This window comes from Pseudogulbenkiania sp. FW507-F1, assembly GCF_058781125.1.
This window is the reverse complement of record NZ_JBYSWM010000003.1, coordinates 115,344-170,002: the sequence shown is the minus strand read 5'-3', so window position 1 is coordinate 170,002 and position 54,659 is coordinate 115,344. Positions and strand designations below refer to the sequence as shown.

The 54,659-nt window shown below is 65.6% G+C and carries 55 protein-coding genes, 1 tRNA gene and 1 riboswitch (2 of these 57 cut by a window edge); of the genes, 15 read left to right on the top strand and 41 right to left on the bottom strand.

Features of this window, described 5'->3' with window-relative positions; translation table 11 throughout:
* A protein-coding gene (locus AC3WG5_RS03395; RefSeq protein WP_492567784.1) for a DUF6519 domain-containing protein crosses the window boundary here: on the top strand, window positions 1–17 show its 3' portion. The gene continues 3,079 nt to the left of window position 1, outside the view; 17 of the gene's 3,096 nt are visible here — the last part of the coding sequence; its start codon lies beyond the left edge, outside the window; the stop codon is at window positions 15–17.
* Window positions 18–341: 324 nt separating this feature from the next.
* Complete coding sequence (locus AC3WG5_RS03390; RefSeq protein WP_492567783.1) at window positions 342–758, top strand: cupin domain-containing protein; 417 nt, start codon at window positions 342–344, stop codon at window positions 756–758.
* Window positions 759–1,017: 259 nt separating this feature from the next.
* On the opposite strand, the gene AC3WG5_RS03385 is transcribed toward AC3WG5_RS03390, so the two are convergent.
* From AC3WG5_RS03385 to AC3WG5_RS03340, 10 genes are all read right to left on the bottom strand, one after another.
* Window positions 1,018–1,107: transfer RNA gene (locus AC3WG5_RS03385), tRNA-Ser, on the bottom strand.
* A 53-nt stretch (window positions 1,108–1,160) separates the two neighbouring features.
* Entirely contained in the window at window positions 1,161–2,822 is a 1,662-nt protein-coding gene (recN, locus tag AC3WG5_RS03380) for a DNA repair protein RecN (RefSeq protein ID WP_492567782.1), read from the bottom strand.
* 22 nt (window positions 2,823–2,844) lie between these two features.
* Window positions 2,845–3,720 (bottom strand): NAD kinase, encoded by an 876-nt coding sequence (locus AC3WG5_RS03375; RefSeq protein WP_492567781.1) that lies wholly within the window; start codon window positions 3,718–3,720, stop codon window positions 2,845–2,847.
* Window positions 3,721–3,757: 37 nt separating this feature from the next.
* Window positions 3,758–4,411, bottom strand: a complete 654-nt coding sequence (locus tag AC3WG5_RS03370) for a response regulator transcription factor (RefSeq protein ID WP_008953994.1) — start codon at window positions 4,409–4,411, stop codon at window positions 3,758–3,760.
* Between the two features lie 106 nt (window positions 4,412–4,517).
* Window positions 4,518–5,492, bottom strand: a complete 975-nt coding sequence (locus tag AC3WG5_RS03365; RefSeq protein WP_008953995.1) for a potassium channel family protein — start codon at window positions 5,490–5,492, stop codon at window positions 4,518–4,520.
* Between the two features lie 42 nt (window positions 5,493–5,534).
* Window positions 5,535–6,080, bottom strand: a complete 546-nt coding sequence (msrA, locus tag AC3WG5_RS03360) for a peptide-methionine (S)-S-oxide reductase MsrA (RefSeq protein ID WP_492567780.1) — start codon at window positions 6,078–6,080, stop codon at window positions 5,535–5,537.
* The gene (locus tag AC3WG5_RS03355) at window positions 6,077–7,015 is read right to left on the bottom strand and encodes a histone deacetylase family protein (RefSeq protein ID WP_492567779.1); all 939 of its coding nucleotides are present in this window, start codon (window positions 7,013–7,015) and stop codon (window positions 6,077–6,079) included. Before AC3WG5_RS03355 ends, msrA begins: the two co-directional genes overlap by 4 nt.
* A gap of 7 nt (window positions 7,016–7,022) precedes the next feature.
* Window positions 7,023–7,238 (bottom strand): DUF1653 domain-containing protein, encoded by a 216-nt coding sequence (locus AC3WG5_RS03350; RefSeq protein ID WP_294863872.1) that lies wholly within the window; start codon window positions 7,236–7,238, stop codon window positions 7,023–7,025.
* Window positions 7,235–8,299, bottom strand: coding sequence for an HD-GYP domain-containing protein (locus AC3WG5_RS03345; RefSeq protein ID WP_492567778.1), 1,065 nt, complete (start codon window positions 8,297–8,299; stop codon window positions 7,235–7,237). The genes AC3WG5_RS03350 and AC3WG5_RS03345 overlap by 4 nt, the downstream gene beginning before the upstream one ends.
* A 116-nt stretch (window positions 8,300–8,415) precedes the next feature.
* Complete coding sequence (locus tag AC3WG5_RS03340) at window positions 8,416–9,360, bottom strand: nucleoside hydrolase (RefSeq protein WP_008954000.1); 945 nt, start codon at window positions 9,358–9,360, stop codon at window positions 8,416–8,418.
* A 231-nt stretch (window positions 9,361–9,591) separates the two neighbouring features.
* Between AC3WG5_RS03340 and AC3WG5_RS03335 the strand changes: the two genes are divergently transcribed.
* A complete protein-coding gene (locus AC3WG5_RS03335) occupies window positions 9,592–10,524 on the top strand; it encodes a tRNA dihydrouridine synthase (RefSeq protein WP_492567777.1) in 933 nt (310 codons plus the stop codon).
* 279 nt (window positions 10,525–10,803) lie between these two features.
* On the opposite strand, the gene AC3WG5_RS03330 is transcribed toward AC3WG5_RS03335, so the two are convergent.
* Both AC3WG5_RS03330 and AC3WG5_RS03325 read right to left on the bottom strand, forming a co-directional pair.
* On the bottom strand, window positions 10,804–10,947 hold the full coding sequence (locus AC3WG5_RS03330) for a hypothetical protein (RefSeq protein WP_008954002.1): 144 nt from the start codon (window positions 10,945–10,947) through the stop codon (window positions 10,804–10,806).
* 12 nt (window positions 10,948–10,959) lie between these two features.
* The gene (locus tag AC3WG5_RS03325) at window positions 10,960–11,538 is read right to left on the bottom strand and encodes a LexA family protein (RefSeq protein ID WP_008954003.1); all 579 of its coding nucleotides are present in this window, start codon (window positions 11,536–11,538) and stop codon (window positions 10,960–10,962) included.
* A 301-nt stretch (window positions 11,539–11,839) separates the two neighbouring features.
* Here AC3WG5_RS03325 and dbpA point away from each other — a divergent pair, with 301 nt between their 5' ends.
* On the top strand, window positions 11,840–13,252 hold the full coding sequence (gene dbpA / locus AC3WG5_RS03320; RefSeq protein WP_492567776.1) for an ATP-dependent RNA helicase DbpA: 1,413 nt from the start codon (window positions 11,840–11,842) through the stop codon (window positions 13,250–13,252).
* A gap of 75 nt (window positions 13,253–13,327) precedes the next feature.
* Here dbpA and AC3WG5_RS03315 read toward each other — a convergent pair whose 3' ends face one another.
* Window positions 13,328–13,528: a hypothetical protein gene (locus AC3WG5_RS03315; RefSeq protein WP_008954005.1), complete on the bottom strand. Its 201-nt coding sequence runs from the start codon at window positions 13,526–13,528 to the stop codon at window positions 13,328–13,330.
* A 112-nt stretch (window positions 13,529–13,640) separates the two neighbouring features.
* Window positions 13,641–14,333 (bottom strand): substrate-binding periplasmic protein, encoded by a 693-nt coding sequence (locus AC3WG5_RS03310; RefSeq protein WP_492567775.1) that lies wholly within the window; start codon window positions 14,331–14,333, stop codon window positions 13,641–13,643.
* Between the two features lie 491 nt (window positions 14,334–14,824).
* Between AC3WG5_RS03310 and AC3WG5_RS03305 the strand changes: the two genes are divergently transcribed.
* Entirely contained in the window at window positions 14,825–15,181 is a 357-nt protein-coding gene (locus AC3WG5_RS03305; RefSeq protein ID WP_492567774.1) for a hypothetical protein, read from the top strand.
* Between the two features lie 55 nt (window positions 15,182–15,236).
* Here the strand turns inward: AC3WG5_RS03305 and AC3WG5_RS03300 are convergent, their stop codons facing one another.
* Complete coding sequence (locus AC3WG5_RS03300; RefSeq protein WP_492567773.1) at window positions 15,237–17,150, bottom strand: PHA/PHB synthase family protein; 1,914 nt, start codon at window positions 17,148–17,150, stop codon at window positions 15,237–15,239.
* Between the two features lie 241 nt (window positions 17,151–17,391).
* Here AC3WG5_RS03300 and AC3WG5_RS03295 point away from each other — a divergent pair, with 241 nt between their 5' ends.
* A complete protein-coding gene (locus AC3WG5_RS03295) occupies window positions 17,392–17,646 on the top strand; it encodes a hypothetical protein (RefSeq protein WP_008954009.1) in 255 nt (84 codons plus the stop codon).
* 12 nt (window positions 17,647–17,658) lie between these two features.
* Here AC3WG5_RS03295 and AC3WG5_RS03290 read toward each other — a convergent pair whose 3' ends face one another.
* Complete coding sequence (locus tag AC3WG5_RS03290) at window positions 17,659–18,246, bottom strand: DUF1003 domain-containing protein (RefSeq protein ID WP_008954010.1); 588 nt, start codon at window positions 18,244–18,246, stop codon at window positions 17,659–17,661.
* Between the two features lie 223 nt (window positions 18,247–18,469).
* On the opposite strand from AC3WG5_RS03290, the gene ppnP reads away from it, so the two are divergent.
* Together ppnP and fucP are read left to right on the top strand one after the other, a co-directional pair.
* Window positions 18,470–18,781, top strand: a complete 312-nt coding sequence (gene ppnP / locus AC3WG5_RS03285) for a pyrimidine/purine nucleoside phosphorylase (RefSeq protein ID WP_294863862.1) — start codon at window positions 18,470–18,472, stop codon at window positions 18,779–18,781.
* Window positions 18,782–19,190: 409 nt separating this feature from the next.
* A complete protein-coding gene (fucP, locus tag AC3WG5_RS03280) occupies window positions 19,191–20,498 on the top strand; it encodes an L-fucose:H+ symporter permease (protein ID WP_492567772.1) in 1,308 nt (435 codons plus the stop codon).
* A 233-nt stretch (window positions 20,499–20,731) separates the two neighbouring features.
* Here fucP and AC3WG5_RS03275 read toward each other — a convergent pair whose 3' ends face one another.
* Window positions 20,732–21,811: a tartrate dehydrogenase gene (locus AC3WG5_RS03275; protein WP_492567771.1), complete on the bottom strand. Its 1,080-nt coding sequence runs from the start codon at window positions 21,809–21,811 to the stop codon at window positions 20,732–20,734.
* A 120-nt stretch (window positions 21,812–21,931) separates the two neighbouring features.
* Here AC3WG5_RS03275 and AC3WG5_RS03270 point away from each other — a divergent pair, with 120 nt between their 5' ends.
* Window positions 21,932–22,837 carry a LysR substrate-binding domain-containing protein gene (locus tag AC3WG5_RS03270; RefSeq protein WP_492567770.1) on the top strand — a complete coding sequence of 302 codons (906 nt, stop codon included), beginning with the start codon at window positions 21,932–21,934 and terminating at the stop codon, window positions 22,835–22,837.
* Window positions 22,838–23,030: 193 nt separating this feature from the next.
* Here the strand turns inward: AC3WG5_RS03270 and AC3WG5_RS03265 are convergent, their stop codons facing one another.
* Complete coding sequence (locus AC3WG5_RS03265) at window positions 23,031–23,651, bottom strand: hypothetical protein (protein WP_492567769.1); 621 nt, start codon at window positions 23,649–23,651, stop codon at window positions 23,031–23,033.
* Between the two features lie 153 nt (window positions 23,652–23,804).
* On the opposite strand from AC3WG5_RS03265, the gene AC3WG5_RS03260 reads away from it, so the two are divergent.
* Both AC3WG5_RS03260 and AC3WG5_RS03255 read left to right on the top strand, forming a co-directional pair.
* Entirely contained in the window at window positions 23,805–24,431 is a 627-nt protein-coding gene (locus AC3WG5_RS03260) for a helix-turn-helix transcriptional regulator (protein WP_492567768.1), read from the top strand.
* A 279-nt stretch (window positions 24,432–24,710) separates the two neighbouring features.
* The gene (locus tag AC3WG5_RS03255; RefSeq protein WP_492567767.1) at window positions 24,711–25,076 is read left to right on the top strand and encodes a PA2779 family protein; all 366 of its coding nucleotides are present in this window, start codon (window positions 24,711–24,713) and stop codon (window positions 25,074–25,076) included.
* 42 nt (window positions 25,077–25,118) lie between these two features.
* Here the strand turns inward: AC3WG5_RS03255 and AC3WG5_RS03250 are convergent, their stop codons facing one another.
* Entirely contained in the window at window positions 25,119–26,024 is a 906-nt protein-coding gene (locus AC3WG5_RS03250; RefSeq protein WP_492567766.1) for a DMT family transporter, read from the bottom strand.
* Window positions 26,025–26,168: 144 nt separating this feature from the next.
* On the opposite strand from AC3WG5_RS03250, the gene AC3WG5_RS03245 reads away from it, so the two are divergent.
* Both AC3WG5_RS03245 and AC3WG5_RS03240 read left to right on the top strand, forming a co-directional pair.
* Complete coding sequence (locus AC3WG5_RS03245; protein WP_492567765.1) at window positions 26,169–27,041, top strand: helix-turn-helix domain-containing protein; 873 nt, start codon at window positions 26,169–26,171, stop codon at window positions 27,039–27,041.
* Between the two features lie 176 nt (window positions 27,042–27,217).
* Window positions 27,218–27,856 carry a cysteine hydrolase family protein gene (locus AC3WG5_RS03240; protein WP_492567764.1) on the top strand — a complete coding sequence of 213 codons (639 nt, stop codon included), beginning with the start codon at window positions 27,218–27,220 and terminating at the stop codon, window positions 27,854–27,856.
* A gap of 70 nt (window positions 27,857–27,926) precedes the next feature.
* Here the strand turns inward: AC3WG5_RS03240 and AC3WG5_RS03235 are convergent, their stop codons facing one another.
* Entirely contained in the window at window positions 27,927–28,790 is an 864-nt protein-coding gene (locus tag AC3WG5_RS03235; protein ID WP_482582203.1) for a patatin-like phospholipase family protein, read from the bottom strand.
* Between the two features lie 98 nt (window positions 28,791–28,888).
* On the bottom strand, window positions 28,889–29,611 hold the full coding sequence (locus AC3WG5_RS03230; RefSeq protein ID WP_492567763.1) for a ferredoxin--NADP reductase: 723 nt from the start codon (window positions 29,609–29,611) through the stop codon (window positions 28,889–28,891).
* A gap of 421 nt (window positions 29,612–30,032) precedes the next feature.
* Between AC3WG5_RS03230 and AC3WG5_RS03225 the strand changes: the two genes are divergently transcribed.
* Entirely contained in the window at window positions 30,033–30,722 is a 690-nt protein-coding gene (locus AC3WG5_RS03225) for a ceramidase domain-containing protein (protein ID WP_492567762.1), read from the top strand.
* Here AC3WG5_RS03225 and AC3WG5_RS03220 read toward each other — a convergent pair.
* The 20 genes from AC3WG5_RS03220 to cbiB all read right to left on the bottom strand — a co-directional run bounded on the left by AC3WG5_RS03220 (window position 30,719) and on the right by cbiB (window position 54,295).
* A complete protein-coding gene (locus tag AC3WG5_RS03220) occupies window positions 30,719–31,132 on the bottom strand; it encodes a PaaI family thioesterase (RefSeq protein ID WP_492567761.1) in 414 nt (137 codons plus the stop codon). The genes AC3WG5_RS03225 and AC3WG5_RS03220 overlap by 4 nt on opposite strands.
* Window positions 31,133–31,326: 194 nt before the next feature.
* Window positions 31,327–31,734, bottom strand: a complete 408-nt coding sequence (locus AC3WG5_RS03215; protein ID WP_008954025.1) for a hypothetical protein — start codon at window positions 31,732–31,734, stop codon at window positions 31,327–31,329.
* 209 nt (window positions 31,735–31,943) lie between these two features.
* Entirely contained in the window at window positions 31,944–32,627 is a 684-nt protein-coding gene (gene bluB / locus AC3WG5_RS03210; RefSeq protein ID WP_492567760.1) for a 5,6-dimethylbenzimidazole synthase, read from the bottom strand.
* A 170-nt stretch (window positions 32,628–32,797) separates the two neighbouring features.
* Window positions 32,798–34,108 (bottom strand): cobyrinic acid a,c-diamide synthase CobB, encoded by a 1,311-nt coding sequence (locus tag AC3WG5_RS03205; RefSeq protein WP_492567759.1) that lies wholly within the window; start codon window positions 34,106–34,108, stop codon window positions 32,798–32,800.
* 3 nt (window positions 34,109–34,111) lie between these two features.
* The gene (gene cobO / locus AC3WG5_RS03200; RefSeq protein ID WP_492567758.1) at window positions 34,112–34,714 is read right to left on the bottom strand and encodes a cob(I)yrinic acid a,c-diamide adenosyltransferase; all 603 of its coding nucleotides are present in this window, start codon (window positions 34,712–34,714) and stop codon (window positions 34,112–34,114) included.
* A gap of 69 nt (window positions 34,715–34,783) precedes the next feature.
* Entirely contained in the window at window positions 34,784–35,893 is a 1,110-nt protein-coding gene (locus AC3WG5_RS03195) for a CobW family GTP-binding protein (RefSeq protein WP_492567757.1), read from the bottom strand.
* Window positions 35,890–37,437 carry a precorrin-3B C(17)-methyltransferase gene (gene cobJ / locus AC3WG5_RS03190; RefSeq protein ID WP_492567756.1) on the bottom strand — a complete coding sequence of 516 codons (1,548 nt, stop codon included), beginning with the start codon at window positions 37,435–37,437 and terminating at the stop codon, window positions 35,890–35,892. The genes AC3WG5_RS03195 and cobJ overlap by 4 nt, the downstream gene beginning before the upstream one ends.
* Window positions 37,438–37,478: 41 nt before the next feature.
* The gene (locus AC3WG5_RS03185; protein WP_492567755.1) at window positions 37,479–38,237 is read right to left on the bottom strand and encodes a cobalamin biosynthesis protein; all 759 of its coding nucleotides are present in this window, start codon (window positions 38,235–38,237) and stop codon (window positions 37,479–37,481) included.
* On the bottom strand, window positions 38,234–39,040 hold the full coding sequence (gene cobM / locus AC3WG5_RS03180) for a precorrin-4 C(11)-methyltransferase (RefSeq protein WP_492567754.1): 807 nt from the start codon (window positions 39,038–39,040) through the stop codon (window positions 38,234–38,236). The genes AC3WG5_RS03185 and cobM overlap by 4 nt, the downstream gene beginning before the upstream one ends.
* On the bottom strand, window positions 39,037–39,768 hold the full coding sequence (gene cobI, locus AC3WG5_RS03175; protein ID WP_492567753.1) for a precorrin-2 C(20)-methyltransferase: 732 nt from the start codon (window positions 39,766–39,768) through the stop codon (window positions 39,037–39,039). The genes cobM and cobI overlap by 4 nt, the downstream gene beginning before the upstream one ends.
* Entirely contained in the window at window positions 39,765–40,919 is a 1,155-nt protein-coding gene (gene cbiD, locus AC3WG5_RS03170) for a cobalt-precorrin-5B (C(1))-methyltransferase CbiD (protein ID WP_492567752.1), read from the bottom strand. Before cbiD ends, cobI begins: the two co-directional genes overlap by 4 nt.
* Window positions 40,916–42,493: a precorrin-8X methylmutase gene (locus AC3WG5_RS03165; RefSeq protein WP_492567751.1), complete on the bottom strand. Its 1,578-nt coding sequence runs from the start codon at window positions 42,491–42,493 to the stop codon at window positions 40,916–40,918. The genes cbiD and AC3WG5_RS03165 overlap by 4 nt, the downstream gene beginning before the upstream one ends.
* Window positions 42,490–43,251 carry a cobalt-precorrin-7 (C(5))-methyltransferase gene (locus AC3WG5_RS03160; RefSeq protein ID WP_492567814.1) on the bottom strand — a complete coding sequence of 254 codons (762 nt, stop codon included), beginning with the start codon at window positions 43,249–43,251 and terminating at the stop codon, window positions 42,490–42,492. Before AC3WG5_RS03160 ends, AC3WG5_RS03165 begins: the two co-directional genes overlap by 4 nt.
* Before the next feature lie 12 nt (window positions 43,252–43,263).
* Window positions 43,264–45,228: a putative cobaltochelatase gene (locus AC3WG5_RS03155; protein ID WP_492567750.1), complete on the bottom strand. Its 1,965-nt coding sequence runs from the start codon at window positions 45,226–45,228 to the stop codon at window positions 43,264–43,266.
* Window positions 45,225–49,376, bottom strand: coding sequence for a cobaltochelatase subunit CobN (locus AC3WG5_RS03150; protein ID WP_492567749.1), 4,152 nt, complete (start codon window positions 49,374–49,376; stop codon window positions 45,225–45,227). The genes AC3WG5_RS03155 and AC3WG5_RS03150 overlap by 4 nt, the downstream gene beginning before the upstream one ends.
* Window positions 49,373–49,702, bottom strand: a complete 330-nt coding sequence (locus tag AC3WG5_RS03145) for a (2Fe-2S) ferredoxin domain-containing protein (protein ID WP_008954039.1) — start codon at window positions 49,700–49,702, stop codon at window positions 49,373–49,375. Before AC3WG5_RS03145 ends, AC3WG5_RS03150 begins: the two co-directional genes overlap by 4 nt.
* Window positions 49,699–50,751 (bottom strand): HoxN/HupN/NixA family nickel/cobalt transporter, encoded by a 1,053-nt coding sequence (locus AC3WG5_RS03140; protein WP_492567748.1) that lies wholly within the window; start codon window positions 50,749–50,751, stop codon window positions 49,699–49,701. The genes AC3WG5_RS03145 and AC3WG5_RS03140 overlap by 4 nt, the downstream gene beginning before the upstream one ends.
* A gap of 103 nt (window positions 50,752–50,854) precedes the next feature.
* A riboswitch (cobalamin riboswitch) is annotated at window positions 50,855–51,018 on the bottom strand.
* A 77-nt stretch (window positions 51,019–51,095) separates the two neighbouring features.
* Window positions 51,096–52,358 carry an MFS transporter gene (locus AC3WG5_RS03135; protein ID WP_492567747.1) on the bottom strand — a complete coding sequence of 421 codons (1,263 nt, stop codon included), beginning with the start codon at window positions 52,356–52,358 and terminating at the stop codon, window positions 51,096–51,098.
* Complete coding sequence (gene cobD / locus AC3WG5_RS03130; RefSeq protein ID WP_492567746.1) at window positions 52,336–53,364, bottom strand: threonine-phosphate decarboxylase CobD; 1,029 nt, start codon at window positions 53,362–53,364, stop codon at window positions 52,336–52,338. Before cobD ends, AC3WG5_RS03135 begins: the two co-directional genes overlap by 23 nt.
* Window positions 53,357–54,295, bottom strand: coding sequence for an adenosylcobinamide-phosphate synthase CbiB (cbiB, locus tag AC3WG5_RS03125; protein ID WP_492567745.1), 939 nt, complete (start codon window positions 54,293–54,295; stop codon window positions 53,357–53,359). Before cbiB ends, cobD begins: the two co-directional genes overlap by 8 nt.
* 134 nt (window positions 54,296–54,429) lie before the next feature.
* On the opposite strand from cbiB, the gene AC3WG5_RS03120 reads away from it, so the two are divergent.
* Window positions 54,430–54,659, top strand: the start of a protein-coding gene (locus AC3WG5_RS03120; RefSeq protein WP_482582157.1) for a cobyric acid synthase. 1,240 nt of this gene lie beyond the right edge of the window; 230 of the gene's 1,470 nt are visible here — the first part of the coding sequence; it begins with the start codon at window positions 54,430–54,432; the stop codon falls past the right edge of the window.

The following is a 54,659-nucleotide window of genomic DNA, read 5'->3' as shown; positions in this document are numbered from 1 at the left end:
ATATCGTCCAGATTTAGGCAGGCGAGGGGGCGGTCGCCGTAGGTACGGGCGCGGCCAAAGGTTGGCCGAAGACCGCCTTCCCGACGCGGCTGCCGCGTATTGCGTGCGTGCCCCCTGATTCTGCCTGGCCTTTCCCCTTGGTCGCCCCGATGTCCTTGCCGCCTTGCCCGCATGTCACTTGGGGTGGCGAAGGTCTATCGTGATGAGTACCGGTGGTGCAATAAAGCTCACGGGTCTTGGCCGCTGGATGGGGTGCCGACGAATGCGTCATTCGGCATGGCCGTCCCAGGGTGGCCGGTACCAACGGTGCGGATAGGTTAAGTCACAAACGGAGGGCGGGTATGAGTAGGGAAAAACGCCAGGTGCAAGCGCTGCGTCCCGAGCAAGAGGTCATGACACGGCAGCGTTTGCCGTATTTCGTCGGCATTTCAGGGCCAACCGTTGGCGCAGAAGGGCTCTCCATGCATCTGGTGGTCATCCCGCCGGGCGCCCGCGCCGAGCCGCACGTCCACATCGGCTACGAAACAGGCATTTACGTTCTCGAAGGACGCGTCCTTACCCGCTGGGGAGAGCGGCTTGAACACGAAGTGGTGAGCGAGGCAGGAGAGTTCCTGTTCATCCCGCCCGGTGTTCCGCACGAGGCCGTCAATCTCAGCACGACTGACGCTGCCCGGGCCGTCGTCGCCCGGAACGACCCGGCGGAACAAGACAAGGTGCAGCCCTATCACGTTCCGCCAAGTGAAAAGCCGGCCGTCTAGGTTGGCCGTCCCCTGCCTGGAGCATCCGATTCCGCTTTCATGCTTTCTGGCCAGGGTGAGCGGGGCGGGGCGTCTTGTCTGAAACGGCAATCGCGTATTTTCGGGTCGGCGGGTGGTGTGGGGGAGTCGGCTCGCCTGGGGCAACGTGGGGCAGGCTGGACAAACTTCGCCGCGAGCGACAGGAAAAGCAAAACCCGCCTGTAACCCGTGCCAGTTCTCAGTTCAGGACTGGTTGGCTCGGATCAAGACGGGTTGAATCTGGCGGAAGCGGTGAGATTCGAACTCACGGAAGGCTCACACCTTCGGCGGTTTTCAAGACCGCTGCCTTAAACCACTCGGCCACGCTTCCGTATCGGAATGAGCACGGAATATTACCGTCAGTTTGCGCTTTTGGCTAGGCCCTCAGGTGTTGAGCGCCAGCATTTCGGCGGCGTGCTGGCGGGTGGTGTCGGTGATGTCGACGCCGCCCAGCATGCGGGCGATTTCCATGATCCGTTCTTCGGCGTCGAGCGGGCGAATCTGGCTGAGGACCTTGCCCTGGCGCTCCGCCTTGCTGACCTGCCAGTGCGTGGCTGCGCAAGATGCAACTTGGGGCAGGTGGGTGATGCACAGCACCTGGTAGCGTTCGCCCAGCTGGCGCAGCAGCTTGCCGATGACCTCGGCGACGCGGCCGCCGATGCCGACGTCTACTTCGTCGAAGATCAGCGTCGGTACGCTGGCGACCTGGCTGATCACCACCTGCATGGCCAGACTGATGCGTGACAGCTCGCCGCCGGAGGCGACCTTGGCCAGCGAGCGCAGGCTGGTGCCGGCGTTGGCGGCGACCAGGTATTCGACCGACTCCAGGCCGTAGGCGGTGGGGTCACCCAGTGGCGCGAGTTCGATGGCGAAACGGGCGCCGCCCATCGCCAGATTCTGCATTTCCCCCGAAATGCGCTCGGACAGTTCCGCTGCGGCCTGGCGGCGTTTGCCGGACAGCGCTTCGGCCAAGGTGCGGTAGCGTGCCAGGCAGCTCGATTCGGCGACGGCGAGCGCCTCGATATCGGTCGACGCCTCCAGCTCCGCCAGCTGGCGCTGCCAGTCGGCCAGCTTTTCCGGCAGGTCCTGCGGCTGCGCCCGGTACTTGCGGGCGGCGCTCATCAGGGTATCGATGCGGCGCTCCATGTCGGCGAGCTGGGCCGGGTCTTCGTCGATGCTGGAGGCGTAATCGCGCAGGCCATAGACCACCTCGCGCAGCTCCGCGTCGACCGAGTCGAGCAGCGACAGGCTGTCGGTGAGGCGAGGGTCGAGATGGGACAGCTTGCTCAGCCGGCTCTGCACCTGTGCCAGCACGGACAGGCAGTTGCCGTCCATCTCGGAGAGCGCGTCCACCGCCAGCTGGGCGCTTTGCGCCAGTTCGGCCGCGTTGGCGAAGCGCGAGTGCGCCTGGTTCAACGCGGTCCATTCGTCGGGCTGGAGCTGGAGTTCACTCAGCTCGTTGATCTGCCAGGAAAGACGCTCGCGTTCGACTTCGAATTCGCGCGACTTCTTTTCGGCCTCTTCACGGGCGCGCCGCGCCTTGTGCAGCGCCTGCCAGGCCTCTTCCACGTCGCGCGCCAGCGCCAGCGAGCCGGCGTAGGCGTCGAGCAGGTGGCGTTGGGTTTCGGGCCGGGTCAGCGACTGGTGCGCGTGCTGGCCGTGGATGTCGACCAGAAAGTCTCCAACCTGTTTGAGCTGGGCCAGCGTTGCCGGCTGGCCGTTGATGAAGCCCTTGGAGCGGCCGCTGCGGTCGACCAGGCGGCGCAGCAGCAGCTCGTCCTCGTCCGAGTCCAGCGCGTTGTCGTGCAGCCAGGCGCGCAGCTCGGGCAGATAGGTCAGCGCGAACTGGGCGGAGATTTCGGCCCGGTCGGTGCCTTCCCGTACCATGGTGCCGTCGGCCCGGTCGCCCAGCAGCAGGCCGAGCGCGTCGAGGATGATGGATTTGCCGGCACCGGTTTCCCCGGTCAGCACGGTGAAGCCGTCGGAAAAGTCCAGCGCCAGCTGGTCGACGATGACGAAATCTTTGACGTTGAGCGTGAGCAGCATAGATAGGCGAGTTTGGTCAGGGTCAGAGCAGGCGTTCGCCCCAGTGCAACTTGTGCCGGAGCATGTCGTAGTAGTTGTAGCCGACTGGGTGCAGGATGCGCAGGTGGTTGCGGTGGCGGCGGATCAGCACGCGGTCCATTTCCATCAGGTCGCAGTGCGACTGGCCGTCGAAGTGCACGCGCGCATCCAGCCCGCGCGTCAGCATGAATTCGACTTCACACGAGTCGTTGACCGCGATCGGCCGGTTGCTCAGTGACTGCGGACAGATCGGTACCAGTGCGATGGCTTGCAGCGTCGGGTGCAGGATCGGGCCGCCGGAGGCCAGCGAGTAGGCGGTGGAGCCGGTTGGCGTCGAGACGATCAGGCCGTCCGAGCGTTGGCTGTAGACGAACTGGTTGTCGACGAAGATTTCGAACTCGATCATCGAGCCCACCGCGCCGCGGCTGAAGACCACGTCGTTGAAGGCCAGCGCGTTCATCACCTCGGCGTCTTCGCGCATCACCGTCGCCTGCAGCAGGATGCGGTCTTCCGGGATGAACTGGCCGGCGAGGATGGCGTCCACCGAGCTCAGCATCTCGTGCAGCGGGATGTCGGTCATGAAGCCAAGCCGGCCCTGGTTGATGCCGACCATCGGCACGCGGTAGGGGGCGAGCAGGCGGGCGATGGACAGCATGGTGCCGTCGCCGCCCAATACGATGACGATGTCGGCGAGCTTGCCCAGGTCGAGCCGGTCGATCAGGGTGTAGGGCCCCGCTTCTGCGGGCGTGACGCTGTCGCGGTCGATCAGCACCGACACGCCCGAGGCCGCCAGATGGTCGGCCAGTTGCCGCAGCGAGGCGACAATGGAAGATTTGCTGTGGCGGGCCACCAGGCCCACGTTCTTGAAGAGACGATCCATGGCGTTATTTTACCGGGCTATGGCCGGTCGTTCTCGTTTATTCGTGGCTGGAGCGCTTCATGCCGGTGGTTTCCAGCGCCTTGAGATAAAAGCGTATCAGATCGGCCAGCGAATCGACGCCCAGTTTGCTGAACAGGTTGGCGCGATGGGCTTCGACGGTGCGCGGCGAGAGCTCCATGGCGCGGGCGATTTCCTTGCTGGACAGGCCGTCGGCCACCATCTCCAGCACCTCGCGTTCGCGTCCGCTGATGCGTGACAGCCGCTGCATCACTTCCAGCGTCTCGGTTTCGTGCTTGTGCTGCTGAATGCTCAGCCGGATGCCGCGGCGCAGGCTGTCGATCAGGCGGCTGGTGTCGATCGGCTTGGTCAGGAAATCGATGGCGCCGGCGCGGAAGGCGCGGCTGCATTGCTCGATATCGCCATGGCCGGTGATGAAGACGATGGGGATGGTGATCTCGCGCTGGATCAGCAATTCTTGCAGCGCCATGCCGCTCATCTGCGGCATGCGGATGTCGAGGATCATGCAGCCAATATCGCCTTCGCGGTAGTCGCGGACAAATTCCTGCGCGTTGGCAAAAGTGACCGCGCGCATCCCCTGCGCCATGATCAACATGGCCAGCGACTCCCTGACGGCGGGGTCATCGTCCACGATGAACACGCTGGGGGTCATGGTGTTGGTGCTACTGTCCATTCCGGGCTGTTTCCGATTGTTGTTGTGCCTTGGCTTGGTGTTTTACCACGAATCGGGGCGGATTCGGTTGATTTGCGGTCGGGCCGACGGCGGGCGAGCCGTAGGGTCAGGCAGGATGGTGGTAGTTGATGATGGCCATGACCGAGCTGCCGGACTTGAGGGTGGTTTCGGGCGAGGGGTTGAATTCCACTTCGCCACCGGGGTGCTCCAGGGCGATCACCATCACGTTCTGGGGCTGGGTCGGCTCGAATTCCCCCAGCCGCCGGCCGTCGCTTTCCGGGCCGACGCTGAACAGCCGGGCATGAAAGGCCTTGGGGAAACGCTGCTGCAATTGCTCGAACAGGTGCAGCGTTTCCGGCCGGGCCACCATGTTGGCCATGTTGACGCCCCCCAGGTGCGACGGGATCACCACCCGGTCGGCGCCGACGGTGAGCAGTTTGCGGCGTGAGGTTTCGGTTTCGGCCTTGGATACCGCCTTGATCGAGGGGTTGAGGTTTTTCGCCGTCACCACGACAAAGGCGTTCTCGGCGTCGGACGTCAGGCAGGTGACCAGGGCGCGTGCCTTGGCCACGCCCGCGGCGACCAGGTGTTCGTCCGCCGTGGCGTCGCCGACGATATAGGGCACGTCGCGGCTGTCGAGCTGCTGGGCCAGTGCTTCGTTCTTTTCGATGACGACCACGTCGTGGCCGGCGCTGATCAACTCTTCCAGCGTGTAGAGGCCGGTGCGGCTGAGGCCGCAAATGATGATGTGCTGATCGAGGCGTGCGATGCGTTTTTCCATTTTCCGGCGCTTGAGCAAGAGGGGCAGGTCACCCTGGAACAGCATCAGGGTGAGCGACGAGATGCCGTAGCCCAGCACCCCGGTGCCGAACACGATCAGGCTGATGGTGAACAACCGGCCGCCGTCAGTGAGCGGGTGGGTTTCGCCATAGCCGATGGTGGCCAGCGTGATGACGGTCATGTAAATGCTGTCGAAGAGCGACCAACCTTCGATCAGCATGTAGCCGGCTGTCCCGGTGCACACGGTCGCCAGGATCAGGCCGGACAAAAACAGCAGTTTACGGGTGAAGCTGGATTCCATGACTACCTGTTGAGGACGGAGCGGGCGGGCTGGCGGCCCGGATTATACGTCGGGAGTGTGGCGTCGCAGCAGGGCCGGAAACAGGTGCTGCAACTTGGCCAGCTTGGGGGCGATGACCGCCTGACAATACGGCGCTTCCCGGTTCTGGTCGTAATACTCCTGGTGGTAGGCCTCGGCCGGGTAAAACGAGTCCGCGGCGACCAGTTCGGTGACGATCGGCGCATCGAACACGCGCTGCCGTTCCAGTTCGGCGATGAAAGCGGCGGCTTCCTGTCGCTGAGCGTCGTCGTGGTAGAAGATGGCCGAGCGGTATTGCGTACCGACATCGTACCCCTGGCGGTTTGGCGTAGTGGGGTCGTGGATGGTGAAAAACACGGCCAGCAGGTCGCGGTAGGAGAGGGTGGCCGGGTCGTAGGTGATTTCGACGGCTTCGGCGTGCCCCGTGGTGCCATCGCATACCGCCCGATAGCTGGGGTCGGGAGCATGGCCGCCGGTATAGCCGGACACCACCGCGTGGACGCCGTCGAGGCGTCTGAAGGCCGATTCGGTGCACCAGAAACAGCCGCCGGCCAGGGTTGCCTTGTTCATTGCATGTACTCCTGTGTTTCGTCTATCGGCGGGCGCGGGCCGGTTCGGTCGAACCGCCGTACCGCTTCCTTCACCGTGGCGGTCTGGATGGCCACGGTGTCGGCGATGGGGACGGCATAGCCGCCAGCCATGGCGATGGCGACGCCGGCCTCGTCCCGCTGGCACGCATCCAGCACCATCCGGTCGCGCCGCAGCAGGCCGTCTGCCGTCAGCTTGAGCTTGCCCAGCCGGTCGCCTTCATACGGATCGGCACCGGCCAGGTAGAACACCAGATCGGGACGGGCTCGCCGGAACAGCTCCTCCAGGTTGGCCGAAAGCAGGGCCAGGTAAGTCTCGTCCGACGTGCCGTCCGGCAACTCGACGTCGCGGTCGCCGGCCACCTTGCGGAACGGGAAGTTGTTCTGGCCGTGCATCGAGAAGGTGAACACCCGTGCTTCATCGCGGAACAGGTCAGCAGTGCCGTTACCCTGATGCACGTCGAGATCGATCACCAGCGCTCGCCGGATATGGCCTTCGTCCAGCAGCAGGCGCGCCGCCACCGCCACGTCGTTGAACACGCAAAAGCCGCTGCCCTTGTCGGCCTGGGCGTGGTGGGTGCCGCCGGCCAGATTGACACCGCAGCCCTGCAGCAGCGCGACGCGTGCGGCGGCAATGGTGGCGCCAACCGAATGGCAGGCGCGCGCCACCAGCTGTGGCGACCACGGCAGGCCGATCTCCCGCTGTGCGCGTTCCGGCAGGCTGCCCTCGAGGAAGGCGTGGACGTAGGCGGCATCGTGCACGCGGCACAGTTCGGCCGGCGTCACCGCCGGTGCCGGCTCCAGCAGGTGGGGGGCGAAGCCCGCCACGGACTCGGCCAGGAGGCGGTATTTCTCGGCCGGGAAACGATGGCCGGGCGGCAAGGGCAGGGCCAGGTGATCGGTACGGAAAATGCGCATGGGGCGCTCAGAACGCCTTGACCAGGGCAAAGCGTGGCTGGGGCACGCCGTCGTGGGTGACACTCTCCTCGAACATGGCCACCGGGCGCACCCACAGGCCGTACTCGCCATAGAGTGCGCGGTAGACGACCAGCGGTTCTTCGGTTTCCGAGTGCTGCGCGCAGCCGATGACTTCGTACAACGGTCCCTTGTAGTGGCGGTAGATGCCGGGGGGGATGCTCATGTCGGACTCCAGAGACGGTAGAACAGCGGCAGATAGCGCTCTTCCACCTGGATATTCAGCGATTTGACGATGCGGAAGCACTCCTGCGCCGTGTCGATGCGTTCGGCCGGGCGCGTTTGGGGGGCGACGCGCGGGGTCGCGGCGTTGGCGGTGATGTTGACCACTATCGCCCGATTGCCGTCGGCCAGTTCGACGAAGCTGCCTGGCGGGTAGATGCCGATGACTTTTACCAGGTGGGATACCAGCTCCGGGTCGATTTCCCCCATCTTGCCGGCATAGAGCTCGCCCAGGGCCTGCTTGGGCTTCATGCGCGCGCGGTAGGTGCGCGGCATCATCTTGGCGGTCACCAGGTCCAGTGCGTGCAGCAAATGGGCCAATGGCTCGACGTCTTCACCGGCCAGGCTGAACGGATAGCCGCGGCCGTTCTTCTTTTCATGGTGCAACAGCACGATGGTGTGCCATAGCACATCGTCGACCCCGGCTTCGCGCAGCAGGGCGGAACTTAACAGCGGGTGAGCATGCAGGGTCTGGCGCTGGGCGGTGGAGGGCTCGGCCTGCTGCGAGGCCATGTTGTCCTGCAGGCTGGCCGAGGAGACGTTCATCGTCAGGGCCGCGCACACCAGTTGCTCGGTATCGGCCGACGGCAGCCCGTAGCTCTGCCCGACCCGGGCCGCCAAGAGGGCGCAGTTGATGGCGTGATGGGCTGCATAGTGGCGATACGGGCACAGCATGATGGCGGCGATGACGCCGTCGGGCTGGCCGCCGGCCATCTCGATCAGCAGATCGGCTAGCTCCATCAGGCGTTCGCGGTAGTCGCTGAAAACCAGCACGCGCTGGTTCAGGGCGCGCAGATAATCGGCCAGGTTGGGCACCGCCTGCACCGGGCTGATGCTGGTCGGGGGCAGGGCGGGGATCGGTCCGGTGGGGGCGTCTTCAATCAGCGATTGCTTGAATTTGTCCGTCAGCCGGAAGTGTTGCTCGGGTTCCTGCGCGCCATGCCTGACGGTGACCTCAACCAGGCGGTTATGGATATAAAGTGAATCTGGCAGGCTAAAACGCAATTTGTATGCTCCATGGCGATTCTTGTACGTTTGGTACAAGTATACCGCGCCGAAGGGAATTGCGGCGTGGCTCCCCCTGCAACGGGCATCCTCGGATTTCAGACCTGGCCGCGGTTTCAGGGAAGCCTGGCCAGGCAGTCTGTCAGCAGCGCGTACACGCCGTCGGCGTCGGCCTCGGTGAGATATAGGACATTCGCCGGTCGGCCGCTCACGCCCCACCAGTCCACCACCGTGGCGCCCAGCGTCAGCGGGCTTGCCGTTTCCACCTCGACATTGACCCGGCGTCCCTTGAACAGGTCAGGCTGCAGCAGATAGGCCACCACGCAAGGGTCGTGCAAGGGAGCGCCGTTGGCGCCGAAGCGCTGCACGTCGTGGCGCTCATGGCTGATCAGGATATCGGCCGCGAGGGGGCCGCAGCGATTGGCCAGGGCGTGCAGGCGGGCGATGCGTGCTGAGCTGGCGCCCACCTGGTGGGTCACATCCAGCGGCAGCATCACGATCGGTACGCCCGAGCGCAGCACGATGGCGGCCGCTTCCGGGTCGACGAAAATATTGAACTCGGCCGCCGGCGAGATGTTGCCACCGGCAAAGTAGCTGCCGCCCATCAAGACGATTTCCTTGATGCGTGGCGCGATGTCCGGTGCTTTGGCCAGGGCAAGGGCGATGTTGGTCAGTGGACCGACGGGGCAGAGGGTGATGGTGCCTGGCGTCGCCTCGCGCAAGGTGTCGACGATGAAGTCGACGGCATGCTTGTCTTGCAGCGGCATCTCCGGTTGGTGAAGGGGGACGCCGTCGAGCCCGCTCCTGCCATGGACATGTTCGGAGGTGACCAGCGGGCGCAGCAGCGGGCGTTCACAGCCTGCGTAAACCGGGATATCGGGGCGTTGTGCCCATTCGCAAACGATGCGGGCGTTGCGCGAGGTCAGGTCCACGCCCACATTGCCGGCCACCGTGGTCAGCGCGAGCAGGTCGATCTGTTCGCCAGCTCCCAACAAGGCGAGGATGGCCACGGCATCGTCTAGGCCGGGGTCGGTATCGAAAATGATAGTGGGACGCGTCATGTCGGGCGCCTATGGAGAGGTGGGGACGGCGTCACGCCGGTAAGGTATCTCGTGGGTATCGGGAAGACGGGTTCTCCCGTACCCCATTTTAAACATACGTTCTGTTTTCCCGTCCTGCCAATACACGAGTGTTGCCCAGCCCGGAAAGCTGATGGGCGATGCAGGTTGGCCGAAAGACAGGGCAGGCGGACTTGGCTAGAATACCGCCTCCTGAATCCGAGGTATTCCCGAATGAAGCTGGTACTCGCCCCGATGGAGGGCTTGGTCGACGACATCATGCGCGATGTGCTGACCCGCATCGGCGGCATCGATTGGTGCGTGACCGAGTTCGTGCGCGTTACCAGCACACTGCTGCCACCCAAGATGTTCTACCGGCTGGCGCCCGAATTGCACCGGGCCGCACGTACGCGAGCGGGTACCAGCGTGCGTGTGCAATTGCTGGGATCGGATCCGGTGTGCCTGGCGGATAATGCGGTACGCGCGGTCGAGCTGGGCGCTCCGGCGGTCGACCTCAACTTCGGTTGCCCGGCCCCCACCGTCAACCGCCATCGCGGCGGGGCGGTATTGCTCACCGAGCCGGAGCTCTTGTTCCAGATCGTGGCGGCCGTGCGTGCCAGCGTCCCCAAAGAAGTGCCGGTCACGGCCAAGATGCGGTTGGGTTATGAGGACAAGAGCCTGGCGCTGGAATGCGCGCAGGCGATTGAGCGGGCGGGAGCGGATGAATTGGTGGTGCATGGCCGCACCAAGGTCGAGGGCTATCGGCCGCCCGCCCACTGGGACTGGATTGCCCGCATCCGCGAGAGTGTCAATCTGCCGGTCATCGCCAACGGCGAGGTGTGGACGGTGGAGGATTACCACGCCATTCGCCGCGAGAGTGGTTGCGACACCGTGATGATCGGGCGTGGGCTGATCGCCGCACCGGATCTGGCGCGACGCATCAAGGCCGGGCCGGGGGCCGAACCGATGCCGTGGGACGAGATGATGATCTGGCTGCGCGATTTCTTCGAGCAGTGCCGTGAGCGGGCGGAAGAATCGGCCTACCCGGCGTCGCGACTGAAGCAGTGGCTGGGGCAGCTCAAGCGTAGCTACCCCGAGGCGGGCGAATTGTTCGAACAGGTGCGACGTGAGAAGCAGTCGGTAGTGATTGCCCAGATACTTGCTTGACATACGTAATTGTACGGATAGTACGAAGTTATCATGTCGCCTACAGTTCAAGGGCAGCCGGTTGTTTGCTTCGTTGCCGGCAGCGGTAGCATCGGTGCCTCTCAGTTCCGGTTGTTACATTCCCCCCAAGCAAATTGATACGCCCTTCATGCGAAGGGCGTCTTCTTTTGGCGCTGCCGGTTCACAGGCGATGCCGCCAGGGAGGTTGATCCTCGGTGTGGGCGTGGGTTTCGTGTTTAAGTCCAGCGGGCAATGCGCAGCCCGGTTCTGGGGTGGGGGTCAGACGAACTCGACCGGCACGAAGTAGCTGCGGCCGGTGCGCGAGACCAGAACCTGCGGCTGACCCTGTACGACCGAGCGGAAGGCGCGCGGCAGACGGCGCCAGTCGAGGAACTTCATCTTGATTTGTTGGTTGTTGCTCATGGTGCATCCTCCTCAATCGACCTTGTGAATCACGTTGGTGACCACGCCCCAGATGAAGAACGAGGCCTCTTCCGGCACCTCTATCGGGGCAAAATCCGGATTTTCCGGCAGCAGGCGCAGGCCCGTCGCCGTTTTCTCCAGCCGTTTTACCGTCAGCTCGCCATTGATCACCGCTACCACCACTTTGCCGTGACGAGCCTCCAGCGATTTGTCTACTACCAGCATGTCCCCATCGTGGATGCCGGCATTGATCATCGAGTCGCCCTTGACCGTGACCAGGAAACTGGAGGCGGGGCGTCTGACCAGGTGGGTGTTCAGGTCGACGTCGGCTTCTTTTAGGTCGTCGGCGGCGACGGGGGCGCCGGCGGGAACACGGCTGGCGAACAGAGGTAACGATACGTCGGACAATTCGCTGGTGAGCGAGCGGAATTCGTCCACGTGCAGTTCACGTACCGCCCGTATGGCGCGATACTCTTGCAGCCAGGCTTCCAGTACCGGCTTGAGTGGTTCCGGTACACGCATGGCGACCGTCTTGTCACCGCCAAAAGCGGACTTCCTGCCGGCGCCTTGGCGCTTGCCTCCCTGGGTCATGCTGCTTTGCTCTGTGTCCTGACGATGATTTGATTCTGTACAAAATCAAACAGACTGGCAACCTGAATTTGCGGTCGAGCATGGAAGCGATGGCGACAATACAACAGGGCGGGTGAGTCCGTGCCCGGTTCAGGCGGCGGACTGCATGAGAGGAGCGGTGCCGGGGATGCGCCTCTCGCCAAGGTTGGCCGAAGCGGCCTTTCCCGGTTTGTCAGCCCGCCGTGCCCGTGTACTCATGTGGCTTGCGTGGCGGCATCGATACCGCATGGCGCTGGTCGGCGACGGCGTAGCCTGATAGACTGTGCGCCTTTTGCCAACGCGCCAAGTCATTGTGAACAAAACGGATTTTTCCTCGCTTCCCCTCTCGCCCGCCCTGGTCGACAACTTGGCCAGCCTTGGCTATACCCGCATGACCCCGATCCAGGCGCAGAGCCTCCCGGTCATCCTCAACCGCCAGGACCTGATCGCCCAGGCCAAGACCGGTAGCGGCAAGACGGCTGCCTTCGGCCTGGGATTGCTCGACAAGATCAATCCGCGCTGGTTTGCCGTGCAGGCGCTGGTGTTGTGCCCGACGCGCGAGCTGGCCGATCAGGTGGCCAAGGAAATCCGCCGGCTGGCGCGTAGTGTCGACAACATCAAGGTGGTGACGCTGTGCGGTGGCACACCGATGGGGCCGCAGATCGGCTCGCTGGAGCACGGCGCGCACGTGGTGGTGGGCACGCCGGGCCGGTTGCACGATCACCTGAGCCGCAACACGCTGGACCTGTCCACCGTCGAAACCCTGGTGCTGGACGAGGCCGACCGCATGGTGGACATGGGCTTCTACGAGGAGATCGTTGGCATCGTCGCCGCCTGTCCGCGCAAGCGTCAGACGCTGCTGTTCTCCGCCACTTATCCGGACACTATCCGCAAGCAGAGCGCACGCTTTCTGAAGAACCCGGTCGAGGTCAAAGTGGAGTCGCTGCATGATGCGGGCCACATCGAGCAGCACTTTTACAAGATTCAGCCGGAACGGCGCGTGGCGACGGTGGCGGCGTTGCTCGGCCATTTCCGTCCGGTCTCGACCATCGCCTTCTGCAATACCAAGCAGCAGGTGCGCGAATTGGCGAATGAGCTGCAACAGCAGGGCTTCTCGGCGCTGGCGTTGTACGGCGAGCTGGAGCAGCGCGAGCGCGACGAAATCCTGGTGCAGTTTGCCAACCGCAGCTGTTCGGTGCTCGTGGCCACCGACGTGGCGGCGCGCGGCCTCGACATCAGCACGCTGGAAGCGGTGATCAACGTCGACCTGTCGCACGATCCGGAAATTCACATCCACCGTATCGGCCGTACCGGGCGTGGTGGCGAGAAGGGGCTGGCGCTGAGCCTGGTCGGCCCGAACGACAGTAAGCGACTGGCGCTGATCGAGGATTACCAGCAGGCCAAGCCGAACTGGGCGGATCCGGCCGAGCTGACGAGCAGTGATAGCCCGCTGGTGCCGCCAATGGTGACGCTGTGCATTGCGGCTGGCCGCAAGGACAAGGTGCGCCCGGGCGACATCCTGGGCGCGCTCACCGGTGAGGCGGGCATTGCCGGTCAGCAGGTAGGCAAGATATCGGTGTTCGAATTTTCCAGCTACGTGGCGCTGGATCGCCATATCGCCCAGCAGGCCTTCAGCCGCCTGGCCGAGGGGCGGATCAAGGGGCGCAGCTTCAAGATGCGCTTCGTCGGTGCTTAAGCCCGGACCAACCCTGGCGCATGAAAACCAAAGCGGCCCTCGACGGGCCGCTTTTTTGCGTCATCAGTGATGCCCTCAGTGGGCATGGGTATGATCGTGGCGGTGTTTCCAGTTGTCGAACAACCAGGATATCCCCTGGATCACCCCCACCACGGCGAGCGCCGCCAAGAGGGCCAACGGAATCCATGGTGCGGAAACGAACAGCACAACGACCATGATGATGCTGATCATCAATAGGCCGGTGTACCAACCGCCCTGTTTGCCTTGCGATTTCATCTCGGTACTCCCCACCTCCAACCAGCACGTGCCTATCACATTCAGTCTAGTTCATGGCGTCGGTGATGGCAGGGGATGGTGAGTTGTCGAGGTGCGGCAGGGTTTGGCAGGGTCAGGGATCGGGCTGCCAGTTGGCGTAGCGTTGTTCGATCTTGGCGGTGGTGCCGTCGTTGACCATGCTGGCCAAGGCCTGGCGCAAGCTGGTGATGGTGGCATCCGGCGTTGCCAGGCTGCAGGCCAGGCCGCCGGTAACGCGGAAGAAGGTGTGTACCGGCACCACTTGCTTGGTCAGGCCGGCTTTGCGCAGAAGATCGGCGGCGACCAGGCGGTTGGCGGCCCACAGGTCGATACGCTGGGCGACCAGCTTGCGCGGATTGGCACTTTCCTCGATGGCAGTATCGACGATAAAGCCGCGTTCTTTCAGATAGCTGTCACGGATGTCGCCGTTGTAGGTGCCGATGACGTAGCGTCGGGCGTCTTCGAGGTTGTCGATGTCGAATTTCCGGCTGGCCAGGCCAAACAGCGTCCAGTCGGCGTAGGTTGTCGGTTCGACCCACTTGAACAACTTGTCACGGTCCGGCGTGTGAGCCGTATTGAACACGCAGTAATTGGCCTGGGTCTGCGCCAACGAGTAGGCCCGAAGCCAAGGCAGCACCACGATGCGATAGTCGATATGGGTGCGGGCCATCATTTCGCGCACCTTGTCGGTAACGACTCCGGCGAGCTGCCCGTTGATCATCATCTGATTTGGCGGATACGACTCGGTGGTCAGCGTCAGGGGCGGTAGCGCTTCAGCCCTCAGCATGGGCGATAAAAGAAGTGAAGCCGCCAGCGCGATGGCTGCTCCCCAGCGCCCGACAGGGCCGGCAGGGCCAATCCATTTGCCTATTGTCAGCCGTTGAGTCATGTTTTCGTCATTGTGGTTGTGTGCTTCGGTCCGCAAAGGGTAAACAGGCTTGTCTCCGCGTGCAACCCGATTCCTGCTTTTCCACGCTTGATAAAGAGGGTCTTTGGGGTGCGTCGCCAGCACGGCTTCAGTACTGGTATCAACCTTCCCGGTGCATGCTGGTCCGTTTCATGCATTGTCTTCAGGGTGTACTCCGGGCGGCTTGGTTGATGGCCGGGCCGCGGGATGGCCGGTCGGCGGTGGCGGCGTTGAGGGCATCGAGTAGGCTGCCTTTGGGAGAGGTTTTGCGGCTGTCATTTTTTGATGGGGAAAACTATCATCAAATCAACATGATGCCGGGCACGCCAAGGGTGCCCGTATTACAGAATTCGCCGCTTGGCAGAAAGCATATGAACGCCATGAACAGCCGTCCTTTTGCCTTCGTGCGCACGCCGCTCCCACCCGAGCAGCTCAAATTGCAGGTCGAGGCCATGCGCTGGCTGCTGGATTTGCCTGCCCCGGTACGTCCATTGAAGCTGTCGCGGCAGTATGCCCGTATCGTCAATCGACTGGCCCAGCTGTGGCCCGAGGAGAGTTCATGCCGCCGCTATCTCGATAGCCTGATGCTGGATGAGCGCGGCGGACGACAGGGGTTTCAACTGGAAATCGTCATGGAGCTGGGCAACCTGCTCAATTATTACGACGAACTGCATCCGGTGAGGTCGGCTCCCGTCTGGGAGTGGGGCGGGAATACGCTCGGCCATTGAGGCTTTTACCTTTGGCCGCATGCCATGGTGTTGCCAGCGACGGGCAGACGGCGGCTCAGCGTTGCAGCACGTAGCTACCGGGGGCGTGGCCAAGCGGCGGGTAGCCTTGCTCGGCGGCGCCCATTGGCGGCGGCTCCCGGAGGCCGTCGGAGTGGCTTCGCAGCCAGTCCGACCAGGCCGGCCACCATGAGCCTTCGTGAGGGGTGGTGGAGGCAAACCAGGTTTCCGGGTCGATGTAGGGGTGGTCGCTGGGGCGGTGCGAGAGCCGGTAGTGTCTGCCGTCGTGGCCCGGTTCGCTGACAATGCCGGCGTTGTGGCCGCCGCTGGTGAGCAGGAAGCTGATGTCGGCATCGGCGGCAAGGTGGATTTTATACACCGATCGCCAGGGCGCGACGTGGTCGGTTTCCGTGGCCACGACGAACATCGGCACGCGGATGTCGCTCAGCACCACGGGGCGGCCGCCGATGCGGTAGCGGCCTTCGGCCAGGTCGTTGTTGAGGAAGAAACGGCGCAGGTACTCGCTGTGCATGCGGTAGGGCATGCGCGTGGCGTCGGCATTCCAGGCCATCATGTCGTTCAACGGCTCGCGCCGTCCCATCAGGTATTCGTGCACCAGGCGCGACCAGATCAGGTCGTTTGAGCGCAGGAGCTGAAAGGCGCCTGCCATCTGTTTGGTGTCGAGATAACCCTGGTCCCACATGATGTCTTCGAGGTAGCTCAACTGGCTGTGGTCGATGAACAGCATCAGTTCGCCGGCTTCGGTAAAGTCGGTCTGCGCCGCCAGCAGGGTGACCGAGGCCAGGATCGGATCGGTTTCGCGTGCCAGATAGGCCGCCGCGATCGACAGCAAGGTACCGCCCAGGCAATAGCCGACGCTGTGGACCGGGGCGTCGGGGACGATGGCGCGGATGGCATCGAGCGCATCCAGGACTCCCAGCCGCAGGTAGTCTTCCAGGCCGATGTCGCGGTCGTCGCTGTGCGGGTTGTGCCAGGAGATCATGAACACGGTGTGGCCCTGTCCGACCAGGTAGTTGACCAGCGAGTTACCGGGGGAGAGGTCGAGAATGTAGTACTTCATGATCCAGGCCGGCACGATCAGGACCGGTTCGGCATGAACCTGCCCGGTTTGCGGTGTGTACTGGATCAGTTCGATCAGCCGGTTTCGGTAGACCACCTGGCCGGGCGTGATGGCGACTTCATGTCCCGGGCGGTAGGCTTCGGCCCCCAGAGGCGGCTTGCCGCCGATGGCGCGCTCCCAGTCGGCCTGGAAGTGGCGTAGGCCGCGTATCAGGTTCTGCCCCTGTTCCTGGAGGGTGGTTTGCAGTACCTCGGGGTTGGTGGCGACGAAATTGATCGGCGACATCATGTCGAGCAATTGGCGTGCGGTGAAGGACACGACCTGCTCATGGTGACGCGAGACGCCGCTAATGCCGGTGGTGGCGTTGTGCCACCATTGCTGGTTGAGCAGGAAGGCCTGCGAAATCAGATTGAACGGCCAGTTCTGCCAGGCGGGACTGCTGAAGCGGCGGTCCTGCGGCAGCGGTTGGATGCAGGCCGGGCAGCCCGCATTGGCGTGCGCCCTGACGGCGTAATTGCCGAGCCGGACCGACTTGCGTACGCCCTTTTCCACTAGCTGCTGCCATTTGCCCGGGGAGACGGCGAGATGCACCGCCCAGTCGAAATAAGCCAGGGCCAGGCTGGCCGGCGATATGCCGAGAGTGGCTCGGCCCAGATTGGCGCGCAGCAGCCGGTCGAGGCTGGTGGGACCGTCGTCGGCGTCGCTGGAGCCGGGCTCGGACACGGATGGGGGAGTGGGTGGTTCGCCATCGAACAGGCCGGAGAGTCGAGCCCAGTGGCCGCTCCACTGGCGGAGCCCCTCGTACCAGCCGAGTACCGGCCAGGCGTTCTGCGGTACGGTCGGGAGAATGGGGGCGGTGGAGCGTGTCTGCGGGTCGGTTGCCTTGTTCACTGTCAATCACCTTTGCCGTTTCTTGTCATGATAACGGTTTGTGCCAGGCGTAGCAGGGAAGACGGAACGGCTACCCTTGGTGGTATGGGTTTCACTGTGTCATGCGGGGCGACCCCGGACCTTGATGAAGGTTAAATCCGGATGTGTGATGTGGTCTTTTCCCGGCGGCGCGCGAACGGGGCAGTGATTGTGCAAATCGCCGCGATGCCCTAGTCTCGCTGCCATTTGGGAGAAACGGCGTATGTTGATGCTGCTGGCGGCGAGAATCGACCGCAACAATCAGATTCTGATCAATGCCCGGCTGGATGGCTACCCGGCGCATTTTCACGTGGAGCCGGAGGCGGTCGATGCCTGGCTCCAGCTGCCGCCATTGGGTACGGAGAATTCGCTGACCCTGCTGCAGGGCAACTGGAGCCGCTTTGCGGCGCCGCTGGAAAGACTGGTGCGGCGCCACGGTAACGATTTTGTGGTGACGGCGGAGATGCTCAAGCCGTGAGCGAGGGCTGAATTACACCGTCCCGTCCGGATTTTTTCGGGTTCCCGGCGGCGGGGTGTCGTCCGGGTGGGGCGGGAGGGTCCGCTGCAGGCGCTTGAGCTGGTCGAGGTCCGACAGGATCTGCCAGGTCAGATGGTCGATGCGCTTGTGCAGGCCATCGATCGACGCTTCGGACTTGAGGTTGACCTCGAAGTCGCGAATCATCGTCATGCGGTCGCGTGCGGCCTGACGGTTCTGCGACATCATGATGATCGGCGCCTGGATCGCTGCCAACATCGACAGGATCAGGTTGAGGAACACGTAGGGGTAGGGGTCGAAGGCCCGGGTGCCCAGGATGCCGGTGTTGATAATGGTCCAGCTGATGAGCACGGCGGTGAAAATGCCGATGAACGTCCAGGAGCCGCCGAATTCGGCGACACGGTCGGCCAGCCGCTCACCGAGGGTGACGCCGTCGTCAGGAAGGCTGGTGTCGGTACGCGTGGCCTGCAGCCGTTTGGAAATGCGCATCAGGGCGTGGCGCTCGCGTTCGCCGAGGCCGCCTACGCCGGTGTGCAGCAAGTGTTCTGCCAGGTAGCGGATGTCGCGGTTGTCCTGTTGCATGATGGAGTCCCCCGAGTTGATGGTGGGTGGGTTGGGACCACGTGCGGTCGCACCCCTTCTATTGTGACGGCGCGATTGTGCCACAAGCTGACGGTGGAGCGTGTAAGCATTCGTAACGGGGCTTCGGCCAACCTTTGAGGCCGGCCGGCCTTGCGGGGAGTGTTCTCCGGCGATCGTGCGGGTTACACTTTTGCCCTTTCACCAGAACAAATAAGGACAGAGCATGGAACAGTTCGATAACGTCAGCGTGGTCAAGAAGGCCAATGTTTACTTCGACGGTAAATGCGTCAGCCACAACATCGTCCTGGCCGATGGCACCAAGAAATCGGTAGGCGTCATTCTGCCGGCCAAACTGACGTTCAACACGGGTGCACCGGAAATCATGGAAGTGCTGGCCGGCGAGTGCCGCGTCACCCTGAGTGGCGAGAGCGAGTCGCGGACCTACAGGGGGGGCGAGTCGTTCAAGGTGCCCGGCAACAGCGCGTTCGATATCGAAGTGGTCGATACCCTGCACTACGTTTGCCATTTCGGCTGATTTCGACAGCGGTACCCCAGATAAAAGGCGACTTCGGTCGCCTTTTTTGTTTTTGGGCCGGAGGAGGGGTTGCTGATTTACAAGCGATACGGTTGGCGCGTAGTATTGCTACGTTTTTTCGCGACCAGAGTCCATCACAGGGTCAGGAAACGGCCTGACGTGGACGTCGAAATACGGCGGGCAAACAGGGTTAATGCTTGTTTTGTATTGATATATTGAATGGCGTTGCCTTTTATTGCCGGCCGGTATGTGACGACCTGTCCTAGATGGATGGCGTGCTCTATAACAAAATATCTGTAGCAATGCTACACATCTGGCGCAACAAACCGCCGGCTTGCCATGCGGACGCTCACTGCATCGGGCCGGCTGACCGTAAACAGCAGAAAATAGTATGGATGGAACGACAGACATGTCCTCTCAGCTTGGCAAGACCAATTACTCGCGCGCCCTGACGGTGCTCACCTCCCTGTTTTTCATGTGGGGGTTGATCACGTCGCTCAACGACATCCTCATCCCGCACCTGAAGGCGATCTTCACCCTGAGTTACCTGCAGGCGGCACTGATCCAGTTCAGTTTCTTCACCGCCTACTTCGTGATGTCGTTTCCGTCGGGCTACCTGGTGGAAAAGCTCGGCTACAAGCGCGGCATCATGATCGGCCTGGCAACGGCGGGTCTCGGCTGTCTGTTGTTCTACCCGGCGGCCGGCGCCAAGTCCTACCCGTTCTTCCTCGGCGCGCTGTTCATTCTGGCCTCCGGCATCACCCTGCTGCAGGTGGCGGCCAACCCCTACGTCACCTTGCTGGGGAAGCCCGAGACCGCGTCCAGCCGCCTCAACCTGACCCAGGCGTTCAACTCGCTGGGGACGGCCATCGGGCCGTTGGTGGGGTCGGTGCTGATTCTGGCGGTGGCGGTGAAACCGGCGCAGGAGCTGAGCGGCCTGTCGCCGGAACAGCTGGCGGCCTACAGCGCCGCCGAGGCCGGTTCGGTGCAGACGCCGTACCTGATTCTGGCCGCGCTGCTGTTTGCCCTGGCCGTGATCATCGGCCTGTTCAAGCTGCCGAAGGTGACGGAGGGCGATACCCCGGCCGATGCGCCGCAAGGCAACGCCGAGTACCATGCGCATGACAGCGTCTGGGGCTACCGCCACCTGGTGCTGGGCGCGGTGGGCATCTTCACCTATGTGGGGGCCGAAGTGTCGATCGGCAGTTTCCTGGTGAGCCTGATGGGGCAGCCGCAGATTGCCGGTCTGTCCGAGGCGGTGGCCGGCAAGTATCTGGCCCTGTACTGGACCGGTGCCATGGTGGGTCGTTTCATCGGTGGCGTGGTGATGCGCAAGATCAAACCGGGCCACGTGCTGGCCTTCAACGCGCTGGTCAACGCGCTGCTGATCGCGGTAGCGATGAGCGCCGGCGGCAAGGCGGCGATGTGGGGCCTGATCGCGATCGGCCTGTTCAACTCGATCATGTTCCCGACCATCTTCTCGCTGGCCATCGAAGGGCTGGGCAAGTTCACCGGGGAAGGCTCGGGCGTGCTGTGTATGGCGATCGTCGGCGGTGCCATCGTGCCGCTGATCCAGGCGTTCTTCGCCGACCGCATCGGCATCCTGTATTCCTTCGTGGTGCCGCTGGTGTGCTACGCCTACATCGTGTTTTATGGCTTGAAGGGGCACTACGCCGACTTCAGCGCGACACGCAAGGTGGCGGCGGTGAAGCGCTGAGAACCTGTTCACGATCAGTCGCGAGCAGTCCTCAGCGGGGTGAAGAGCAGCGCAGGAACCAGAATGTACTGGAGTACATGAGGATTCCGAGCAGCACATGAGTCCCGATCAGGGATGCGCAGCAAGATCGTGAACTGGTTCTGAGTGTCATGGCCCCCAGGGGCTGACAGCATGAGCAACGCCCGTTCCCGCATAAGCGCGGGGCCGGGCGTTGTCGTATCAGGGGGCGCTGATCACAAGGCCGCCACCACCGCCGCGCCGACCTCGCTGGTATCGGCCATCCCCCCCATGTCCGGCGTACGCGGCCCCTCGACCAGCACGGTTTCGATCGCCCGCATGATCCCATCGTGCGCGTGCCGGTAGCGCGGATCGCCGTCGCCGAGGAAATCGAGCATCATCGCGCCGGACCAGATCATCGCGATCGGGTTGGCGATGTTCTGGCCGTAGATGTCGGGGGCGGAGCCATGCACCGGCTCGAACAGCGAGGGGAAGGTCCGTTCCGGGTTGAGGTTGGCCGAAGGCGCGATGCCGATGGTGCCGGTGCAGGCCGGCCCGAGGTCGGACAGGATGTCGCCGAACAGATTCGAGGCGACGACCACGTCGAAACGATCCGGCTGCAGCACGAAGCGGGCGGAGAGGATGTCGATATGCTGCTTGTCCCAGGCGACCTCGGGGTAGGCTTGCGCCATCGCCGCCACGCGCTCGTCCCAGTACGGCATGCTGACCGCGATGCCGTTGGATTTGGTGGCGGCGGTCAGCTTCTTGCGCGGCCGACGCTGAGCGAGCTCGAAGCCATATTTGAGGATGCGATCCACGCCGTGGCGGGTGAACACCGCCTCCTGCAGCACCAGTTCGCGCTCGGTGCCCTCGAACATCTTGCCGCCGACCGACGAGTATTCGCCCTCGGTGTTCTCGCGCACCACATAAAAATCGATGTCGCCCGGCTTACGGTGGGCGAGCGGGCAGGGCACGCCATCAAACAGGCGCACCGGGCGCAGGTTGACGTATTGGTCGAACGCGCGGCGGAACTTGATCAGCGAGCCCCACAGCGAGATGTGGTCGGGCACCTTGTCCGGCCAGCCAACCGCGCCGAAGTAGATGGCGTCGAAACGCTGCAATGTCTCGAACCAGTCGTCCGGCATCATCTTGCCGTGCTGGAGGTAATAGTCGCAGTTGGCCCAGTCGAAGTGAACGAATTCGAGGGCGAGGTCGAACTTGGCCGCGGCGGCTTCCAGCACGCGGATGCCTTGAGGCAGCACCTCTTTGCCGATGCCGTCACCGGCAATCGCGGCAATTCTGAATATCTTGTTCATGCAATGTCTTCCTGTTGTCCGGCCGTCGGTCGTGGCGCGTCGCTTGATCCGATATCCCTAGCATGCCGCAAAACATTCATTTAATAATTGCCTGCTTTGTGCATTCATAAAACACGAATCATGAATAATGAGCCGCAACTGGAAGACCTGCGTGTGTTCTGCCTGGTTGCCCGCAAATCGGGCTTTGCCAGCGCTGCCGAGGAGCTGGGGGCGTCCCCGGCTTACGTCAGTAAGCGGATACGGCTGCTGGAAGAGAGCCTGGGCGTGAAGTTGCTGTATCGCAGCACACGGCGGGTCGCGGTGACCGAGGACGGCGAACGGGTCTATCGCTGGGCACAGAAGATTCTCGATGACGTCGATCACATGGTGGACGAGGTGTCGGCGACCAGGCTGGCTCCGCGTGGCCTGATCCGTATCAGCAGCAGCCTGGGGTTCGGCCGTGTCCACGTCGCGCCGGCGCTGGCGGCCTTGGCCGAGCGTTATCCCCAGCTCGAAATCCGCTTCGATGTGACGGACCGGCTGGTCGATCTGGAGAGCGAAGGGATCGATCTCGACCTCCGGGTCGGCAACGAGATCGCGCCGCAGCTGATCGCCAAGAAGCTGGTTGCCAACCAGCGCATCCTTTGCGCTTCGCCGTCCTACCTCGAGCGGCATGGAATGCCGAAGAGCCTCGGCGAGCTGAGTGGCCACGATTGCCTGGCGATCAAGGAGCGCGACCACCCGTTCGGCGTCTGGCGGCTCGCCGGTCCCGGCGGCGAGACGGTGATACGCATCACCGGCCCCTTGTCAGCCAACCACGGCGAGATCGTGCATCAGTGGGCGCTGGCGGGGCGCGGCATCATGCTGCGGTCCCTGTGGGACGTACGCGCTGCGCTTGCCGCCGGGCGTCTGGTGCGGGTGTTGCCCGACTACAGCCAGCCGGCTGACATCTGGGCGGTTTCTCCCATGCGCTTGTCGAGCTCGGCCAAGCTCAAGGTGTGTGTCGATTTCATCGAACAGTACTTCCGGACGCAGGATGCCGGATGATGACCCCTGGCAAGGGGCTTTAGCCGGGCAAGCCGGTCTGCCGGCGCCTACGGTCTGGGCCCTGAACCAGCTCGCCCATTGAGTTGTCCCGGCAACGGAGCGGGCGGTCTGACTTCGCGTGCCAGGTTCCGCCCGGGTTTGCCGGCCGGTGCCGGTCCTGTGTGAGACAGAACCGGCAGGCCGGCTGATGCGCTCAGAAGCGCTCGGGGAACTGCTTGGCCAGGGCGCCACCCAGTGCATCGGCGATCACGTTCATGTGCTGTTTCATGGCTTCCCAGGTGTGGGCCTCCTGGCGGTAGTCCTTGTCCTTGAGCTCCTGAATCTGCTGGACGTGATGGCCGCCATGGGCCAGCAGCAGGCCTTGCAGCGTTTCTTTCGGCAGGTAGGGGTTGGCGCTGGACAGGAAGGCGGCGATCTCGTCCACGTTGGCGGCCATGGCTTTGTTGGCGCTGTCCTGCCCGCTCTTGCTGCCTTTCTCCGTGGCGATCAGATACTGCTTGACCGCGCCGTAATGGCCGGCGAGCAGGGTGAACAGCTTGTCCGAGGCGGCTTGCCCATAGAAGGGCTGGATCGACGCGGCAATCTGTTTGGCGTTGGCGACCACCTCTTGCTCCGCGGCGGCCGCGCCGGACTTGTCGTGTGCCAGCGTTTCCAGTGCGACGTTACGCACCCAGAAAATATGGCCGCTCCAGAGATCGCGCAGAGCCACTTGCGTTTGTGAAATCTTGGGGCTGTTGCTCAGCTCGGCATGGGCGAGCGGGGACAAGAAGGCCACGATAAGCGACGCCGCCAGGGTTTTTTGCCAGGTTTTCATGAGAAATCTCCTTTGTGCTCAAGCTTCTTTGGGAGCTGTATTGTAGCTTATTTTGCCACTTAAACAATATAAATGTGTTTTAACTTATCAAAGTGATTTTTGAGCCATGAAGGATATAATCAAACTGAACGGGCACATTGAAGGTGTAGCGATATGTTGGAAGCAATGGGTGAGCGTCAGCAGCAACTGTTACGACTGCTGCAACGGCAGTCTGCCGGGCTGACGGTGGAACAACTGGCACAGGAGTTGGCCGTTACCCGTACCGCGGTCAGGCAACATCTGACGGTGCTGGAACGGGATGGTCTGGTGGAACGCGGGATGACGCAGCCGACGGGGGGGCGGCCTGAGCAGCTCTTTGTGCTGACCCCGAAGGGGCAGGAGGTGTTTCCCCGCCGCTATTCCTGGTTTGCCGAGCTGCTGCTGAAGATGCTGGAAGCCAAGCTTGGCCAGGAAGAGCTTGTCAAACAATTGGCCGAGATCGGCACCACTCTGGCTGCTACCTTGCCGCCGGCACGGGCGAACGATCCGGAAGCGCGCATCCGGGCGCTGGCCGACATCATGCTGGAACTCGGCTACGATGCCCGGCCGCAAGATGCCGGCTCCGGCCTGCCAGGCATCGTGGCCACCAATTGCATCTTTCATCATCTGGCGGCACGTTTCCCGGAAGTGTGCCAACTGGACCTAGCGCTGATGTCGAGCTATGTGGGAGAGCCCGTGACACACGAAGAATGCATGGTGCGGGGTGGGACTTGCTGCCGCTTCCGGTTCACCAAGCCGTGAGCCATGTCTGTGCCGGGCTGAGGCGCTCCGTCATGCCACGCACTACCGAGGGTATTCATCCCCGTCGGGTGCTGGTGTGACATCACCGCTGGCCAGCAAGGCGTGGGCCGGGCCGGCCACCGTGCCTGGTTGAAGGGAAGGTTGGCCGAAGATCCAGAGGACATGCCTTGGGCATTTAAAAGGAATTGGCGGATTGTCATTGCGCTGCCATGTGCCACACTGAAACAAGCGGAAAGGGGGCTCGCTAACGGGTTTCAACTCTTGTTCAGGAGGTGTGAAATGTCTGTTTCCATTGCCAAATACCTTGGCACCGCTCTGTTGGCGTCATGCCTGGCGGTGCAGGCCCCGCTGGCCCGTGCCGGCATGGTGTCGACCGAGCAGGCGGCTGCCGCGCAACAGGCCCAGCAAGCCCAGGCTGATCGGGAAAAAGTGAAGACCTTTCTTGATCGGGCAGAAGTCCGTGACAAGCTGCAGGCCCTTGGCGTGCAGGCCGCCTTCGCCAAGGATCGCGTCGACTCAATGACCGATGAAGAAGTCACCACGCTGGCTCAACGTATCGATACGCTCTCGGCCGGTGGCCGGCTCAGCAATTACGACCTGATCGTGATTTTGCTGATCGTGCTGATCATCGCCGTCATCGTGTAGTTTTTCCCGATTTCGTTTGGGGTAACGCCAGCATGGGGCGGCTCAGGCTGCCCGGCTGGTGACGGGGGCCGCTGTGCGCCGTGCAGGCTGACGGAATACCAGCACGTTGCCGGCCAACACCAGAATCAGCCCCGCCAGCGCGAGCGGCGTCCAGTGATAGCCCTCCAGCCACACCGACACGTTCAGTGCCACCACCGGGAACAGGACGGTGCAGTAGGCCGCGCGCTCCGGGCCGAGCCGGCCGACCAGCATCAGGTAGGCGGTGAAGCCGATCACCGAGCCGGGAATGGCGAGGTAGAAGAGAGCACCCAAGTAGTGCGGCGAGGTGTCGAGGGTGAGCGGCAGGCCGGCGGCGAGGCTGCCCGCGAGCAGGATCAGCGCGCCGGTCAGCATGGCCCAGGCATTGGTCTGCAACGGCGTGTGGCCGAGCGCCTGCAGCCGTGCCGACAGCAGGTTGCCGGCGGAGAAGCACAGGGTGCCCAGGACCGATAGCCCCAACCCGAGCAGGGTGCCGCCGTCGGTGCTGTGGCCGGCCAATTGCGGCCAGAACAGGGTGGCGATCCCGGCCAGCCCCAGCGCGCCGCCCGCCATCACCTGCGGGGCAATGCGGCGCTTGAGGATCAGGCGCGCATTCAGTGCGTTCCACAGCGTGGCGGTGGAGAACACCACGGCCACCAAACCGCTCGGCAGATAGTGGCTGGCGTAGTAAAAGCACAGGAAATTGAAGCAGAACAGCGTCAGCCCCTGCGCGGCGATCAGGCCGAGGGCTGTGCCGTGCGGGCGACGCAGCTGGCGGCGCCAGGCCAGGATGGCGAACAACGCCGCGGCGGCGAGGAAAAAGCGGTAGGCGATCGAGAGCGGAATCGGAACCGGCCCCAACTGCACCTTGATGGCGATCCAGGTGGTGCCCCAGATCAGCACGGTGGAGAGGTAAAGCAGGGCGTTCATGGCGATGACTCCGGGGGAGGGACAATGGCGCTAGTTTCACCGAACCCGGCGGAACGGGATTGCACATTCCTGCGCTTTTTTGGCGCCGAGCGATGCCGTATAGGCCGTCAGGCCGTACACTAACGGCATCGAGAAAGCCACATCATGCCCCGCGCCACCCTACCCGTTTACGACACCCTGACCCAGACCCGCGCCGAACTGGAGCGCAGCAGCACGCTCGGCGACGGCCTGTCGGTCGCGCTGTGGCAGCGCAACCAGCTGGAAGACACCGTCTACAGCCGTCCCGGCCACCATACCTTGTCGCTCTACCTCGAAGGCGGTTTCGACATTCGGCGCCGCGACCAGCCCGGCCGGCGTGGGGCGCCGGACAAGCTGTGCATCCTGCCCGCCGAACACGAATCGGATTGGCGCGTCAGCGGCCCGATCCGCTTTCTGCACCTGTATTTTGCCCCCGGCCGCTTCGACGCCCTGGCACTGACCCTGCTCGACCGCGAGGCGCGCGACCAGCAGCTCTACGACCGCACCTACATGGACGACCCGCTGCTCGCGGCGGCGTGCCGGCAACTGGCCGGACTCGATTGGGACGATCCGCATGGCCGGCTGGCCGGCAACGCGCTCGGCCATGAGGTGCTGGCGCACCTGATGCTGACGCAGACCGGCCGGCGCCGCACGGTGACAGTGAGAGGAGGGCTCGCCCCGGCGCAGCGCCGCCGCGTGCAGGAGCTGATCGAGGCCCGGCTCGACAGCGTGTTGACGGTGGGCGAACTGGCGGCCGAGCTGGCGCTGTCGGAGTACCACTTCGCGCGCATGTTCCGCGCCTCGTTCGGCCAACCTCCACATGCCTGGATCTTGCAGCGTCGCCTGCTGCGCGCCCGGGAGGCGCTGGCGGGAGGGGATCAGGCGCTGGCCGATATCGCCGCGAGCTGCGGCTTCGCCAGTGCCAGCCACCTGGCCAACCGCTTCCGTGCCGCGCTCGGCGTGACGCCCGGCGAATACCGGCGCTGGGCGGGGAGATAGGCGCCCGCCCGGCCTGTTGATCGCGCTGTAGCACGCTTGGCGAGACGCACGAGGTGTCGCCTCCGATCGCTCTGGCGCTATTGCGTGGTGTTGGGGCCTCCGTCTGCACGGCAAGAATGATCGCCATGGCCGCGATATCGCCTGTCCGGCCCGTCTTTGTTGACCAGGAGAGAGACATGACCGCTTCCATGAAACGCGCGCTGATCGTCATCGATGTGCAAAACGAATACGTCACGGGCCACTTGAGGATCGAATACCCGGCGGTGGAGTTGTCGCTGAGCCATATCGGCCAGGCCATGGACGCCGCGCATGCGGCGGGCATACCCATCGTGGTGGTGCAGAACAGCGCGCCGTCCGGTTCGCCGATCTTTGCCCGCGGCTCCGACGGCTGGGCGTTGCATCCGGTGGTGGCCGGCCGTCCCGCCGAGCATTACGTGGAGAAGACCCTGCCCAGTGCCTTTGCCGGCACCGATCTGGAAAGCTGGCTGCGCGAGCAGGGCATCGACACGCTGACGGTGGTCGGCTACATGACCCACAACTGCGTCGATTCGACGGTGAAGCAGGCGCTGCACACCGGGTTTGCCGTCGAGGTGCTGGACGACGCCACCGGCTCGGTCCCGTATTCCAACCGGGCCGGCCTCGTCAGTGCGGAGATGATCCATCGCACCTTCATGGTGGTGTTGCAGTCGCGTTTTGCCAATGTGATGGATACGGCCACCTGGCTTGCCGCGCTCGCTGGGCAGCCGCTGCCGGAGCGCGAGTCGATCTACGCTTCCAACCAACATGCGCTGCAAATGAGAGCGCGCATGGCTTGATGCCGGTATCGGGCGCTGCCAAGCGCACATCGGCTGCCATGCCCACGCTGTGCCGGCATGGCAGCCGACATCAGTCGACATGCGGCCGTAGCGCGCCGGGAATCCTTTGTCGCGTCATTCCTCCGCTATCCAGCCAGCGGCGCGTGTTCTCTGCCGCGCGCTCGATCAATTCACGAGCGCGCGAGAAATCGTAGGGCGATACCGACAGGGGGCACAACGGCGGCACCGTGATCACCTCAACCTGGCCGGTGAGCTGCTCCAGATCACGAACGAGTTGATGCGCGATCAGCAAGTTAAGCGCATGCAGGGCGTTGGCAATGACTGTTGCGGGTGGCGCTTCGAGGGCGCAGGCAAAGCCGGTGGGTAGCACGACCAGCCGGCTGGCCCCCAGTTCGACGGCTGTCATGATGGGCGTGTTGCTGGCGATGGCGCCGTCAATCAGATACGTTTCCCCGACTCGAACCGGCGCAAAGGCCGCCGGTATCGCGCAACTGGCAAGGATCGCCTCGATGGCCGGACCGGAGGACAGCCGCACTGAGGCACCACTCAACAGCTCGGTGGCCGTAATATGTATGGGGATGGCGGCGTTCTCCAGGTTCCGGTAGGGAAGGTGGCGCTCAACGAGATGACGTAACCCTCCCGAATCGACCAGAGACGGCGACTCGAAAAACAGGCCGACGAGGTGACGCAAGGTCAGCGGAAATATCTCCTGGCGTTGCAGACCGCACCAGATGCTTTCCAGGCTGGCCACTCCAGCCGCTGTCGGATTCCCTGCAAAATAGGCACCGTTCAGGGCTCCCACCGATGAGCCCACCACCAGTTCAGGCTGGATGCCGTTCCTCACCAGCTCCCGCAGCATCCCCACCTGGATGGCGCCGAAACTGCCACCGCCAGCCAGCACGAAAGCGGTTTTTCCCGAGGGGCTGTTTGTCATTCAGGGTTCCCTCCGCTGTGATTTGGGGGGACCCCATCCCGAGCGACGGCGAGAGCGCCAGGGGTGAGGCGGGTATTCGGAATGCGTGTTGGCGACTCTCAGTACCCGTAGAACTCTTCGGTGCGGATATCATCATCATCGACGCCGGCAAGATTCAATACCCGGTGCATGTCTTCGACCATCGCAGGCGGTCCGGCAAGGTAGTAGATCGGCGCCGGAAGCTCGCCGATGACCCGTTTCAACAGCGTCTCGTCAATCTTGCCCACGTCTCCCGTCCATGGCCGGCTGGATTGCTCCATCTGTGTCATCGTCGCCACCAGACGGAAGTGATGGTTCCGTTGTTCAAGCGTTTGCAGTTCGGCGAGAAAGGCGGCGTCCTCCGGCCGGCGATTGGAATAGATCAATACCAGGCGCTGTGCTAACCCATCCTGTGCCGCTTGCCGCAAGATGCTCATGAACGGCGTAATGCCAATCCCTCCCGCAATAAAGACGGCCGGCCGCGCACGATTGTTGTGCAGGGTCAGCGATCCGAACGGCCCTTCGATCCGGATGGGCGACCCGATTGCCAGCGACTTCAAGGCTCGCTTGAACGCACTGTCGCGCATGCGCGTGGTAATGCTCAGATGCTCTTCGAACGGCGCGCTGACGATAGAGAAGGCATGGCGGGCGCTTTGTGGATCGGTAGCCGGTGGATCGACGAGGACGACGTCCATCGCCTGACCGGGCTTGAAACTGAAGCCTGGCGGTTTTTCAAAATGAAACGCCATAGTGCCCTCCACGATCATTTCGTGGCCTTCGATTCTTGTGTCGTAAGCACTCATTTTGTGGCTCCCATTGGTCGATGAATCTTGCCGTTTGCTCTGGAGGGCGTTGGTGTGCGGTTATTTCAGATTTGGCCACTAATGCCTGTTTGTCAATCATTATATGATTTAATATTTTGATATCACTCGAGCACCCTGACGGTTGGTGGTGCCGCTTTTAGTCATGCACTTCTCGCCAGTGCCCAATAGGAGATAAGACGCGTCTTATGCGCGTTAATGAAGATCCTCGTTCCACCCGGAACGGGGACTCGGCATGCCCTGTGAGCCGGCTTGACCCGTGCGAAAGGGGGTGGCCCGAGTTCAGCCTTGAAGGTCCGCTATGGGTAAATGGGCGGGATCGATGGTGGAAAGCGCACGGTCACGGTGCTTTCATCAAGTCCGTCTAGAGTGGGTGTCTTTCCATCGTCAGGCGGGGGCGCCCGTGGCTTATGTCGATTTGTACTGCGAGCGGATCGCACCGGGTTTGCTCGGCGAGCCGATCAATACACTGAGCAATCTGGCATTTTTTGCCGCTGCCTGGTGGGTGTGGCGTCACGCTGCGATGGCGGGTGCGGACTCGGGCCGGGCGCGCTGGCTGGCGGGGTTGCTGGCGTTGATCGGTGCCGGCAGCTTCATCTTCCACGCTTTCGCCACCGGTTGGGCCGAGTGGCTCGATGTGCTGCCCATCCTGTTGTTCCAACTGGTGTTTCTCTGGCGCTATTTCCGCGATATCGCCGGCTGGCGGCGCGTTGCGGCGGGGATTTTCCTGGCGGGTTTCGTCGCCGCCGGGGTCGAGGCCGGAAATTACCCGCAATGGCTGAACGGTTCGCTGTCCTACCTGCCGGCGCTGCTGGTGTTGCTGGGCATCGCGGTCTGGCATGGCCGGACCGGCCGCGCGGGCTGGAAGCCGCTGGCGGCGGCGGGTGGCATTTTCGTGGTGTCGCTGTTTTTCCGCTCCGTCGACAATGCCGTCTGTCCCGCCTTCGCCATCGGCACGCATTTCCTGTGGCACTTTCTCAATGCCGTGGTGCTGGCGCTGGCGGTGCGAGGGTGGATGCTGGGGGTGTCGGGGGCAGCGCTGTCCGGTCGCCTCGGCGGCGTCGCGGGACGCCGTGTAGGCGAGCCGTTCTAGTCGCTGGTGATCTGCCCGGCCGTGCGCGGTGTTATCAGCTTGAAAGTGCCCATCGCCTTGGCGACAAACCCGCCCGCCGCATCGCGGATTTCCCCTTCGCAAAATACCAGGGAGGCGCCGGCGCGCAGCACGCGGCCTTCGCAGTCCAGCACGCCGTTGGCGGGCTCCAGGAAGCTGACGTTCAGGTCCACCGTGGCGACACCGGTCGAATTCGGGCGCATGCCGCGGGCGGCGGCGGCCAGCGTGACGTCGAACAGCGTCATCAACAGCCCGCCGTGGCCGTTGCCGGCGGCGTTCAACAGCTGCGGGGTCAGCTCGACGCGCGCCCGAGCAAGGCCGGGTTCGCGTTCTACGGCGACGATGCCGCAATGCTCGATGAAGGGGCTGTGGATGCCGAAGAAGTCGCTCATGGGTGGTTCCTGTCGTACTGATCCGGAGGGTGGGAGAGATCGGCTGAGCGGCGAGAGCCTGTTTACGATCTCGCGAGCTAGAGCGAGACAAGGCAAAAACGGCTAAGGAAGCGGCGTTTACACGTGGTCAATGAGCATTCCGAAGACGGTTTTAACGCCGTATCGCCGACGCGCCGCAGATCGTAAACAGGTTCTCAGGGCTTGGCGCCGCCTGTCTTCAGCTGTTGGTAGTCGCCCAAAACGCCGTCGGCCTGCTGCAGGATGTCGCGCAGGGTGTCGGCCGGGGTGAAACTGTCGAAGTTCAACGCCGGGTCGAGCGCCAAGAGGGCGCGGCGCGCGCTGGTGCAGACGTCGACCGCGGCGTTGAAGTCGGCCGGGCCCAGTACCTTGCCGTTGCGGATCTTGCGGTAGTGCACCCGGCACATTTGTAGATATTGGCGGGCGGTGTCGTGGGCGTCGAGCGCACCGGCGTTCTCCAGCTCGGTGAACGCCGCCATCAGCGCCTGGCAGGCTTGCTCGGCGCGCGCCAGGCGCTTTTCCAACGCCAGTCTGGCGTCGCGACTGGGATTGGCTGCGGAGGGTTTCTTGGGTTTGGCGGCCATGCGCTGACTTTCTGGTTGAGTGGGGCACGCCCGTAGCCGCGCCCCGCGGGGGTTCGAGGGGAGCATTTTAACGTGCATTGCCTAGAGCGGCACAGCGGGGCCGACGTCGGCTCTTTTATGAGCCGCCAACAAAACCCAGCACGGCGCTCTTGGCTAGGCGCACCGCCGCAGACAGTACAACAACGCCAAGAGGTTTTCGTTGGCGGTTCTTAGCAGACTGGGGTGTCGTCGTGTCGGCCGGGTTCAGCCAGTACCTCATGGCGCCAACCGTTTTCGAAAACCAGTTCTTCCAGCGGCCGGCGGCTGGCCCAGTGTTCCTGTTCCAGCATCGGTTTTTCGTAGAAGGCGTCGACGTGGCCTAAGCAGAGAATGGCCACAGCCTTGGCACCCGGCGGTAGTTGCAGCAGTTCGCCCAGCGCGGCCGGGTCGAACAGCGAGACCCAGCCCAGGCCGAGGCCTTCGGCACGGGCAGCGAGCCACAGGTTCTGGATGGCGCAGGCGACCGAGGCGAGGTCCATCTCCGGCAGGGTGCGCCGGCCGAACACGTGGCGTTCGCGCCCGTCCATCAGCGCCGCCACCAGCACTTCGCCGCAATCGAGGATGCCTTCCACCTTGAGGCGCATGAATTCGTCCTGGCGCTCGCCGAGCGCTTCGGCGGTGCGCACCCGTTCGGCTTCGACCAGGGCATGCATGTCGCGGCGCAGTTGCGCGTCACTGATGCGGATGAAGCGCCACGGCTGCATGAAGCCGACGCTCGGCGCGAGATGCGCGGCTTGCAGCAGGCGGGCGAGGACTTCGGGGTCGACCGGGTCGGGGCGGAAGTGGCGCATGTCGCGCCGTTCGCGGATGGCGCGGTAGACGGCGGCGATTTCGGTGTCACTGTATCGATTCATGGTATAGGGGGGGCCTTGAAAACCGTCGCGAGCGAGCCGAGTGCAAGGCGCACGGCGCGCAGCGACCGAGATAGTACAAGTTGTACAGCAATGGAGCCTGTGGCTGGGCGAGTTGCTGAGCAACTCGCACGCCAACCGTGCAACGCAGCAATCGGAGCGCGCAGCAGGTTTTAGGGACCCCCTCTGAACAATCGGGCGGTGGCGATGGGGTTGGACGGGAACCAGGCGTGCAGATAGCTCGCCACGATGCTGCCGTGGCGATACACCGCTTCGCCCGGTGCCGTGCCGCTGGCGCGTCGGGCATGGGTGAGCGGGGCGAGCGGCGTGGTGAGGCTCGAATAGTGGAAGGTGTGGCCGCGCAGGGTTTCGCCGTCGAGTTCCACCGACTGCAAGCCGAGCCCGGCGAGGCGCCGGCCCAGCGTGGCGTGGCCGGGCAGCAGGCCGAGCAGGGCGCCGGTGTGGCCGGCCTTGTCGGTCAGCGCGTCAAGCAGGTAGAGCATGCCGCCGCACTCGGCGTAGAGCGGTTTGCCGGCGGCGACGTGGTCTCGCAAACCGGTTGCGGTCCGAAGGTTGGCCGAAAGCGTGGCGAGGTGCAGTTCCGGGTAGCCGCCCGGCAGGTAGACGGCGTCGGCCTCCGGCAGTGCATCGTCGACCAGCGGCGAGAAGAACGCGAGCTCGGCGCCGAGCGTTTCGAGCAGTTCCAGGTTGGCCGGGTAGATAAAGGAGAAGGCCTGGTCGCGCGCGATGGCGATCTTTACGCCAGAGAGCAGTGGCGGCACGGCTTCGGCCAACGTTGGCCGAAAGGCGACCGGTGGCGGCAGTTCGGTGAGCGCGGTGGCGGCGATCTGCGCGGCGGCGCGTTGCAGGCGCGCTTCAAGGTCGTCGATCTCCTGCGCCTGCACGAGGCCGAGGTGGCGCTCCGGCAGGCTCATGGCGTCTTCGCGCATCACGGTGCCGAAACAGCGCAGGCCGGGCGGCAGCGTCTGCAGCAGCATCTCGGCGTGGCGCGCGCTGGCGACGCGGTTGGCCAGCACGCCGTAAAACGGCAGGCCGGGACGGAAGCTGGCAAGGCCGTGCGCGACGGCGGCGAAGGTCTGCGCCATGCCGGTGGCGTCGATCACCGCCAGCACCGGCACGCCGAAGGTTTGCGCCAGATCGGCGCTCGACGGCGTGCCGTCGAACAGCCCCATGCTGCCTTCGATCAGGATCAGGTCGGCATCACTCGCCGCATCGTACAGGCGCCGGCGGCAGTCGGCCTCGCCGGTCATCCATAGGTCGAGCGAATGCACCTGATGGCCCGAGGCGCGCTCGAGGATGTAGGGGTCGAGAAAATCCGGCCCGGTCTTGAACACGCGAACCTTGCGGCACTGGTCGCGGTGGTAGCGCGCGAGGCCGGCGGTGAGCGTGGTCTTGCCCTGGTGCGAGGCCGGGGCGGTGAGGAACAGCGCCGGGCAGGAGCGAGCCTTCGGTGTGCTGGGCATGGTTTAAAACTCGACGCCCTGTTGCGCCTTGATGCCTTGTTCGCGGTAGGGGTGCTTGACCAGCTTCATTTCGGTGACCAGGTCCGCTGCCTCGATCAGAGCTTCGGGCGCGTGGCGGCCGGTGACCACCACGTGCAGGTCGGGCGAGCGCGCGGCGAACACCGCCAGCACTTCGTCGAGCGGCAGGTACTCGTACTTCAGCACCACGTTGAGCTCGTCGAGGATCACCATGTCGTACTCGCCGCTCTCGATCATGTGCCGCGCCTCGTCCCAACCCTTGCGGGCGGTGGCGATGTCGGCATCGCGGTTCTGGGTGTTCCAGGTATAGCCCTCGCCCATGGTGAGGAAGTCGCAGTTGTCGAAGCTGCCCAGCAAGTCGCGCTCGGCGGTGTGCAGCGCGCCCTTGATGAACTGCACCACGCCCAGACGCATGCCGTGGCCGACGATGCGCAGGCCCATGCCGAAGGCGGCGCTGCTCTTGCCCTTGCCGGTACCGGTGTTGACGATCAACAGCCCCTTTTCCTTGGTGGCGGCGGCCTTCTTCTTCTCGAAGCCGGCCTTGCGCCGCTCGGTCATGCGCTGGTGGGAAGTCGGGTCGGTTTTCATGCTGCAATTCCTCTTTTCATTCAATGCCTATCGCCTGCTTCAGTAGCAGAGCCGCCGGATGAAGTGGCCTCAGCGCCAGGTGGTGCCGGTCAGCTCGCATAACAGCTCCACGATGCGCGGCCGGCTCGGGTGGTAGCCGATGAACACCAGTTGCGCCTGTTTCGCCGGCGTCGCGTCCGGCTCGTGGCTGAGTTCGATGCGGCTGCGCACGCCTTGCACCAGGAGCCGGCCGGCGCCGTCTTGCGGCGGGGCGAAGCCCTTGATACGCAACAGCGGCTCGCTGCGGGCGATGGCGGCGACGGCTTCGCGCAGCGTCGCAGCGTCTTGCGCTTCCTTGCTGCGGATCATGAACGACTGCCAGCCCGGGTCCTGCTCGTGGAAGTGCTTGTGCGTCGTCAGCCCGTGGCTGTGCGCGCCGAGCCCGCTGTGGCTGTGGCCGTCGAGCAGGCCCTGGTTGGCGAGCGGGCGCATGGCGAGCCCCGGCATGGTCGCCACCGGGCCGTAGTGGCGGTGCGCGGTGTTGGCCGGTTCGTGCAGGTGCAGGCCCAAGGTTAAACGTGTATCGAGCTTGGCGTCGTAGGCGAGCTCGATGAAGCGGATCGACGGCGCCAGGGCGCGCACGCGGGTTTCCGCCGCCAGCAGCGCCTCGTCATCGAGCGCGTCGATCTTGTTGAGCACCACGATGTCGGCGTTGGCGAGCTGCATCTCGAATAGCTCGGCGACCGAGGCGTCCGCGGCCTGTTCGGTGTCCGAAGGTTGGCCGAAGCCGCCGTCCAGCAGCAGCGGGGTGTCGACCACCGCCAGCGTGGCGTCGAGCACGAAGTAGGGCGCCAACGCCTCGCCCTGCAAACGTTCCATGACGGCGGAAGGCAGGGCCAGGCCGGAGGTCTCGATCAACACGTGGTCAATCACGCTGCGGCGCTCCCACAGCGCCAGCATGGTGGGCAGGAAGTCCTCGTCGTCGTCGTAGGCGACTAGGCCGTGCGAGAGGTCGTGGATCTCCACCTCGCCGCCCTCGCCGCGCAGCAGGGCGCCGTCGATCGACACCTCGCCGAACTCGTTGACCAGGATGGCGAGGCGCCGCTGTTTGCTGTCACGAATCAGATTCGACAGCAGCGTGGTTTTGCCGGCGCCGAGAAAGCCGGTGACCACGGTAACGGGAATGCGGGGCGCGCTCATGCCGGCAGCTCCTGCAGGGCGGCGAGCACGGCGGCGAAGTCGGACGCCAACGCCGGGTAGTCGACACGGGGACGGTCAACCACGATCAGCGGAATATTCAGTGCAGCGGCAGCGTCCGCCTTGGCCCGGTAGCCGCCGGCGTCGCCCGAATCCTTGGTCACCACGCAGTCGATGCCCCAGTCGCGCCACAGCGCCTCGTTGGCAGCCTGCGAGAACGGGCCTTGCATGGCGACCAGGTGGGCGCGCGGGATGCCGGCGTCGATGGCGCGCTGCAGGTGCTGCGGGTCCGGCGCCAGACGCACGAACCATTGGCGCTCCACCGCGCCCTCTGCCTTGACGAAGCGCACCAGGTCCTTGCTGCCGGTGGCGAGGAAGATGCGCTGGCCGAGTTGCATCGCCAGCTGCGCGGCGTCGTCCATGGTGGCGGCGCGGTGTGCCGTCGTGTCATGGGCGATGGCAGCACCCGGGCGCTCGTAGCGCAGATAGGGCAGCGCCAGCTCGGCGGCGAGCGCGATCAGTTGCTGCGACATGTCGCTGGCGAACGGGTGCGTGGCATCGACGATGGCGCGGGCGCCGGTTTCGCGCAGCAGCTCGCGGCGGCGCTCAACGCCGAGGCGGCCGGCGACTGCGGTGAGGCCGGGGCAGTTCTGCGCCACCAGCTCGGCGCCGTAGTCGGTGGCGCTCGACACGACGACTTCTTGGCCGGTCGCGGCGATCTCGCGCGCCAGGGCGTTGCCGTCGCTGGTGCCGGAGAACACCCACACCGCGCCCTCGGGCAGCGCGTCGGCCTTCACCGTGTCCGGCGTGTCGTCCCAGTTGCCGTAGCCGCGCGGCGAGAAGATCCAGTTGCGCTTGCGCTTGGTGAAGCGGTTGCCGATGACGATCGAGGTCAGCATGTTGAAGCGGCGCGTGCGCAGCTCGGCCAGGGTCACCACCTCGACCGTCTGGCCCTCGCGATAGGCGTTGTGCACGATGCCGCACAGCGTCTCGGGGCGCTTGTGTTCCAGCATGATGTCGAGGATGCGGTAGACGCCTTCCTGACGCTGCTTGCTCTGCACGTTGTAGAACACCGCCGCGAGGTCGGCCTCGGCGATGTGGCGCGCACGCTTCTCGATCCACTCCCACGGGCACAGCAGGTCCGACAGGCTCAGCGTGGCGAAGTCGTGCGACAGCGGCGCGCCGAGCAGCGAGGCGCAGGCGTTGGCCGAAGTGATGCCGGGGATCAGCTGCACGTCGAAGCTGTCGGTTTCCAGCATGTCCTCGTAGGCCAGCGTCGCCATGGCGTAGATGCCGATGTCGCCGCTGGAAATCAGCGCCACGGTCTTGCCGGCGCGCGCCTGTTCCAGCGCCAGGCGGGCGCGCTCGCGCTCCTGCGTCAGCGGCAGGGTGCGGATGTCCTTGCCGGCGATCCACGGCTGAATCCAGGTGAGGTAGAGGTCGTAGGACACGATCACCTCGCTCGCTGCGAGGGCGTCTTTCACCATCGGCGGGATCAGCTCGGCGGTGCCGGGGCCGACGGAGACCAGATAGAGTTTGCCGTTCATTAATGCTTTCCGTATGTCTGTTCGGTCATGACGCCGTGGCGTCATGCGGGTAATTCGGTAGGACGGTCTTCGACCACCGCGACGGTGACGCCGTCCAGTGCAGTCTTGGGCACGATCAGCCGGCCGCGCGGGCTCGCGATCAGCGCGCAGGGTTCGCACACGCCGGCCACGCCGACGTTCTGCCGCACCCAGTCCGAAGGCTGATTGAGCCACGCGCGTGCGGCGACGTCGGGCTGAGCGATCACGCGCAGCGGCAGGCCGTGACGCTCGCAGAAAGCGAGCAGGCCGGCCTCGTTGGCCTTGAGATCGATGGTGGCGACTTCGCGCACTTCGGCCAAGGTGCGCCCGCCCAGCGCGGCCAGCACCGCGCGTTCGATCTCGTCCGCCGACTTGCCGCGCCGGCAGCCGATGCCGAGCGTCAGCGGCTTCAGCGCCTCGGTGGCGGTGGTGACGGCCGGAATCGCCCCGGTGAGCCGCGCCACCTCGTAGGCGAGCGCGTTGGCGCCACCCTCGTGGCCGGACAAGAGCGGGATGGCGAAGCGCGCCGCCTCGTCCAGCACCACCAGCGCCGGGTCGGTGTACTTGCTCGCGGGCAGGCCGTCGAGATAGCGCACCGCGATGCCGCTCGCCATCACCGCCACCCAGCGTCGGTGCTGGTGGAAGGCGCGGCGGAACTGTTCGCGTGAGCTGTCGTCGGGAGTCAGCCACGGCCGGTACAGCGTCGCGCCCAGCGCATCGGCCAACCTTTGGCCCAAGGGCAGCGCGTCCGCCCGCACCAGCCAGATGGCGGTCTCGCTCACACCGCGTCCTTCGCCTTGCGCTTGCTCGGGCGCGGCGTCTTGCGGTCGGTGCCGTCGCGGAAGATGTGCGTGAAGCCGGCCGCGTACAGGCTGGATTCGACCCCGCCTTCGCGCGACAGCGCGGCGCCGACCAGCAGCAAGGTGGTCAAGAGCCAGTCCTTCTGCTTCACCTCGGACATCAGCTTGGCGAGCGTGCTGCGGTGGATGGCCTGGTCCGGCCAGCTGGCGCGGCGCACCAGCGCCACCGGGGTATCGGCCGGGTAGTGCAGCAACAGGTCGGCGATGGTCTGCTTCAGGCGCTGGCCGGAGAGGAAGATGCACATCGTCGCCTGGTGTTCGGCGAAGCGCGCGATCGACTCCAGCTCCGGCACCGCCGAGGCGCGGCCGGAGACGCGGGTCAGGATGATCGACTGCGACACCGCCGGGCGCGTCAGCTCGCTGCCGAGTGCTGCGGCCGCGGCGGTGAACGAGGAAACGCCGGGCACGATTTCGTACTCGATGCCGAGCGCTTCCAGCCGGCGCATCTGCTCGGCGGTGGCGCCGTAGATTGCCGGGTCGCCGGAGTGCAGCCGCACCACGTCCTTGTCTTGGGCCAGGGCGCGGCGGTACAGCGCCTCTTGCTCGTCGAGCGAGAGTTCGGCGGTGTCGAAGATTTCGGCGTCGGCGCGGCAGTGCTGCAGCATCTCGGCCGGCACCAGGGAGCCGGCGTACAGCACCATGGACACGGCGCCCAACAGGCGGCTGCCGCGCAGCGTGATCAGGTCGGCGGCGCCGGGGCCGGCGCCGATGAAATAGACTTTCATGGGTGGCGTTTCTCGCGGGCGGTTTTGCGGATCAGCATGGTGGCGAGGTAGCCGCTCGCGTCCGCGGTCAGGGTGGAAACGTCGTCGCACAGCACTTCGCCGGGCAGGCCGATGCGGCGCGCGAAGGCGCAGTGGCGGGCGATGTCCATCTCGTTCAACAGACTCAGCACGTCCGGCAGTCGCGCGCCGATCTTCATCAGCACCACGATGTCGTGGCTCTCGATGTCGGCGCGCAGTTCGGCCATGTCGTCCGGGCAGGGCAGGATCAGAATCCGTTCCTTGCCTTCGCCCAGCGGCCAGGACAGCGCCGAGGCGGTGGCGGCGAAGCTGGTGACACCGGGGAAGGTGGTGTGCGTGAGCCCGGGCAGCTTGTCACGCAAGGCCGCCAGCAAATAGCCGTAGGTGGAGTAGGTCATCGAGTCGCCGATGGTGAGGTAGGCGACGTGGCGCCCGGCGGAGAGTTCTTCGGCCACTGCTTCCGCCAACTTGCCGTAGTGGCTGGAGAGCACGCTGCGGTCCGGGTCCATCTGGAACTCGATCTCGCGGAATTTCTCGTCAGGAATGCTGAGGCCTGCCAGGCACTGGCGTGCGACGGAAACCTCGCTGCCGCGTGCGCGTGGCAGATAGATCAGGTCGGCCTGCTTGAGGGCTTCCAGAGCCGCCACCGGGATCAGCCCGGCCGGGCCGGGGCCGACGCCGACGCCGGTGAAATGTCCGAGCGCGCTCATGCCGCTTCTCCCGATGCGTCACAGGCGGCTTCGCCGAGCGGCGTGCCGTCCATGCTGAACAGGCGCACCGCCACGCGCTCGACGCTGGGCACCTTGGGCGCCATCAGCGCGGCGACGCGGCGCTCGATTTCCATCCAGTAGCCGCGCGCGTCGGCGTGTTCTTTTACTAGTTGCACTACGTTTTCCACGGTATTGGCTTTCTCAATCTGAGCGACGAGGTTGGCCGAAAAGCCCATCTCGGCGGCCACGGCGGCGACCGAACCCATCGCCATGCCGCTCTTGCTGGAATGGGTGTCCCACACCCCGTCGAGCAGCTTGGCGATCTTGCCGGGGTGGCCCAGCACCCACAGCGTGCCAAGCCGCGCCTGTTGTTCTTCCAGCGTTTGCTGGGCGTAGTCGAGCGAGACGCCGACGAAGTTGGCGATCTGCACCACTTCCTTCTTTTCCAGATGCAGCGTGTCAGCGGCGTAGCCACGACCGATCTTGCCCGGGGTGAAGGCGATGGCGTCGGGGCCATGGCCCAGCGCCACGCGGATGTAGACCTCGATCGAGGCCATCCACGCCGCCAGCGACATCGGCTCGACGATGCCGCTGGTGCCGAGGATGGAGATGCCGCCGAGGATGCCGAGCATCGGGTTGAAGGTGCGCTTGGCGATCTTGTCGCCGTCGACGCAGCCGATGGCGAGGTCGAAGCCGGGGTTGGCCGCACCCGCCAGCACCTCGTCCACCGCCCACTGCATCATCTGGCGCGGTACCGGGTTGATCGCCGGCTCGCCGGGCGGGATGCGCAGCCCCGGCTGGGTGACGGTGCCGACGCCGGGCGCGGCGATGAAGCGCAGCGTGCCGGTGTTGTTCACCGACACCTCGGCGAAAATGGTTGCGCCATCGGTGTTGTCCGGGTCGTCGCCGCCGTACTTCAGCACCTCGGCGCGCACCGCGCCGCTCGTCAGCCGTTCCACCTTTTCCACCGGCACCACCAGGTAGTAGTCCGGGTCCGGCAGGCTCACCTCGACTTCGCGCACCGCCTCGCCGCGCAGCAACAGCGTCAGCGCCGCCTTCACCGCGGCGGTGGCGCAGCTGCCGGTGGTGCGGCCGCGGCGCAGGCCGTTGGGGGCGGGGGTGGCGAGGTCGTAGGGGCGGCGAGTGCTCATTGCTGTGCTTGCTGTTCCTGGTTCTGGCGCCCGACGTGCTCGATGGCCGAGATCATCAGCGCGTTGACCACGGTGGCCGCCCACGGCGAGCCACCACGCGTGCCGCGGTTGGTAATGCGCGGCACCTGCAGCAGGCGGGCCAGTTCTTCCTTGCACTCGCGCGTGCCGACGAAGCCCACCGGCAGGCCGACCACCAGTTGCGGGCGCCAGCCGTGCTCGCGCACCAGCCGCACCACTTCCATGATCGCGGTCGGCGCATCGCCGATGGCGACGATCACGTCGTTGCCGAACTTCTGCCAGGCGCGGCGGATGCCGGCGGCGGAGCGGGTGATGCCGTGGGTCTTGGCGAGCAGGTGAGTCTCTTCGTCGTGCACGCCGCACCAGGTCTCGACGCCGAGCTGATCGAGCACCGCGCGCTTGAGGCCGGTCTGCACCATGGTGACGTCGGTCACCACGCGGCGGCAGCGCAGCAGCGCGCGCAGGCCGATCTCGGTGGCGCCGGGCGAGAAAACCATGTCGTCCACGCTGCTGAAATCGCCGGAGGTGTGCACCAGGCGCTGCAGCACGGTGTGCAGTTCGGCCGGGATGGTCGACCAGTCGTAGCCGGCCTGGATGATGCGCATGCTCTCGGCTTCGATCGGGTGCGGCACGTAGGGCGGCCAGTTGTCGATCGGCGCTGGCACGGCGTCGGTACGGCCGAGCAGCCCGCGCACCAGACCGTGGTGGCCCTGCTGCGGCGTGCCGACCTGTTCTTCGAAGCCGACGATCTGCACGCGGTACTTGCACAGCGCGCAGTTCATCGTGGCGCGGCCCTCGACGCCTTCCTGGGCGCGCTCGAGGAACACGTCGGCCACGTGCGGGTGCACGCCGAGGTAATCGGCCTTGAGCACCTCCAGCTCGGGATGGCGCGTCGCCAGGTCGTCCGCGGCGGCGTAGATGCGCTTGACCAGCACGCCGTCGAACAGGAAATAGGGCAGCACCACGATGCGCTTGTAGCCCAGCAGGGCGGCGGCGCGCAGGCCGTCGGCCACCAGCGGCTTGGCGGTGCCGGAATAGCAGACGAAGGAGGTGCCGAAGCCCAGGCCTTCTTCCAGCATGCGCGTGAGCTTGGAAATCTCGGAGTTGGCGTCCGGGTCCGTGGTGCCGCGCCCGACCACGACGAGACAGGTGTCGGCGCGCGACACGGTCTGACCGGAGCGGCCTTCGGCCTCGACGATGCGCTCGCGGCACAGTTGCAGCAGCTTGGGGTGCAGGTCCATCGCCGCGCCGAAGTGGAACTCGGTGTCCGGATGGGCGCGCTGCAAGGCCAGCAGCTCGCTCGGCATGTCGTTCTTGGCGTGGGTGGCGGCGAGCAGCACGCCCGGCACCATCACCACCTTCTTGGCGCCAGCTTCGATCACCGAGGCTACGGCTTCATCGATGGTCGGCGTGGCGAATTCCAGGAAGCCATGCTCGACGGTGCGGCCGCCGGCGCGCTCGCGCAGCAGTTCGACCAGCGCCATGAACTCGTTGATCCCGTCCGGGTCGCGGCTGCCGTGGCCGGCCAGCACGATGGCGTAATCGTGGGTGCTCATTTGTGGCTCGGCTCGATCTGGCTGTCCATCGGGGCAAGGGTGCGGATCAGCATGATGCTCATGTCGGAGAAGCGCTGGTCGACACACTCGGCCAGGGTGCCGTGCCATTCGGCGTCGCCACGGGTGAGGTTTTCCCACACTTCCACCGGGTGCTCGGACGGAATGCCGTTTTCCAGCAGGTAGGCGGCGATGTGCCAAGGCATGAAGGAGCGCGCCTCGTCCCACGGGCAGGGGATGACGATGGCGTTGCGCTGGTCTTGCAGAGCGTGCACCAGGTGGCGCTTGAACGGGGTCAGGTCGCCGCGGCGGTGGAAGGTGATGAAGCTGGTCTCGTCGAAGCACACCTTGGCGCGCGAGGCCAGGATCTGTGCCGACGAAATGCCCGGGATGGTCTCGACCGGGTGGCCGCAGGCGCGCTCGACGCGCTCCAGGTACTGGAAGCCGCTGAAGTGGATGTCGCCCATGAACACCACCACGCATTTCTTGCCGGCGTGGTGGCGAAGGGCGACGATGTCGAGCTGCGCGACCTGGTCGCGGTAGCCCATCTGGATCACCTCGGCGGTGTCCGGGATCAGCGGGCGCACCACGTCGACCACGGCGTTGAAGCCGGCGACCACGTCGGCCTCGCGGATCAGTTGCGCCGAGCGTTGCGGCAGGTAGCCGATGTCGCCGGGTCCGGCGCCGATGCAGATAATCATGTCGGTGTTTCCTTGGTATTCCGTGGCGGGCGGGCCGGTCGGCGCCCCCGCCGTTGTGATTCGTCGTGGAGTTCAGCTTCCCAGCCGCTGCCGTATCGTCAACGTCAGGCTTTCCGCCGACAGCGTGTCGAGCGGCAGGTATTCGCCCTGCAATGCCGTGGCGAGTTCGCGCGCACGGCCCAGGCGCACGTAGCCTTCCTCGGTGTCGAGCACCAGCGCCGGCGTGCCCTGGGCGGCCAGGGCTTCGGCCAACCCCAGCGCCTCGCGCCACGGGTCCCGGCGCGTGTCGAGCGCGATGTTGGCGCGGCCGTCGGAGAGTACCACCAACAGCGGCGTCAGATTGTCCGCGCGGGCGTGCCGCGCCAGCGTCTCGGCGGTGAGCTGCAAGGCGTGCGCCAACGGCGTGCGTCCGCCGGTGGGCAGCTCGGACAGGGCGCGTTCGGCCTGGTCGATCTGGCGCGTCGGCGGCAGCACCAGCTCGGCGGCGTTGCCACGAAAGGCGATCACCGCCACCTGGTCGCGGCGCTGGTAGGCGTCTTGCAGCAGGCCCAGCACGCAGCCCTTGACCGCTTCCATGCGGCGCTTGGCCGCCATCGAGCCGGAGGCGTCGACCACCAGCAGGATCAGGTTGGCCTGCTTGCCGACGCGCACCTTGTCGTGCAGGTCGGCGCGGGTGACGCTGAAATCGCCGGGATTGCGCAGCAGCGCGCTCTTGAGGGTGGCGTCCAGCGCGAGCTGGCTCGGCGCCTCGCTCGGCACGGCGCGCAGGGTGTGGCCGTGGCGCGTGCCTTCGCTACTGCTGCGCCGTCCGCTGGCCTCGGAGGCGTGCAAGGCGGCTACCTCGATGCGGCCGACGCCGGCGGGGGTGCCGGCGGCGAACAGCTGCTCGGCGGCGCTGCCCGGCTGGGCGTTGTCGTCGGTGTCGTTGCTCGACGGTTCGGCATTGTCCGGTTCGGACTCGCCGCCGCGATTATCCGCGCTGTCCTGGCCCGAGGGCGGCTGCGATGCCGGCGGCGGGGGCGGCGGTTCGGACGCCTGCCGCGTCAGCTCGTCGAGCTTGTCGCGGTCCAGGCCGGATTGCTCGAACGGTTTCTTGCGGCGGCGGTGCGGCAGCACCAGCTCGGCGGCGTCGCGTACGTCTTCCGCCGTCACCTCGCGCCGGCCGTCGAGCGCGGCCAGCGCCCGCGCCGCCTTGTGCATCACGATGTCGGCGCGCAGGCTGGCCACCTCGAACTCGCAGCACAGCCGGCTGATGAAGTCGAACAGCGAATCGGGCATGACCACGTCGGCAAGCCCGGCCTGCGCGGCGTGCAGGGTCTGGCACAGCGCGGCGGTGTCGTCGGCCCAGCGCCGGGCGAAGCCCGCCGGATCGGCCTCGAACGCCAGGCGGCGGCGTACCACCTCGGCGCGGGTGGCGGCGTCGCGCGGCGCGCTCACGTCCACCATCATGCCGAAGCGGTCGAGTAACTGCGGACGCAGCTCGCCTTCCTCCTGGTTCATCGTGCCCAACAGCGTGATGCGCGCCGGGTGGCTCACCGACAGTCCTTCGCGCTGCACGGTGTTGACGCCCATGGCGGCGACGTCGAGCAGCACGTCGACCAGGTGGTCGGCGAGCAGGTTGATTTCGTCGATGTAGAGCAGGCCGCGATGCGCCGCCGCCAGCAGGCCCGGCTTGAACGCCTGCTGGCCGTGCTTGAGCGCCTTTTCGAAGTCCAGGCTGCCCAGCACGCGGTCTTCGGTGGCGCCCAGCGGCAGGTTGATGAAGGGCACCGGGGCGGCTTCGGCCAACGTGTCCGGGTCCTGGCAGGTTGGGCACTCGGCCAGCGGCGCGTCCGGGGCGCAGTTGAAGCCGCAGCCGTCGGTGCGCGCGATCGGCGGCAGCACCTCGGCCAAGCCGCGCGCGGCGGTGCTCTTGGCGGTGCCCTTGTCGCCGCGGATCAGCACGCCGCCCATGCTGGGGTCGACCGCGCACAGCAACAGCGCACGCTTGAGCTGCTCCTGGCCGACGATGGCGACGAAGGGGTAGTGGTGTTTCATCGTTTCGGGTTCTCCCCGCGTTCTTCCAGCATCGCCTCGCTTTGCAGGTGCAGGTCGCGCAGCGCGGCGAGCGTGTCCGGGTTCGGTTCTTCCCACAGCCGGCGCTGGGCCGCTTCCAAGAGGCGCTCGGTGATGGCGTTGAGCGCCCACGGGTTGCTCTCGGCGAAGAAGTCCTGCATTTGCTGATCCAGCGCGTAGGTTTCGGCCAACTGCTCGTACACCCAATCGTCCACCACGTGCGCGGTGGCGTCGTAGCCGAACAGGTAGTCGACCGTGGCAGCCAGCTCCAGCCCGCCTTTATAACCGTGTTTCTGGATGCTGGCGATCCATTTCGGGTTGGCCACGCGCGAGCGGAACACGCGCAGCACCTCCTCCTTCAGGCCGCGCACCGCCGGGTTGTCCGGGTTGTGGCTGTCGCCGAAGTAGTGGCGCGGCTGGCGGCCGGTGAGGCTGCGGATGGTGGCGATCATGCCGCCGTGGTACTGCAGGTAGTCGTCGCTGTCGAAGATGTCGTGCTCGCGGTTGTCCTGGTTGTGCAGGGCCACCTCGACGCCGGACAGGCGGTGGCGGAAATCGGCGCGCGCGTCGGTGCCGTTGTCGCGCTGGCCGTAGGCATAGCCGCCCCAGTTGATGTAGGCGGTGGCGAAATCGGCGTCGGTTTCCCAGTTCTGCTCGTTGATGAGCGGCAGGATGCCGGCGCCGTAGGTGCCGGGCTTGGAGCCGAACACGCGGTAGAGCGCGCGCTGGCTCGCGGTGTCGGACGGCAGCCCCTGAAACAGATCGTGGCTCAGGTCGGCGAGGTAGTGCTTGCGCACGAAGTTCTGCTCGGGCGGTTCATCCAGTCGCGCCACGGTGTGCACCGCCTCGTCGACGAGGTGGATCAGGTGCGGGAAGGCGTCGCGGAAGAAGCCGCTGATGCGCACGGTGACGTCGATGCGCGGGCGGCCCAGTTCGGCCAGCGGAATCACCTCGATGCCGGTGATGCGGCGGCTCTCGGCCTGCCAGCGTGGACGCACGCCCAAGAGCGCCAGGATTTCGGCGATGTCGTCGCCGTGGGTGCGCATGGCGCTGGTGCCCCACACGCTGATGCTGACCGTCTCCGGCAGGTGGCCGGTTTCCTTGCGGTGGCGCGCCAGCACTTCGTTCGCCAGCTCGGTGCCGATGCGCCAGGCGGCTTGCGAGGGCAGGCTGCGCGGATCGACCGAGTAGAAATTGCGGCCGGTGGGCAGCACGTGCGCCATGCCGCGCGTCGGCGCGCCGCTGGGGCCCGCCGGCACGTAGCCGCCGGCGAGGCCGTGCAGCAGATTGGCGATCTCTTCCGTGGTGCGTGCCAGGTTGGGCACCAGCTCGCGGCAGACGAAGGCGAGGGTGGTCTTGATCGCGCCGGTGTCGGCGCTGCCGGGCAGCGCTTCGGCCAACGTTGCGTCGATCACGCTCGCGTCGAAGCCGTGTTCGGCCAACGTGGCCACCAGGCGGCGGCCCAGCGCATTGACCGCGTCGAGTGCGTCGGCACGCGTCACCAGCGGCGTGCCGGCCAGCGCCTGCAGCCGCGGCGGGACATTTTCCAGCCGCTTGCCCTTGTCGTCCTGCAGCCCATTCCAGTTCATGCTCAGCGCCGCGGCGACGCTCGCCGGCAGGCTGGGGATGGCCAGGTTGGGCAGGCGCACCAGCGCGCACACCATGTCCACCAGCGCCTCGCCCTGCGGCACCTTGCCGAGGATGTGCAGGCCGTCGCGAATCTGCGCCGCGCCCAGTTCGCACAAGTAGCCGTCGATGTCCTCGATCAGGTGGGCGACGTCCACGCCTTCCATCTTGGCCAGGGTCAGCGGCACGCCGTCCTCGTTCAGCGTGGCGTCCCACTCGTGGTGGTGGTCATGGTCGTGATGATCGTGATCATGATGGCCATGGTGATGATGGTCATGGTCATGGCCATGACCGTGGTGGTGATCGTGCCCGTGACTATGTGGCTTGGCGGTCGTCGGGCGGTACTGGCCGCCGACGCTCGCCGTCGCGCCGGTCTGCTTCAGGGCGGGCTTGGCCGGCTGCACCCGGTACTTGCTGGCCGGTGTCGCTGCCGCGTGCGGGTGAGCATGCTCATGATGGTCATGATCATGATGACCGTGCTCGTGACCGTGATGCTGGTGATCATGATGTTCGTGGTCATGTCCATGATCGTGGTCGTGGCCCAGCATCGCCGCCAGATCGCTATCGAGCTTGGCTTCCTTGATCAGGTCCCAGATCTGCTGCTGCAGCAACGGCAGCTTGGCCGGGTCCAGCATCTCCACCTGGTAGTACTCGTCCACCAGTTGCGTCAGTTGCGCCAAGGGCCCATAGGTGTCGGCGGTGGTCATCGGTGGCGTGAGGTGGTCGATGATCACCGAGTGGGCGCGGCGCTTGGCCTGCGAGCCTTCGCCCGGGTCGTTCAGGATGAACGGGTAGAACATCGGCAGGTCGCCGAGCAGCGCGTCCGGGAAGCAGTGTTCCGACACCCCCACGCCCTTGCCCGGCAGCCATTCCAGCGTGCCGTGCTTGCCGACGTGGACGATGGCGTCGGCTTTCCAGTCGTCGCGCAGCCAGCAATACAGCGCGTAATAGTGGTGGGTCGGTGGCAGGTCCGGAGTGTGGTAGATCGCGTCCGGGTCCATGCCGTAGCCGCGCGGCGGTTGCAGCGCGACGAAGGCGTTGCCGAACTCCAGCCCGGCGAACACCAGTTTGCCCTCGTGCACGTAGGCGCTGCCGGGCGCCTCGCCCCAGCGTTCCAGCATCTTCTGCTGCAGCAGGTCGGGCAACTGACCGAACCACTCGGCGTAGCGCGCTGCCGGCACGCTGGCGATGGCTTTGCTTAATTGATCCGCCGTCAGGTAGTCCTCATCGTAGGCGCCGCGGTCGATCAGCTCGTGGATCAGCGCGTCGCTCGATTCCGGCAGACCGGGCAGATGGTAGCCCTGCTCGCGCATGGCGTGCAGCAGGGTGAACAGCGAGGCCGGCGAATCGAGGCCGACGGCGTTGCCGATCTGCGAGGCCTTGCTGTTGGAATTGGTGAAAATGAAGGCGATGCGCTTCTGTTCAGCCGGAATGCGGCGCAGCGCTACCTGGCGCGCGGCGATGCCGGCGACGCGGCGGACCCGGTCGGCGAGCGGTGCGTAGTGGGTTTCGTCCTCGTCGTGCTTGAACGACATCGGCACGCTGACGATGCGGCCGTCGAACTCGGGCAGCGCCACGTTCATCGCGGTGTCGAGCGGGTTGAGCCCACGCTCGGAGGCTTCCCACTGCTGCTGCGTCATGCTGCTGGTGATGGCCTGGATCACCGGAATGTCGAGCCGCTCGAACGCCGCCACCGACCAGCCTGCGGCGGTCGGGCCGTCGGCATTCACATCGCCCATGGCAAACGATGTCGTGTTGATCAGCGCGTCGATGCGGCCAATGTCACTGAAAAACTGCAGCGCCGCCGGCATGCCGGTCTCGTCGAGCGTGCGCAGCGAGGCGGTATAGACCGGCAGGGCGTTGAGCCGGCGTTCGGCCAACATGTCGACCAGCATATCGATGAAGCGGGTGTTGCCGCTCATCCAGTGCGCGCGGTAGAAGGTGATGCCGACCGTCGGCCAGTCCGGGTGGCGGATCGCCGCCCAGTCGTCCAGCGTGGCGAGCCCCGACAGCTCCGGGTGGTAGATGCCGTGCTCGGGCAGCGGGGTGGGGGGCTGGTAGCCAAAGCCGCTCATCAGGAGGCGGTCGGACAGGCAGCGCAGCAACTGCGCCATGTTGCCGCTGCCGCCTGCCTGCAGGTAGGCGGTGACCTCGTGCTGCAGCGCCGGCGGCACCGACGACAGGGCGGCGAGTTCGGGGTCCGGCTCGCCGGTGCCGCTCACCACGATCAGTGCACGCTCGCGGGCTTTCGCGTCCTTCAGCAGTTCTTCGAAGCCGGGGATGGTCTGGGCGCGGCCCAGCACCCGCACCACCAGGATGCGGGTATCGGCAATGGTGCCCGCCAGTAGCGCGGCCATGCGCTCGGCGCTGTCGACGGTTTGCAGGTTGACACCGGCCACCGGCACGAAGCCCTCGGGCAGCTCGGTCTCGGCGCGGTGCAGCGCGGTGAGGTCGGTGCCGGCGTGGGTCAGCAGCACGATGCCGCCGCGGTTGGGGGCGCTCATGGCTGCTCTCCTTGTTCGATGTCGCCGATGCCCAGGCGGTGGAACACCAGTTCCTCGACCGGGCAGCCGCCCGCCAGGTGCTCGTGCACGATGCGCTGGACCGCCGCCGCGTCGACTTTGCGGTACCACACGCCGTCCGGATACACGGCGACGATCGGGCCTTCCTTGCACACCGCGAAGCAATGGGTGCGGGTACGTTTGACGCGCAAGCCCTCGCAGGCGTCGATGGTCTGGCCCAGCGCCTTGAACATGGCCTCGGCCTCGACGCCGTTCTCGGTGCAGCGCGGACCGGTGCACATCAGCACGTGTTTGTAATGGGTTCTCATAGACTGTCCTGTGCCTTGCCGTAGCGCACTTCGTAGCCGCGCCACCGGTAGATGCCGGCCGAAACGGCCCAGCTGGCGATGAAGATGCCGATCACCAGGTAGCCGAAATGGGCCAGGCTCTCGTTCAGCAGGGCGACGCCGTCCCAGAACGCGCCGGTCAGTTGCAGCTGGCTGGCCAGGAGGCCCAGCGCCTCGATGCCGCCGATGCCGAAGGCGACCAGCACCGAGATCGTGGTGATGGTGAGGTTGTACCAGAGCTTGCGCAGCGGATTGACGAAGGCCCAGCCGTAAGCGCCCACCATCAGCATGCTGTCCAGGGTGTCCACCAGCGCCATGCCGGCGGTGAACAGCACCGGGAACACCATGACGTTCCACAGCGACGTCCCCGCCGAGGCATGGGAGGCGGAAACGGAAAACAGGCCGATCTCAGTGGCGGTGTCGAAGCCCAGGCCGAACAGAAAGCCGATCGGGAACATGTGCCAGCTCTTCGTCACCAGCCGGAACAGCGGCCGGAACAGCCGGGCGAGCAGGCCCTGTCCCGACAGCAGCAGGTTCATCTCTTCGGCGCTGACGTCCTCGCCGCGCTTCACGCGCTGGAAGTTGCGCCAGACGCCCTTGAGGATCATCAGGTTGGTGAGGGCGATGGCCAGCAGGAAGAAGGCCGAAACGCTGGTCGAGACGAGGCCGCCGAGGGTCTTGAAGGCGGCGAAGCGGCTTTGCAAGGCTTCCGTGGTGGTGACGATGATGGCGACCGCCAGCACGATCAGCGCGGAATGGCCGATCGAAAAGAAAAACCCCGCCGCGTAGGGCTGTTTGCCTTCCTGCATCAGCTTGCGCACCACGTTGTCGATGGCGGCGATATGGTCGGGGTCCACCGCGTGGCGCAGGCCGAACAGGTAGGCCAGGAGCGCGGTGCCGAGCAGCGCCGGCTGTGCCGAGAACGCGGAAAACGCCCACGCCCAGGCGAGCAGGTTGGCGATGAAGAGGAACGCCAGTATGCCGACGAGGCGGCTACGGCCGCCTGGCCGGCTGGGATGATGCGACGTCATGTTGTTGATTGCCCTCGAGCTGGTTACGTCGCCACAGGCGAGGGCACGAACTGCCCAAGGCGGTTCCTGCATTCCCCCGGTGCACCCCGCCCGGCTTCTGCCTGTGTCGACATCGGTGACGGCCGGTCTCCTGGCTCGCGCTTCACCGCCTGACGCCGCCTTCCCGGATCACTCCAGTGGCATCGTGGCGCCGGCTCGTCGCTTACAGTTGCGGGGGCAGCCGTGGTATCGCACCACGTTCCCGTCACCGTCACTTAGGGGCAGGATGATACGTGAGGGCGGCGGGCTTGTGAACAAACGCGGCGATGCCGTCCGGCTGTGCCGCGCGATGAGGGGCGCTCGTGTCAGCGGGAAGTCGTATGCGTTTCCTGCAGGCGTACCGCGGCAATCGCCCCGGAAAGGAATGTCAGCCCGGCCACCAGCCAGATCGCGCTGGCCATGCCGAACAGGTCGGCCACCACCCCGGACAACAGGGCGCCGATGGCGTAGCCGAGGTCGCGCCACAGGCGGTACACCCCCACCGCCGAGGCCCGCCAGCCCGGATGTGCCACGTCGCCGATGGCCGCCAGCAGGGTCGGGTAGACCATCGCCGTGCCGACGCCCAGCAGCACCGCGCCGGCGAGAAAGCCGGAGAAGCGCAGGCTGCCGGCGGTGACGACGATGCCGGCCGCCTGCAGCCACATGCCGGCCACGATCAGCCCCTTGCGGCCGATGCGGTCGGACATGGCCCCGGTCACGAGCTGGCAGCCGCCCCACACCGCCGGGTAGACGGCGGCCAGCCAGCCAATCTGCGTCAGGCTCATGCCGGCGGCGGCGAAGGCGAGCGGAAACAGGCCCCAGGCCATGCCGTCGTTGAGATTGTTGACCAAACCCGCCTGGCAGATGGACGACAGGTTGCGGTCCTGCCAGCTGGTGCGCCAGAAGATCGTCGCGGGCGAGGGCTGGCCGGGGTGGGCGTCCGGCTGCTGCAGCGCTTCGTGCCGTGCGTGGGCGTGTGTCTCGCGCACCGCCAGCAGCGACAGCAGCAAACCGGCCAGCACGAAGGCCACGCCAAGGTAGAACGGCTGCGGCCGCAATCCGTAGCGGGCGGCAAGCCAGCCGGTGGCGAGCGCCGCCGCGCCGACCGCGACATAACCGGCGAACTCGTTGATACCCATCGCCAGCCCCCGGTTGAGCGGGCCGGCCAGGTCGATCTTCATGATGACCGTGATGGACCAGGTCAGGCCCTGGCTCACACCCAGCAGCACGTTGGCCAGCAGCACCCAGTTCCAGGACGGCGCCCACATCAGCAGGAACGGTACCGGCGTGGCGATCAGCCAGCCGGTGACGAGGATGGTCTTGCGGCCGTACACGTCGGCATAACGGCCGGCGACGTAATTGGTCAGCGCCTTGGAGACGCCGAACACCACGATGAAGGCGAGGATGGCGGTGTGCGCCGCTAGATGGAACTCCCGCTCGGCGATGGCGGGGAGGATCGAGCGCTCCATGCCGACCATGGCGCCGACGAAGGCGTTGACCAGCACCAGCAGGCTGAACTGGGCCAGGTTCGCCCGCAGGCCGAGCCGGATGGCGCGGCGCGGGTCGTTAGCGTTGCGTGTTGTGTTCAAGGTTGGTGCATGCCTCCTCTTGAGGTATACACCAACCCTCCAGCGCGGCCTCCAGCCGCGACCAGGCGGCCTCGCTCGCCGGCAGGCCGAAGCGGACGCTGCCGGTGTCGGCAAAGAGGCGGATCAGGATGCCGCGGCGGGCCAGGAAGTCGTGCAGCGCGGCGGCGGCGGGGTGCGCCAGCCACTGGAACAGCGCGCTGCCGCCATCGGGGGCGAGGCCGTGCGCGGCCAGCAGCCTGGCGAGCCGCGCGCTGTCGGCGGCCAGCCGCTCGCGCGTGCGCGCCTGCCAGGCGGTGTCCTGCAAGGCCAGACGCACCGCCACGCGCGCCGGCCCGCTCAGTGTCCACGGTCCGAGTTCTTCCTGCAGCCGGGCGAGCAGCTCGTGCCCGGCGAACACGAAGCCGGCTCGAGCGCCGGCCAGGCCGAAGAACTTGCCGATCGAGCGCAGCACGATCAGCCCCGGCACGCCGATGCGCGGCAGCACGCTGTGCTCCGGCGTGCAATCCATGAAGGCCTCGTCCACCACCAGCCAGCCGCCACGCACCGCCAGCCGTGCGTGCCAGGCGTCCAACTGTTCCGGCGTGGCGGACCAGCCGGTCGGGTTGTTGGGGTTGCAGACCAAGAGCACGTCGAGGGTGTCGAGCGCCGCGTCGATGCGCTCCGGCGTCAGGCGCACCACCTCGTGGCCGTGCCGTGCCCAGGCGTGCGGGTGTTCGGCGTAGGTGGCGGCCAGCAGGCCGACCCGGCCGGGCGGGCGCAGCCGCGGCAGCGTCTGGATCGCCGGTTGCGAGCCGGCTACCGGCAACAGGGAGTCACAGCCGTAATACCCGGCGGCGGCGGCCTCCAGCCCGTCTGCCGTTTCCGGCAGGCGCTGCCAGGCCGATGCCGGAATCGCCGGCACCGGCCAGCCGTGCGGGTTGAGCCCGGTGGAGAGGTCGAGCCAGTCTTCCACCGGCATGTTGAAACGGCGCGCCGCCGCCAGGATGCCGCCGCCGTGGTCAAGCATTGAGGCCTCCCGTCACCAGCGCCAGCAGCAGGCCAATGCCGACCCACAGCCACAGACCGCGCTGCACCAGGCGCACGGCGCGGCGGATGTCGCCGCAGTCCGGGGCGCGTTCCAGCCCCAATGCCGGACGCGCCTTGAGCTGGCCGTGGTAGCTGGCCGCACCGCCCAGCGCCACGCCCAGCGCGCCAGCGCCAGCCGCCATCACCGGGCCGGCGTTGGGGCTGTACCAGGTCGGCGCCTGCGCGCGCCAGCACGCCCAGCCGGCGCGGCGGTCGCCCAGCGCGATATAGGTCAGCGCGGTGAGCCGCGCCGGAATGAAGTTCAGCACGTCGTCGAAGCGTGCCGCGGCCCAGCCGAAATGCAGGTAGCGCTCGTTCTTGTAGCCCCACATCGCGTCCAGCGTATTGGCGAGCCGGTACAGCACCGCGCCCGGTGCGCCTAAGAGCAGGAACCAGAACAGCGCGGCGAAGATGGCGTCGCTGCCGTTTTCCAGCACCGATTCGATGGTGGCGCGCGCCACGTCCTGCTCGGAAAGCTGCGAGGTGTCGCGGCTCACGATCATGCCGACGCGCTGGCGCGCCAGCGGCAGGTCATGCCGCTCCAGCGCCTCGATCACCGCCTCGGCGTGCTGGGTCAGGCTCTTGGCGCCGATGGCGAGGTAGAGCAGTACCACGCTGTAGAACACGCCGATGAAGGGCAGCCAGGCCAGCAGCGCCGCCAGCAGCGTAAAGGGGATCAAGAGCAGGGCGATGCCGATCGCGCCGCGTAAGCGCATGCGCTGCTCGGTTTCCTGCTCCGGGGCGGCCGGGTAGAGCCGGCGTTCCAGCCAGCGCACCAGCTTGCCGAAGCCGACCAGGGGATGCCAGCGCGGCGGCTCGCCGAAGAGTTTGTCGAGGAGAACAGCCAGCAGCAGAAAAACGGGGGAAGTCACGAAGTGCGCCTATATAATTCCGGTTTTGCCGGTCGATGACGTTGCGCTGAAGCAGGCCGCGCATCGATCACCATCAATACGAAAGGCGTCATTCTAGGATGATCGTCAGGAAAAAGCGCGCCCGGAGTCAAACCATGCCAGCCAAAACCATCATGATCCAGGGTACAACCTCGGACGCCGGCAAGAGCACGTTGGCCACCGGGCTGTGCCGCCTGTTGGCGCGTCGCGGCATCCGTACCGCCCCGTTCAAGCCGCAGAACATGGCGCTCAACAGCGCCGTGACCGTCGACGGCGGCGAGATCGGCCGCTCGCAGGCGGTGCAGGCGCAGGCCTGCGGCGTCGAGCCGCACACCGACATGAATCC

Excerpts from the sequence above, each read along its gene's own strand:
- AC3WG5_RS03390 (WP_492567783.1), top strand. The coding sequence starts at position 342 with ATGAGTAGGGAAAAACGCCAGGTGCAAGCGCTGCGTCCCGAGCAAGAG.
- recN (WP_492567782.1), bottom strand. The coding sequence starts at position 2,822 with ATGCTGCTCACGCTCAACGTCAAAGATTTCGTCATCGTCGACCAGCTG.
- AC3WG5_RS03375 (WP_492567781.1), bottom strand. The coding sequence starts at position 3,720 with ATGGATCGTCTCTTCAAGAACGTGGGCCTGGTGGCCCGCCACAGCAAA.
- AC3WG5_RS03370 (WP_008953994.1), bottom strand. The coding sequence starts at position 4,411 with ATGGACAGTAGCACCAACACCATGACCCCCAGCGTGTTCATCGTGGAC.
- AC3WG5_RS03365 (WP_008953995.1), bottom strand. The coding sequence starts at position 5,492 with ATGGAATCCAGCTTCACCCGTAAACTGCTGTTTTTGTCCGGCCTGATC.
- msrA (WP_492567780.1), bottom strand. The coding sequence starts at position 6,080 with ATGAACAAGGCAACCCTGGCCGGCGGCTGTTTCTGGTGCACCGAATCG.
- AC3WG5_RS03355 (WP_492567779.1), bottom strand. The coding sequence starts at position 7,015 with ATGCGCATTTTCCGTACCGATCACCTGGCCCTGCCCTTGCCGCCCGGC.
- AC3WG5_RS03350 (WP_294863872.1), bottom strand. The coding sequence starts at position 7,238 with ATGAGCATCCCCCCCGGCATCTACCGCCACTACAAGGGACCGTTGTAC.
- AC3WG5_RS03340 (WP_008954000.1), bottom strand. The coding sequence starts at position 9,360 with ATGACGCGTCCCACTATCATTTTCGATACCGACCCCGGCCTAGACGAT.
- AC3WG5_RS03335 (WP_492567777.1), top strand. The coding sequence starts at position 9,592 with ATGAAGCTGGTACTCGCCCCGATGGAGGGCTTGGTCGACGACATCATG.
- AC3WG5_RS03330 (WP_008954002.1), bottom strand. The coding sequence starts at position 10,947 with ATGAGCAACAACCAACAAATCAAGATGAAGTTCCTCGACTGGCGCCGT.
- AC3WG5_RS03325 (WP_008954003.1), bottom strand. The coding sequence starts at position 11,538 with ATGACCCAGGGAGGCAAGCGCCAAGGCGCCGGCAGGAAGTCCGCTTTT.
- AC3WG5_RS03315 (WP_008954005.1), bottom strand. The coding sequence starts at position 13,528 with ATGAAATCGCAAGGCAAACAGGGCGGTTGGTACACCGGCCTATTGATG.
- AC3WG5_RS03310 (WP_492567775.1), bottom strand. The coding sequence starts at position 14,333 with ATGCTGAGGGCTGAAGCGCTACCGCCCCTGACGCTGACCACCGAGTCG.
- AC3WG5_RS03305 (WP_492567774.1), top strand. The coding sequence starts at position 14,825 with ATGAACGCCATGAACAGCCGTCCTTTTGCCTTCGTGCGCACGCCGCTC.
- AC3WG5_RS03295 (WP_008954009.1), top strand. The coding sequence starts at position 17,392 with ATGTTGATGCTGCTGGCGGCGAGAATCGACCGCAACAATCAGATTCTG.
- AC3WG5_RS03290 (WP_008954010.1), bottom strand. The coding sequence starts at position 18,246 with ATGCAACAGGACAACCGCGACATCCGCTACCTGGCAGAACACTTGCTG.
- ppnP (WP_294863862.1), top strand. The coding sequence starts at position 18,470 with ATGGAACAGTTCGATAACGTCAGCGTGGTCAAGAAGGCCAATGTTTAC.
- fucP (WP_492567772.1), top strand. The coding sequence starts at position 19,191 with ATGTCCTCTCAGCTTGGCAAGACCAATTACTCGCGCGCCCTGACGGTG.
- AC3WG5_RS03275 (WP_492567771.1), bottom strand. The coding sequence starts at position 21,811 with ATGAACAAGATATTCAGAATTGCCGCGATTGCCGGTGACGGCATCGGC.
- AC3WG5_RS03270 (WP_492567770.1), top strand. The coding sequence starts at position 21,932 with ATGAATAATGAGCCGCAACTGGAAGACCTGCGTGTGTTCTGCCTGGTT.
- AC3WG5_RS03265 (WP_492567769.1), bottom strand. The coding sequence starts at position 23,651 with ATGAAAACCTGGCAAAAAACCCTGGCGGCGTCGCTTATCGTGGCCTTC.
- AC3WG5_RS03260 (WP_492567768.1), top strand. The coding sequence starts at position 23,805 with ATGTTGGAAGCAATGGGTGAGCGTCAGCAGCAACTGTTACGACTGCTG.
- AC3WG5_RS03255 (WP_492567767.1), top strand. The coding sequence starts at position 24,711 with ATGTCTGTTTCCATTGCCAAATACCTTGGCACCGCTCTGTTGGCGTCA.
- AC3WG5_RS03250 (WP_492567766.1), bottom strand. The coding sequence starts at position 26,024 with ATGAACGCCCTGCTTTACCTCTCCACCGTGCTGATCTGGGGCACCACC.
- AC3WG5_RS03245 (WP_492567765.1), top strand. The coding sequence starts at position 26,169 with ATGCCCCGCGCCACCCTACCCGTTTACGACACCCTGACCCAGACCCGC.
- AC3WG5_RS03240 (WP_492567764.1), top strand. The coding sequence starts at position 27,218 with ATGACCGCTTCCATGAAACGCGCGCTGATCGTCATCGATGTGCAAAAC.
- AC3WG5_RS03235 (WP_482582203.1), bottom strand. The coding sequence starts at position 28,790 with ATGACAAACAGCCCCTCGGGAAAAACCGCTTTCGTGCTGGCTGGCGGT.
- AC3WG5_RS03230 (WP_492567763.1), bottom strand. The coding sequence starts at position 29,611 with ATGAGTGCTTACGACACAAGAATCGAAGGCCACGAAATGATCGTGGAG.
- AC3WG5_RS03220 (WP_492567761.1), bottom strand. The coding sequence starts at position 31,132 with ATGAGCGACTTCTTCGGCATCCACAGCCCCTTCATCGAGCATTGCGGC.
- AC3WG5_RS03215 (WP_008954025.1), bottom strand. The coding sequence starts at position 31,734 with ATGGCCGCCAAACCCAAGAAACCCTCCGCAGCCAATCCCAGTCGCGAC.
- bluB (WP_492567760.1), bottom strand. The coding sequence starts at position 32,627 with ATGAATCGATACAGTGACACCGAAATCGCCGCCGTCTACCGCGCCATC.
- AC3WG5_RS03205 (WP_492567759.1), bottom strand. The coding sequence starts at position 34,108 with ATGCCCAGCACACCGAAGGCTCGCTCCTGCCCGGCGCTGTTCCTCACC.
- cobO (WP_492567758.1), bottom strand. The coding sequence starts at position 34,714 with ATGAAAACCGACCCGACTTCCCACCAGCGCATGACCGAGCGGCGCAAG.
- AC3WG5_RS03195 (WP_492567757.1), bottom strand. The coding sequence starts at position 35,893 with ATGAGCGCGCCCCGCATTCCCGTTACCGTGGTCACCGGCTTTCTCGGC.
- cobJ (WP_492567756.1), bottom strand. The coding sequence starts at position 37,437 with ATGAACGGCAAACTCTATCTGGTCTCCGTCGGCCCCGGCACCGCCGAG.
- cobM (WP_492567754.1), bottom strand. The coding sequence starts at position 39,040 with ATGAAAGTCTATTTCATCGGCGCCGGCCCCGGCGCCGCCGACCTGATC.
- cobI (WP_492567753.1), bottom strand. The coding sequence starts at position 39,768 with ATGAGCGCGCTCGGACATTTCACCGGCGTCGGCGTCGGCCCCGGCCCG.
- cbiD (WP_492567752.1), bottom strand. The coding sequence starts at position 40,919 with ATGAGCACTCGCCGCCCCTACGACCTCGCCACCCCCGCCCCCAACGGC.
- AC3WG5_RS03165 (WP_492567751.1), bottom strand. The coding sequence starts at position 42,493 with ATGAGCACCCACGATTACGCCATCGTGCTGGCCGGCCACGGCAGCCGC.
- AC3WG5_RS03155 (WP_492567750.1), bottom strand. The coding sequence starts at position 45,228 with ATGAAACACCACTACCCCTTCGTCGCCATCGTCGGCCAGGAGCAGCTC.
- AC3WG5_RS03150 (WP_492567749.1), bottom strand. The coding sequence starts at position 49,376 with ATGAGCGCCCCCAACCGCGGCGGCATCGTGCTGCTGACCCACGCCGGC.
- AC3WG5_RS03145 (WP_008954039.1), bottom strand. The coding sequence starts at position 49,702 with ATGAGAACCCATTACAAACACGTGCTGATGTGCACCGGTCCGCGCTGC.
- AC3WG5_RS03140 (WP_492567748.1), bottom strand. The coding sequence starts at position 50,751 with ATGACGTCGCATCATCCCAGCCGGCCAGGCGGCCGTAGCCGCCTCGTC.
- cobD (WP_492567746.1), bottom strand. The coding sequence starts at position 53,364 with ATGCTTGACCACGGCGGCGGCATCCTGGCGGCGGCGCGCCGTTTCAAC.